47 protein-coding genes and 2 riboswitches (2 of these 49 only partly in view) are annotated in these 57,671 nt (G+C 62.9%); of the genes, 23 read left to right on the top strand and 24 right to left on the bottom strand.

The window, feature by feature from the left end:
* The 3 genes from U0004_RS13260 to U0004_RS13250 form a co-directional block, all read left to right on the top strand.
* A protein-coding gene (locus U0004_RS13260) for a [protein-PII] uridylyltransferase (protein ID WP_070257393.1) crosses the window boundary here: on the top strand, positions 1-1,347 show its 3' portion. The gene continues 1,221 nt to the left of window position 1, outside the view; the window shows 1,347 of its 2,568 coding nt (coding positions 1,222-2,568); its start codon lies beyond the left edge, outside the window; its stop codon occupies positions 1,345-1,347.
* Between the two features lie 43 nt (positions 1,348-1,390).
* Positions 1,391-2,140, top strand: a complete 750-nt coding sequence (locus U0004_RS13255; protein ID WP_034752263.1) for a pseudouridine synthase — start codon at positions 1,391-1,393, stop codon at positions 2,138-2,140.
* Between the two features lie 152 nt (positions 2,141-2,292).
* Positions 2,293-3,057: a flagellar brake protein gene (locus tag U0004_RS13250; protein WP_080753528.1), complete on the top strand. Its 765-nt coding sequence runs from the start codon at positions 2,293-2,295 to the stop codon at positions 3,055-3,057.
* A gap of 78 nt (positions 3,058-3,135) precedes the next feature.
* Here the strand turns inward: U0004_RS13250 and def are convergent, their stop codons facing one another.
* The 7 genes from def to U0004_RS13215 form a co-directional block, all read right to left on the bottom strand.
* The gene (gene def, locus U0004_RS13245) at positions 3,136-3,672 is read right to left on the bottom strand and encodes a peptide deformylase (RefSeq protein ID WP_034784158.1); all 537 of its coding nucleotides are present in this window, start codon (positions 3,670-3,672) and stop codon (positions 3,136-3,138) included.
* The gene (gene galU / locus U0004_RS13240) at positions 3,669-4,562 is read right to left on the bottom strand and encodes a UTP--glucose-1-phosphate uridylyltransferase GalU (RefSeq protein WP_034784160.1); all 894 of its coding nucleotides are present in this window, start codon (positions 4,560-4,562) and stop codon (positions 3,669-3,671) included. The genes def and galU overlap by 4 nt, the downstream gene beginning before the upstream one ends.
* A 25-nt stretch (positions 4,563-4,587) precedes the next feature.
* Complete coding sequence (gene ligA, locus U0004_RS13235; RefSeq protein WP_070257394.1) at positions 4,588-6,954, bottom strand: NAD-dependent DNA ligase LigA; 2,367 nt, start codon at positions 6,952-6,954, stop codon at positions 4,588-4,590.
* 14 nt (positions 6,955-6,968) lie between these two features.
* Positions 6,969-8,132, bottom strand: a complete 1,164-nt coding sequence (locus tag U0004_RS13230; RefSeq protein WP_070257395.1) for a cell division protein ZipA C-terminal FtsZ-binding domain-containing protein — start codon at positions 8,130-8,132, stop codon at positions 6,969-6,971.
* Positions 8,129-11,656, bottom strand: a complete 3,528-nt coding sequence (gene smc, locus U0004_RS13225) for a chromosome segregation protein SMC (RefSeq protein WP_071653689.1) — start codon at positions 11,654-11,656, stop codon at positions 8,129-8,131. Before smc ends, U0004_RS13230 begins: the two co-directional genes overlap by 4 nt.
* 184 nt (positions 11,657-11,840) lie before the next feature.
* The gene (locus U0004_RS13220) at positions 11,841-12,476 is read right to left on the bottom strand and encodes a phosphatase PAP2 family protein (protein WP_230521963.1); all 636 of its coding nucleotides are present in this window, start codon (positions 12,474-12,476) and stop codon (positions 11,841-11,843) included.
* 147 nt (positions 12,477-12,623) lie between these two features.
* Complete coding sequence (locus U0004_RS13215; RefSeq protein WP_070257426.1) at positions 12,624-13,196, bottom strand: ATP-dependent Clp protease proteolytic subunit; 573 nt, start codon at positions 13,194-13,196, stop codon at positions 12,624-12,626.
* Positions 13,197-13,365: 169 nt separating this feature from the next.
* Positions 13,366-13,452, top strand: a riboswitch (glycine riboswitch).
* 28 nt (positions 13,453-13,480) lie between these two features.
* Positions 13,481-13,586: riboswitch (glycine riboswitch) on the top strand.
* A gap of 74 nt (positions 13,587-13,660) precedes the next feature.
* Here U0004_RS13215 and gcvT point away from each other — a divergent pair.
* From gcvT to gcvP, 3 genes are all read left to right on the top strand, one after another.
* A complete protein-coding gene (gene gcvT / locus U0004_RS13210; protein WP_070257398.1) occupies positions 13,661-14,782 on the top strand; it encodes a glycine cleavage system aminomethyltransferase GcvT in 1,122 nt (373 codons plus the stop codon).
* Positions 14,783-14,852: 70 nt separating this feature from the next.
* A complete protein-coding gene (gene gcvH, locus U0004_RS13205; protein WP_070257399.1) occupies positions 14,853-15,233 on the top strand; it encodes a glycine cleavage system protein GcvH in 381 nt (126 codons plus the stop codon).
* A 103-nt stretch (positions 15,234-15,336) separates the two neighbouring features.
* Entirely contained in the window at positions 15,337-18,237 is a 2,901-nt protein-coding gene (gene gcvP / locus U0004_RS13200; RefSeq protein ID WP_070257400.1) for an aminomethyl-transferring glycine dehydrogenase, read from the top strand.
* A 184-nt stretch (positions 18,238-18,421) separates the two neighbouring features.
* Here gcvP and U0004_RS13195 read toward each other — a convergent pair whose 3' ends face one another.
* Positions 18,422-18,580: a hypothetical protein gene (locus tag U0004_RS13195; RefSeq protein ID WP_161789584.1), complete on the bottom strand. Its 159-nt coding sequence runs from the start codon at positions 18,578-18,580 to the stop codon at positions 18,422-18,424.
* 163 nt (positions 18,581-18,743) lie between these two features.
* On the opposite strand from U0004_RS13195, the gene U0004_RS13190 reads away from it, so the two are divergent.
* The 4 genes from U0004_RS13190 (at position 18,744) to U0004_RS13175 (ending at position 24,056) form a co-directional block, all read left to right on the top strand.
* Positions 18,744-19,961, top strand: a complete 1,218-nt coding sequence (locus tag U0004_RS13190) for a Bcr/CflA family efflux MFS transporter (protein ID WP_070257401.1) — start codon at positions 18,744-18,746, stop codon at positions 19,959-19,961.
* A gap of 22 nt (positions 19,962-19,983) precedes the next feature.
* Positions 19,984-20,598, top strand: coding sequence for a TetR/AcrR family transcriptional regulator (locus U0004_RS13185; RefSeq protein WP_081345688.1), 615 nt, complete (start codon positions 19,984-19,986; stop codon positions 20,596-20,598).
* 395 nt (positions 20,599-20,993) lie between these two features.
* The gene (gene mgtA, locus U0004_RS13180; protein ID WP_070257402.1) at positions 20,994-23,678 is read left to right on the top strand and encodes a magnesium-translocating P-type ATPase; all 2,685 of its coding nucleotides are present in this window, start codon (positions 20,994-20,996) and stop codon (positions 23,676-23,678) included.
* A 36-nt stretch (positions 23,679-23,714) separates the two neighbouring features.
* The gene (locus U0004_RS13175) at positions 23,715-24,056 is read left to right on the top strand and encodes a hypothetical protein (protein WP_070257403.1); all 342 of its coding nucleotides are present in this window, start codon (positions 23,715-23,717) and stop codon (positions 24,054-24,056) included.
* A gap of 18 nt (positions 24,057-24,074) precedes the next feature.
* Here U0004_RS13175 and U0004_RS13170 read toward each other — a convergent pair whose 3' ends face one another.
* Both U0004_RS13170 and U0004_RS13165 read right to left on the bottom strand, forming a co-directional pair.
* A complete protein-coding gene (locus U0004_RS13170) occupies positions 24,075-24,641 on the bottom strand; it encodes an RrF2 family transcriptional regulator (protein ID WP_070257404.1) in 567 nt (188 codons plus the stop codon).
* A gap of 59 nt (positions 24,642-24,700) precedes the next feature.
* A complete protein-coding gene (locus U0004_RS13165) occupies positions 24,701-25,909 on the bottom strand; it encodes an NAD(P)/FAD-dependent oxidoreductase (protein ID WP_070257405.1) in 1,209 nt (402 codons plus the stop codon).
* Positions 25,910-26,051: 142 nt separating this feature from the next.
* Between U0004_RS13165 and U0004_RS13160 the strand changes: the two genes are divergently transcribed.
* Positions 26,052-26,726 (top strand): ribonuclease HI family protein, encoded by a 675-nt coding sequence (locus U0004_RS13160; protein ID WP_070257406.1) that lies wholly within the window; start codon positions 26,052-26,054, stop codon positions 26,724-26,726.
* On the opposite strand, the gene U0004_RS13155 is transcribed toward U0004_RS13160, so the two are convergent.
* The 3 genes from U0004_RS13155 to U0004_RS13145 all read right to left on the bottom strand — a co-directional run bounded on the left by U0004_RS13155 (position 26,723) and on the right by U0004_RS13145 (position 30,875).
* Positions 26,723-28,360: a methyl-accepting chemotaxis protein gene (locus tag U0004_RS13155; protein ID WP_115057467.1), complete on the bottom strand. Its 1,638-nt coding sequence runs from the start codon at positions 28,358-28,360 to the stop codon at positions 26,723-26,725. The genes U0004_RS13160 and U0004_RS13155 overlap by 4 nt on opposite strands.
* Positions 28,361-28,441: 81 nt before the next feature.
* On the bottom strand, positions 28,442-30,058 hold the full coding sequence (locus U0004_RS13150; RefSeq protein ID WP_115057466.1) for a methyl-accepting chemotaxis protein: 1,617 nt from the start codon (positions 30,056-30,058) through the stop codon (positions 28,442-28,444).
* 325 nt (positions 30,059-30,383) lie between these two features.
* Complete coding sequence (locus U0004_RS13145) at positions 30,384-30,875, bottom strand: chemotaxis protein CheW (RefSeq protein ID WP_034784183.1); 492 nt, start codon at positions 30,873-30,875, stop codon at positions 30,384-30,386.
* Positions 30,876-31,225: 350 nt separating this feature from the next.
* Here U0004_RS13145 and U0004_RS13140 point away from each other — a divergent pair, with 350 nt between their 5' ends.
* The 4 genes from U0004_RS13140 to U0004_RS13125 all read left to right on the top strand — a co-directional run bounded on the left by U0004_RS13140 (position 31,226) and on the right by U0004_RS13125 (position 35,104).
* Positions 31,226-31,876, top strand: a complete 651-nt coding sequence (locus U0004_RS13140) for an HD domain-containing protein (protein WP_070257408.1) — start codon at positions 31,226-31,228, stop codon at positions 31,874-31,876.
* A gap of 157 nt (positions 31,877-32,033) precedes the next feature.
* Positions 32,034-33,317, top strand: a complete 1,284-nt coding sequence (locus tag U0004_RS13135) for a TCR/Tet family MFS transporter (RefSeq protein ID WP_034784187.1) — start codon at positions 32,034-32,036, stop codon at positions 33,315-33,317.
* A 100-nt stretch (positions 33,318-33,417) separates the two neighbouring features.
* The gene (locus U0004_RS13130; RefSeq protein ID WP_034784189.1) at positions 33,418-34,239 is read left to right on the top strand and encodes a substrate-binding periplasmic protein; all 822 of its coding nucleotides are present in this window, start codon (positions 33,418-33,420) and stop codon (positions 34,237-34,239) included.
* Positions 34,240-34,246: 7 nt separating this feature from the next.
* Complete coding sequence (locus U0004_RS13125) at positions 34,247-35,104, top strand: DMT family transporter (protein ID WP_070257409.1); 858 nt, start codon at positions 34,247-34,249, stop codon at positions 35,102-35,104.
* Here the strand turns inward: U0004_RS13125 and U0004_RS13120 are convergent.
* On the bottom strand, positions 35,101-36,990 hold the full coding sequence (locus tag U0004_RS13120; RefSeq protein WP_231958205.1) for a CocE/NonD family hydrolase: 1,890 nt from the start codon (positions 36,988-36,990) through the stop codon (positions 35,101-35,103). The genes U0004_RS13125 and U0004_RS13120 overlap by 4 nt on opposite strands.
* A gap of 372 nt (positions 36,991-37,362) precedes the next feature.
* On the opposite strand from U0004_RS13120, the gene trpS reads away from it, so the two are divergent.
* From trpS to U0004_RS13100, 4 genes are all read left to right on the top strand, one after another.
* Positions 37,363-38,439, top strand: coding sequence for a tryptophan--tRNA ligase (trpS, locus tag U0004_RS13115; RefSeq protein ID WP_225317293.1), 1,077 nt, complete (start codon positions 37,363-37,365; stop codon positions 38,437-38,439).
* Positions 38,440-38,571: 132 nt separating this feature from the next.
* Positions 38,572-40,161 (top strand): pyridoxal-dependent decarboxylase, encoded by a 1,590-nt coding sequence (locus tag U0004_RS13110; RefSeq protein WP_070257411.1) that lies wholly within the window; start codon positions 38,572-38,574, stop codon positions 40,159-40,161.
* A 36-nt stretch (positions 40,162-40,197) separates the two neighbouring features.
* Positions 40,198-41,451 carry a voltage-gated chloride channel family protein gene (locus tag U0004_RS13105; RefSeq protein WP_070257412.1) on the top strand — a complete coding sequence of 418 codons (1,254 nt, stop codon included), beginning with the start codon at positions 40,198-40,200 and terminating at the stop codon, positions 41,449-41,451.
* Complete coding sequence (locus U0004_RS13100; protein ID WP_070257413.1) at positions 41,448-42,179, top strand: class I SAM-dependent methyltransferase; 732 nt, start codon at positions 41,448-41,450, stop codon at positions 42,177-42,179. The genes U0004_RS13105 and U0004_RS13100 overlap by 4 nt, the downstream gene beginning before the upstream one ends.
* Here U0004_RS13100 and U0004_RS13095 read toward each other — a convergent pair.
* The 6 genes from U0004_RS13095 to U0004_RS13070 all read right to left on the bottom strand — a co-directional run bounded on the left by U0004_RS13095 (position 42,176) and on the right by U0004_RS13070 (position 49,471).
* The gene (locus U0004_RS13095) at positions 42,176-43,087 is read right to left on the bottom strand and encodes an ADP-ribosylglycohydrolase family protein (RefSeq protein WP_070257414.1); all 912 of its coding nucleotides are present in this window, start codon (positions 43,085-43,087) and stop codon (positions 42,176-42,178) included. The genes U0004_RS13100 and U0004_RS13095 overlap by 4 nt on opposite strands.
* Before the next feature lie 108 nt (positions 43,088-43,195).
* Positions 43,196-44,143 carry a cupin-like domain-containing protein gene (locus tag U0004_RS13090; RefSeq protein WP_070257415.1) on the bottom strand — a complete coding sequence of 316 codons (948 nt, stop codon included), beginning with the start codon at positions 44,141-44,143 and terminating at the stop codon, positions 43,196-43,198.
* Positions 44,144-44,369: 226 nt separating this feature from the next.
* Positions 44,370-45,113 carry a DNA-binding protein gene (locus tag U0004_RS13085; protein WP_035818092.1) on the bottom strand — a complete coding sequence of 248 codons (744 nt, stop codon included), beginning with the start codon at positions 45,111-45,113 and terminating at the stop codon, positions 44,370-44,372.
* 142 nt (positions 45,114-45,255) lie between these two features.
* Positions 45,256-45,873: an LON peptidase substrate-binding domain-containing protein gene (locus U0004_RS13080; protein WP_052140282.1), complete on the bottom strand. Its 618-nt coding sequence runs from the start codon at positions 45,871-45,873 to the stop codon at positions 45,256-45,258.
* 53 nt (positions 45,874-45,926) lie between these two features.
* Positions 45,927-47,171 (bottom strand): DEAD/DEAH box helicase, encoded by a 1,245-nt coding sequence (locus U0004_RS13075; protein WP_070257428.1) that lies wholly within the window; start codon positions 47,169-47,171, stop codon positions 45,927-45,929.
* Between the two features lie 119 nt (positions 47,172-47,290).
* A complete protein-coding gene (locus tag U0004_RS13070; protein ID WP_231958195.1) occupies positions 47,291-49,471 on the bottom strand; it encodes a TonB-dependent receptor plug domain-containing protein in 2,181 nt (726 codons plus the stop codon).
* Positions 49,472-49,755: 284 nt separating this feature from the next.
* Here U0004_RS13070 and asd point away from each other — a divergent pair, with 284 nt between their 5' ends.
* The gene (gene asd / locus U0004_RS13065; RefSeq protein ID WP_070257416.1) at positions 49,756-50,604 is read left to right on the top strand and encodes an archaetidylserine decarboxylase; all 849 of its coding nucleotides are present in this window, start codon (positions 49,756-49,758) and stop codon (positions 50,602-50,604) included.
* 17 nt (positions 50,605-50,621) lie between these two features.
* Here asd and U0004_RS13060 read toward each other — a convergent pair whose 3' ends face one another.
* Positions 50,622-51,527: a LysR family transcriptional regulator gene (locus U0004_RS13060; RefSeq protein WP_034784204.1), complete on the bottom strand. Its 906-nt coding sequence runs from the start codon at positions 51,525-51,527 to the stop codon at positions 50,622-50,624.
* A gap of 125 nt (positions 51,528-51,652) precedes the next feature.
* On the opposite strand from U0004_RS13060, the gene U0004_RS13055 reads away from it, so the two are divergent.
* From U0004_RS13055 to U0004_RS13045, 3 genes are all read left to right on the top strand, one after another.
* Positions 51,653-52,252: an FMN-dependent NADH-azoreductase gene (locus U0004_RS13055; RefSeq protein WP_070257417.1), complete on the top strand. Its 600-nt coding sequence runs from the start codon at positions 51,653-51,655 to the stop codon at positions 52,250-52,252.
* 57 nt (positions 52,253-52,309) lie between these two features.
* Positions 52,310-53,185: a pirin family protein gene (locus tag U0004_RS13050; protein WP_070257418.1), complete on the top strand. Its 876-nt coding sequence runs from the start codon at positions 52,310-52,312 to the stop codon at positions 53,183-53,185.
* A 117-nt stretch (positions 53,186-53,302) separates the two neighbouring features.
* Positions 53,303-54,253, top strand: coding sequence for a cation diffusion facilitator family transporter (locus U0004_RS13045; RefSeq protein ID WP_070257419.1), 951 nt, complete (start codon positions 53,303-53,305; stop codon positions 54,251-54,253).
* Positions 54,254-54,393: 140 nt separating this feature from the next.
* Here U0004_RS13045 and U0004_RS13040 read toward each other — a convergent pair whose 3' ends face one another.
* The 3 genes in view from U0004_RS13040 to U0004_RS13030 are tightly spaced (at most 54 nt apart) and all read right to left on the bottom strand, a layout consistent with a single transcriptional unit that may run on beyond the window.
* On the bottom strand, positions 54,394-56,646 hold the full coding sequence (locus U0004_RS13040) for a RelA/SpoT family protein (protein ID WP_034784208.1): 2,253 nt from the start codon (positions 56,644-56,646) through the stop codon (positions 54,394-54,396).
* Between the two features lie 40 nt (positions 56,647-56,686).
* Positions 56,687-57,037, bottom strand: a complete 351-nt coding sequence (locus U0004_RS13035; protein ID WP_034784210.1) for a RidA family protein — start codon at positions 57,035-57,037, stop codon at positions 56,687-56,689.
* 54 nt (positions 57,038-57,091) lie between these two features.
* Positions 57,092-57,671, bottom strand: the 3' portion of a protein-coding gene (locus U0004_RS13030) for an alpha/beta fold hydrolase (protein WP_034784211.1). Its footprint extends 302 nt past the window's final position; only the last 580 of its 882 coding nucleotides appear in the window; its start codon lies off the right edge, out of view; the stop codon is at positions 57,092-57,094.

The raw sequence follows: 57,671 nt of genomic DNA, 5'->3' as shown, positions 1-57,671 counted from the left end.
CGGCGCATGAACGAGATGAGCATCCTGGGGCGCTACCTGCCGAATTTCCGCCGCATCGTGGGCCAGATGCAGCACGACCTGTTCCACGTGTACACGGTCGACCAGCACATTTTGATGGTGGTGCGCAACATGCGCCGCTTCACGATGAGCGAGCACGCGCACGAATACCCGTTCTGCAGCCAGCTGATGGCCGATTTCTCGCAGTCGTGGCTGCTGTACGTGGCGGCCCTGTTCCACGACATCGCCAAGGGCCGCGGCGGTGACCACTCGAAGCTGGGCGTGGCCGACGCCACCCAGTTCTGCCAGGACCACGGCCTGTCGGCGGAAGACACGGAACTGGTGGCTTTCTTGGTGGAAAATCACCTGACCATGTCGCAAGTGGCGCAAAAGCAGGATCTCTCCGATCCCGACGTCATCGCCGCCTTTGCGAAAGTGGTCAAGGACGAGCGCCACCTGACGGGCCTGTACCTGCTGACGGTAGCAGACATCCGCGGCACCAGCCCGAAAGTGTGGAATGCCTGGAAGGGCAAGCTGCTGGAAGACCTGTACAAGATCACCTTGCGCGTGCTGGGCGGCGAGCCGCACACGGCCGACCGCGAGCTGAAGAACCGCCAGCAGGAAGCGCTGGCCACCCTGCGCCTGTACGGCTTGCCGCCGGATGCCCACCTGAAACTGTGGCAGCAGCTGGACGTGGCGTATTTCCTGCGCCACGACGCGTCCGACATCGCATGGCAGACGCGCTCGCTGTATGACAAGCTCGACAGTAAGTTGCCGGTGGTAAAATGCCGGCTGGCGCCCATAGGCGAAGGTTTGCAGGTGGCCGTGTACATTCCCGACCAGCCCGACCTGTTCGCGCGCATCTGCAGCTATTTCGACCGCAAGAACTTCAGCATTCTCGACGCGAAGATCCACACGACAAAGAATGGCTATGCGCTCGATACGTTCCTTGTCACCGAGCAAAACTTCGCCAAGAGCTACCGCGACATCATCAGCCTGATCGAGCATGAACTGGGCGAACTGCTGCAGTCGCAAACGCCGCTGCCGCCACCGGGCAAGGGACGGCTGTCGCGCCTGTCGCGCACCTTCCCCTTCCAACCGACCGTGGATTTGCGGCCCGACGAGCGGGGCCAGTACTATTTGCTGTCGGTGGCGGCCAACGACCGCACGGGCTTGCTGTATGCGATCGCCAACGTGCTGACCAAGTACCGCATTAACTTGCACACGGCCAAGATCATGACCCTGGGCGAGCGGGTCGAAGACGTCTTCCTCGTCGACGGTCCCGCGCTCAACAATGCCCGCAACCAGATATTGCTGGAAACCGATTTACTCGATGCGCTAAAGGTTTGATGACCTCCCGCGCAGCGCCTACCTTTACTGAAACTGAAACAACATGACCGAAGAATTATTACGCTTGTCCAAACGCATGTCCGAACTGGGCCTGTGCTCCCGCCGCGAAGCCGATGAATGGATCGCGCGCGGCTGGGTCCGTGTGGACGGCAAGGTGGTGTCCGAACTGGGCAGCAAGGTCTACCCGAGCCAGAGAGTCACCGTGGAACGCCAGGCGGCGGCCGAGCAGTCGAAGCGGGTGACCGTGCTGATCAACAAACCGGTCGGCTATGTCAGCGGCCAGGCGGAAGACGGCTACACGCCTGCCGTGGCCCTGATCAAGGCGGAAAACCGCTGGGCGGAAGACCGCAGCCCGGAACAGTTCCACCCCACGCAACTGCGCAGCCTGGTGGCGGCCGGCCGACTGGACATCGATTCCGTCGGCTTGCTGGTCCTGACGCAGGACGGCCGCGTGGCCAAGCAGCTGATCGGCCACGATACCGATATCGACAAGGAATACCTGGTGCGCGTGAGCTACACCAAGGGCGGCACCCTGCCCGACAGCGAACTGAAAAAGCTCAACCACGGTCTGTGGCTCGACGGCAAGCCGCTGTTGCCGGCCAAGGTGCGCTGGCAAAACGAAGACCAGCTGAGCTTTACCCTGCGCGAAGGCAAGAAACGCCAGATCCGCCGCATGTGCGAAGCCGTGGGCCTGAAAGTGCTGGGCCTGAAACGCGTGCGCATCGGCAAGGTCAAGCTGGGCGACTTGCCGACAGGCCAATGGCGTTACCTGAGCGCGGACGAACAATTTTAAGCGGCGACATCTGGATGGCATGCCGCGCGGCGTGCCATTCCGCATAAGCAACAGGAATATAGTGATATAAAAACAATTATTGTGATTTACTTAGTAAATATTGCTTTAAACCTATACACTATTCCCCATTAGAACAAAAGAGATACGCTGTCGTGAACGATCCCATTCCCAATCCCCTGCGCAAAGGCGCGCCCAGCCTGGCTGACGTGGCCGAGCCGATGGCGCCCGGCACCAAGCCGCACCATATGAGCGATCCGTGGGATATCGGCGAAACCCTGTGCAGCCTGGCTGACAATGGCGACGCCATCTCCATCTACCCGACGGGCGGCGAAGACGTCATCATGGCGCGCATCCTGTCCGTCGACGACGACTTGCCGCAATTCGTGCTGGAACTCAATGAAGGCGCTACCCTGCCCGAAGGCGGTGCCACGTTTGTATCGTGGGTGCAAAGCGCCAAGCTGCAATTCACCATCAATGGCGAATGGCAGGCGTATCCCGAGCGGCCGAACGTGTATCTGACCAACTTCCCCAGCCATTGCCTGGTGCTGGAACGGCGCGAATCGACGCGCCTGGAAACGCCGCTGGGCGTGTACTACCTGGCCGCCTTCGTGCTCGAAGGTCGTCCGTATGAATTGCAGCTGTATGATTTCTCGGCCGGCGGCATCGGCATGCGCGCCCATCCGCGCGACACGGTGGGCCTGTACGTGGGGCGCAAGCTGTCGCGCGTGCGCCTGGAACTGGGGCCAAACAAGGTCATGATCGCCGACCTGGAAATCCGCCTGTCGCGCACCTTCCGCTCCTTCCTGCTGGGAGAACAGGTGCAGATCGGCTGCCGCTTCCTGAACCTGACGGATGCCATGCAGGATGAATTAAAGATGCTGCTGGATAACTTGGGCAGCAGCCGCAAGGTACGCTAGGTTTGCTTCAGGCATAAAAAATGGCCGCCCAGCTCATGCTGCGCGGCCATTGTTTTATCGTCGACTGGTATGCGGCGCCTAGTCGTCGTCGTTCGGATCCAACTCGGGAAACATCACTTCCGTATAGCCGAACTGGGTAAAGTCAACGATACGCATCGGATACAGAATGCCGTGCAAGTGGTCGACCTCGTGCTGCACCACGCGGGCATGGAAGCCGTCGCAGTCGCGGCTGATGGGCTGGCCGAACTGGTCCACGCCTTCGTAATGCAGTTCACTCCAGCGCGGCACGCTGCCGCGCAGGCCGGGCACGGACAGGCAGCCTTCAAAGCCCTCTTCCTTGCGTTCCGACAAAGGCGTCAGCACAGGGTTGATCAGCACGGTTTCAGGCACTTGCGGCGCGTCGGGATAGCGCAGGTTTTGCTTGAAGCCGTAGATCACCAGCTGCAGGTTGACGCCGATCTGCGGCGCCGCCAGGCCCGCGCCATTGGCCGCATGCATGGTGTCGAACATGTCGGCGATCAAGGCATGCAATTCGGGCGTGTCGAATTCACGCACAGGCTCGGCCATGCGCAACAAACGCGGATCGCCCATCTTGAGGATTTCACGTACGGTCATTTTACTTCCAGTGCCGATTGCAGTTCTTGCAAGTAAGTGCGGAAGGCCGCGCCCGTTTCCGGATGTTTCATGCCCATCGCCGTCGTTGCCTTCAGGTAGCCTAGCTTGGAGCCACAATCATAACGCTGCCCCTGGTAGCGGTAAGCCAGCACGCGCTCTTCGCGCATCAGGGCGGCAATGCCGTCCGTCAACTGGATTTCGCCGCCGGCGCCCGTGCCGATATTTTCCAGGTGGTTAAAGATACGGCTGGTCAGCACATAACGGCCCACCACGGCCAGGGTCGATGGCGCCTCTTCGGGCGCAGGCTTTTCCACAATGGCCGAGACCAATTCGAGGTCCGGCTGATAATTCTTTGCCGAGACAATACCGTACTGCTTGGTTTCCGCGCGCGGCACATCCTGCACCGCCAGCAGCGAGCAATTTTCATACTGGAAGACATCGGTCATCTGCGCCAGCACGGGGCGCACGCCCTCTTCCACATCCATGAAATCGTCGGCCAGCAAGACGGCAAACGGCTCGTCGCCGATCACGGGACGGGCGCACAGCACGGCATGCCCCAGGCCCAGCGGCGCCGACTGGCGTATGTAAATGCAATTGATGTGCTTGGGAATGACGTTTTGCACCATGTCGAGCAACTGGCGCTTGCCGGCCGCTTCCAGTTCCGACTCCAGCTCGTAGGCCGTATCGAAATGGTCTTCGATGGCGCGCTTGTTGCGGCCCGTGATGAAGATCATTTCCGTGATGCCGGCCGCCACGGCTTCTTCCACCGCGTACTGGATCAATGGCTTGTCGACGATGGGGAGCATTTCCTTCGGTTGCGCCTTGGTCGCTGGCAAGAAACGGCTGCCCAGGCCGGCGACGGGGAAAACTGCTTTTCTGATTTTTTTCATGGGTCTTCTGTAGTATTTTGAATGATTAGTCCTGCGCCAGCAGAGCCAGCAAGCCAGCCTCGTCGAGTATGGCCACACCCAGCTCCTGGGCCTTGGCCAGCTTGCTGCCGGCATCCGAACCGGCCACGACATAGCCTGTCTTCTTCGATACAGAACCGCTGACCTTGCCACCGGCCGCCTCGATCAGCTCCGCGGCTTCGTCGCGGCTCATGTTGGGCAAGGTGCCCGTCAGGACGAAAGTCTTGCCGTCCAGTCTGCCGCCAGCGGCTGGCATTTCAGGCAATTGTGACAGTAATTCATTTCTCAGGGCGTCCAGTTGACCAAGCAGCTTGACATTGCCCTCATCGGCCAGCCATTGCGCCAGCGATTCGGCCACGGCGGCGGGCAAGCCCGCATGGAAGCTGGCGCCTTGCGCAGCCAGGCTGGCCAGGGTCACGCCCCGCTCCACCAGCTGCTTGCTGCGCGGCTCCGTCAGCTTCGGGATGCCGATGGCGGCCAGCAAGGTGGTTTGTTCCAGCTGCGTGCGCAGCTTGGCGCTGGGCGCATGTTCGCCTTGCGGCGTGACACCCGCATCCAGCAATGCCTGCAGCGCCTGCTGGTTCTTTTCTTCCGCAAAGAAGTCGGCGATCGATTCGGCCACGGTGCCGCCGATGTCGGGCAGCACGCGCAGCAAGGCCGCCGGCGCTTTGCGTACATACGCCAGGCTGCCCAGCCATTCGGCCAGGGTCTTGGCCGTCGATTCTCCCACGTGGCGGATGCCCAGTGCGAACAGGAACCGTTCAAGCGGCGGGCGCTTGCTCGCCTCGATGCCGGCCAGCAGATTTTCCGCCCACTTGGTAGGAATCTTGCCTTGTTGCACTGTTTCAGGCGTCGAACCGTCGCGCTCGTCGGCGCGCACTTTCATTTCCAGCAGTTTATCCAGGGTCAGGCCGTACAAGTCGGCCAAGCCATGCACGTATTCCAGTTCGACCAGGGTATCGATATAACGTTCGCCCAGGCCTTCGATATCCATCATGCGGCGGCCCGCAAAATGGCGGAACGCTTCCTTGCGCTGCGCCGAGCAGAACAGGCCACCCGAGCAGCGGGCAATCGCCTCGCCCTCTTCACGCACCACGTGTGAGCCGCAGACGGGACACGCTTCCAGCATCTTGAACGGCAGCGGCGCCGGTTCCGGGCGCTTTTCCAGCACCACGCTCAGCACTTCGGGAATCACGTCGCCGGCGCGGCGCACGATGACGGTGTCGCCCACGCGCACATCCTTGCGCAGCACTTCATCTTCATTGTGCAAGGTGGCGTTGGTTACCGTCACGCCGCCCACGGACACGGGCGCCAGGCGCGCCACGGGTGTCATGGCACCCGTGCGGCCCACCTGGATATCGATGCCCAGCACCTGCGTCAGCGCTTCTTCGGCGGGGAACTTGTGCGCCAGCGCAAAACGCGGCGCGCGCGACACAAAGCCCAGTTCCTGCTGGTCTTCTGTCGCATTCACCTTGTAGACCACGCCGTCGATTTCGTAGGGCAAGACGGGCCGGCGCGCGCCGATATCGGCGTAGTATGCCAGCAAGCCCTGCGCGCCCTGCACCACCTTGCGCTCCTTCGACACGGGGATGCCCAGCGTTTCGTACCAGTCCAGCAAGGCCGAATGCGACACCGGCATGGCGGCGCCATCGAGGGCGCCGATGCCATACGCATAGAAACGCAGCTTGCGCTGCGCCGTGATGCGCGAATCGAGCTGGCGCAGGCTGCCGGCGGCCGCGTTGCGCGGGTTGGCGAATTCCTTCTGCCCCGCTTCGCGCTGGCGTTCGTTCAAACGGGCAAAATCGGCCTTGAACATCATCACTTCGCCGCGCACGTCGAGCACGGCAGGAATCTTGTCGCCATGCAGGCGCAGCGGGATGCCGGAAATGGTGCGGATATTCGCCGTCACGTCTTCGCCCGTGGCGCCGTCGCCGCGCGTGGCCGCCTGCACGAACAGGCCGTTTTCATAGCGCAGGTTGATGGCCAGGCCGTCGAATTTCACTTCGGCCGCATAGTCGACCTCTGCACCGTCAAGGTCCAGGCCTTCGCGCACGCGGCGGTCGAAATGGACGATATCGTCATCGGAGAAACCATTATTCAGCGACAGCATCGGCACCGTGTGCGTGACTTGCTCAAATTGCGGCAAGGGCGCCGCGCCCACGCGCAAGGTGGGCGAATCGGGCGTGCGCAGTTCCGGATGGGCCGCTTCCAGCGCTTGCAGTTCGACAAACAGCTTGTCGTACTCGGCGTCGGGGATGGTGGGATTGTCGAGCACGTGATAGGCGTGCAGATGCCGATTGAGTTCGGCCGTGAGTGCCAGGACGCGCTGGGCGGCATTCCGCGCTGCGGCGTCCTGGTTGATCGGATCAGTCATTGTTGCGGGATTCTTCAGCTAAATAAACGCAGGGCGCGGGTGGAGCCGGCCGGAATGTCGGCCGCGTCCATTTCCTGGTAAAACTCTTGCACCTGGCCGGCGATCTCGGCCAGCGCCGCATCGGACAAGGCCTGGTTGTAATCGTCGACGATGGTCGCGTCCAGGCGGCCCACCAATGCCTTGGCGCAGGCGACCATGGCGCCGAAGCCGTCGCGTGCAGGCGCCACGCATGGCACGTCCAGCAACAGGGTCAGGCGTGGCGTCGTTTCTTCGGCCAGGGTGACATTCGTCGACAGCGAGAACAGATAGCCGCCGTCGCCGTCCGGCATGACGAAACGGCCATCAGGACGCACGTCAAAGCCCTGTTTTTCCAACGCGAACAGCAAGGTGGAAATGGCCCATGGCGCGCCATTCGTGTGCAGGTTCACGCCCAGCTGGGCATCGTGACCGGCCACGAAACGGTGCAGATTGCGCGCTTCAGCCATCACTTCCATCATGTCGGGCACTTCCGGCTCGGCGCCGATCTCGTCGGCCACACCGCGCAGGCGCGTGACCAGTTCCGAGTATTCCAGTTCATTCAAGGCCGTGCTGCGGCTGGCCAGCTGCACGCCGCCCTGCATCTTGGTGTAGACACCGCCATGCGTGATCGGTTCCCAGTCGCCATTCACGTGCAAACCGATGAAGTGCACGGGCTTGTTACCCACCAGGCGCAGGGTTTGCAGCACGGGCAGGATCTTGTCCCCGCGCACGGGCGCTTCCAGCGACAGGGGCAGCAGGCAATCGATCAGCGGGTCGACCAGGCTGGTCGCCTGTTCGCTGGCGGCGCTGACTTCCTGCTGCGCCGGCGCGGCAGGAGCGGCGGGTGCAGGGTCGGCATCGGCCAGCGACGGTTCCGCATGCACGGGCGCGTCAGGTACGGGGGCCGCTGGCGGTGCGCCGAACGATGGTTCGGCCTTGGCGGCGGGCGCCGCGTCGAAGCGCGGCTCCTGGCGCAAGACGGGTTCCTGGGCTTCCACCGCGGGGGCGTCGCCCTCGCGCATCAGCACGTCGTCGTGGTCAGTGGAAAAAGCCCGTTCCACGCTTTTCTTGGCCTTGTATTCCTGCCATTTGTTATACGAGAAAACGCCGACGATAAAGACGCCGCCGGCGCCGAACAAGGTAATTTGAAGGTCTGTCATGCTGCTTGTGCCTCGGTTGCAAAATTTGCGGCGGACTCCATGTCCACCGCCACGATGCGCGATACGCCCTGCTCCTGCATCGTCACACCGATCAATTGATGGGCCATTTCCATCGCAATCTTGTTATGCGAAATGAAAAGGAATTGGGTCTGGTCGGACATGCGCTTGACCATGCGGCAGAAGCGTTCCGTGTTCGAATCGTCCAGCGGTGCATCGACTTCGTCGAGCAGGCAGAACGGCGCCGGATTCAGGCGGAACATGGAAAACACCAATGCGGTCGCGGTCAGCGCTTTCTCTCCACCCGATAACAGGTGGATGGTGGCATTTTTCTTGCCGGGAGGCTGCGCCATGACTTGTACACCGGAATCGAGAATCTCGTCGCCCGTCATGGTCAGTTTCGCCTGGCCGCCGCCGAACAGAATCGGGAACAGCTCGGAAAAGTGATGGTTGACCTTGTCGAACGTGTCTTGCAGCAAGTCGCGCGTTTCCTTGTCGATCTTGTGGATCGCGTCTTCCAGCGTATTGATCGCTTCCGTCAGGTCGGCATTCTGGGCATCGAGGAAATTCTTGCGCTCGGATGCCTGCGCCAGCTCGTCCAGCGCGGCCAGGTTGACGGCGCCCAGGCCCGTGATGGCATTCGTCAAACGCGTCACTTCGCCCTGCAGATACGACGGACGCATGTCCGGGTGCAATTTTTCCGTCAGGACAGCTTCATCGGCACCCGACTCCAGCAATTGCTGGGCGAATTGCTCCTGGTTCAGGCGCGCGGCCTGTTCCTTGAGCTGCATTTCCATGATCTTGTCGCGCTGCGGCTGCAGACTGCGTTCCGATTGCGTACGCGCATCTTCGGACAGGCGCAGCTGCTGCGTGATCTGATCGAGCTCATGGCGCGCATCGGCCAGCGCCCGCTCCTGCGTCGTGCGGCGCTCGAGCAAGTCCTGCAAGCCGTCGGCGGCCGCGCCGCTTTCCAGGTTGGCCAGTTCCAGTTCGCCCGCCTGCAGGCTGGCAGTCACTTGCTGGGCCTGCGTACTGGCCGTAGCGATGTTGCGGCGCAACTCCTCGATCTTCGCGCGCTGGGCTTTTTCCGCGTATTCCGTATCCTTGGCGGCCCGCTCCAGGTCGCGCAAGGCTTCGCGCGCTTCGGCCAGGCGCTGTTCCTTCTGCAGGAAGTCCGTATGGCCGTCTTCGTGCGCTTCCTGCAAGTTGCCCAGCTCCATGTCCAGCTGTTCGAATTTTTCTTCCGATTCCAGCTTGGTCTGCATCTGTTCCGCTTCCTGCGCGGCGATTTCGGCCAGATCGGCGCCGATCTGCGTGCTGCGCTGGTTGAAACGCGCTTCCACTTCCGACAATTTGACCACGTCGAGCTGCAAGGTATGCACGGACGCCGTCAGTTGCTGGATGCGCAGGCGCAGGTCGGACAGGTTGCGCGTCAAGGCCCCCACGGCCGCGTCGGCCCGTACGGAACGGGCGCGCGCCTCTTCGGCCAGCAATTGCTGGGCGCGCAACTGTTTGCCGATATTCTCGATTTCCTGCTGGCGGCCCAGCATGCCTTCCTGCTCCGAATCAGCCGCATAGAAGCGCACGCTGGTGGCCGTGACCACGTGACCGGCACGCGTGACGAAGTAGCCGCCTGGCGGCAATTTTGCGCGTTCGGCCAGGGCTTCGGCTGCGTCTTCCACGGCGTAGGCGTTGTACAGCCAATCCTGCAGCAAGCCGCGCAAGCCCGGATCATTGAGTTTGAGCAAGTTCAGGAACGGTTTCAGACCCGCCACTTCCGGCATCGGCAGCGGCGCCACGGTGGATGGCGCATACAGGGCCAGCTTGGCCGGCGGCGCGTCGGCAAAGAATGCCTTGGCCCAGTCGATGTTCGACAGTTGCAGGGCCGACGTGCGCTCGCGCAAGATCGATTCCATGGCCGCTTCCCAGCCCGCTTCGATCTGCAGCTTTTGCCACAGGCGCGGCAAGGTGTCGAGCTCGTGCTTTTTCAGCCATGGCTGAACCTTGCCCTGGGTCTGTACCCGTTCCTGCAATTGTTTCAAAGCGGAAAGGCGCGCTTCCAGCTGGGCGTTGGCGGCTGTTTCGGCATTGACTTGCGCCTGCGCCTCCATCCGTTCCTGCTCCAATTTGGGCTGCTGCTCCAGCGCCTCTTCCAGGTAGAAACCCTGTTCTTCCAGCGTTTGCTGCTTTTCTTCCAGCTGCAGTTTCAGGTTTTCCAGATGGCTGCTGTCGGGCAAACTCAGGCTGTTCTTTTCATGCTGCAGGCGCTCGCGGCGGCTCAGGAGACTGGCCAGGATGTTCGAGGCGTTGCGCTGGTGTGCCGATTCCAGTTCCAGCTGCTGCTGGGCCTGCATGATCCGCGCGCGCGATTCCGTGCTCTTGTTTTGCGCGGCGCGCCAGGCGGCGTCCAGCTCGGGCAATTGCTCGCCCTTCTGCTCCGCCATCATTTGCGATTGCTCGACCTTGGCAGCCAGCTCTTCGAGATGAAATTCCGCCTCTTCGATCTGTTCCTGGTATTCGCCGCCTTGCTGCGTCCACTGGTCGCGCTGGGCCGTCAAGGTCGCCAGCTGCGCCTGCAGGCGCGCGCGCGATTCGATGACGAACTTGATCTGCGCTTCCAGGCTGCCGATTTCCGCATTCGTCTGGTACAGATGGCCTTGCGCCGTGTGCAAACGGTCGCCCACAGCAAAGTGCGCCTGGCGCATCTGCTCCAGGGTCAGCTCGACGTTGCGCAGCTTGGCCGTCTGCTCTTCCAGGTCCGTCTGCGCCTGTTCCACTTCGCGGAAATAGCGCGTCTGCTCGTTTTGCGCCTCGTTCTTGCGCAGCAACCACAACAGTTTCTGTTTTTCTTCCTGGTCCGCCTGCAAGGCGTGGAAACGGGTGGCCACGGCCGCCTGCGCTTCCAGCTTTTCCAGGTTGGCATTGAGTTCGCGCAAGATGTCTTCCACGCGCAGCAAATTCTCGCGCGTGTCCTGCAAGCGGTTTTCCGTCTCGCGGCGGCGTTCCTTGTATTTGGAGACGCCGGCCGCCTCTTCCAGGAAGACGCGCAATTCTTCGGGGCGCGATTCGATGATGCGCGAAATCATGCCCTGGCCGATGATGGCGTAGGCGCGCGGACCGAGGCCCGTGCCAAGGAAAATATCCTGGATGTCGCGCCGGCGCACGGGCTGGCCATTGATGTAATAGGTGGACGTGCCGTCGCGCGTCAGGGTGCGCTTGACGGCGATCTCGGCGTACTGGCCCCATTGGCCCGAGGCCTTGCCATCGTTGTTGTCGAATACCAGCTCGACCGAGGCGCGGCCGGCCGGCTTGCGGTGCGTGGAACCATTGAAAATGACGTCCTGCATCGACTCGCCGCGCAGTTCCGACGCTTTCGATTCGCCCAGCACCCAGCGCACGGCGTCGATGATGTTCGACTTGCCGCAGCCATTCGGCCCGACCACGCCCACGAGCTGGCCTGGCACCTGGAAATTGGTGGGATCGACGAAAGACTTAAATCCCGACAACTTGATGGAAGAGAGACGCACGTGTTTTAGAGTTCCTGGCCTATGCTGGCGGTTATATTATGGGTGAACCCGGTTCATATTCACTTCAGATGCACCATCGCGGCGGCTGTCTGGCCATGCACCGCAAAAAAAGTGGTTCATCATACCATTTCCTGATGCTTTTCTGGCCAAAAAACCGTGGCGCCAGGCGCCAGCCTGCCCCGCATCATGGGGCTGGGCGGCCATCCTGTGCCAGTTTCCAGTCTTCGCGGGAAAAAACACGCTCATGGCCGGACAGCACCAGGGCCAGTTTTTGCAGCCATTGCTCGGTCGGCATGGGTTCGGCCTTGAAGCTGAGCACCACCATCAGCACCAGGCTGGCCAGGGCCAGCGCATGGCTGACGGCGAAATTGACGGTGCCGCGGGCATTCCACATGAAGCCCAGCGCCAGCGCCAGGCCCAGCACGCAGCCGCTGACGGCTTCCGACACGCTGTGCGCATGGACGACCACGCGGGAAATAGCCACCAGCACGGCAAACGCCACGCCGACGAGCACGCCGGCATGGCGCCAGCGCGGTGCGGCCCGCTGCAGCAGCACATACATCAGCACGGGAAACACGGCGCCGGCGCGCATGGCGTGGCCGCTGAAACCCGTAAAATCGAGCACGCTGCTGCCCACACCCCAGCTCATGAAGGCCAGCTTCGACAGCACCACGAGGGCCAGGCCGCCGCCGTACCACAGGCTCCAGCTCAGTACCAGGCGCCACTGGCGCGAAACGAGCAGCCACAGGGCGATCGCCACGCCAGCCGGCCCCATCACGGCCATATCGGCCGCAAAAGAAATTCCATTCCACCAAGTCATCGTGCCTGCACTTATTTCATGATCAGCTTGCACTATGCCACGACTCAGTGCTGTTCCGCGCGGCTTTTGCTGTGCTGCAGCGAAGAATTACATTCGATTACAAAATTTCCACGCCGAAACCATCCGCCGGGCATTGCAAGGCACGCGTCAGATATTCGTCAAGCGCTTGCCCTTGGGCGGCGCAAAGTCGCGGATCGATTCGATCATCCCCACTTCCAGCGCCTGGTCGGCCGTCAGATGCAGGTCGGAATACGCGTGCACCTGCCACTGCTCTTCCGTCAGGTTGACGTGGCCGCGCAGGATGCGCTCGGTGCGCATGTCGTCGGCGCGCAAGCCCTCCACGATGATGCTGAGCGCGTCGGGGCGCGATCCGGGCGAGGCTGTCGCATGCGACTTGTGCACCATGAAGCGGGCCGTGTCGCTGGCGTGGCGGTGCCGCCCCGCCAGGAACAGGGTGACGGCGATGGACGCCACGGCACCCGCATTGTAGGTAATGATGTCGAGCGGCAACTTGCTGAGAAAGTTGTACAGACAGATGCCATCGCTGACATAACCGCCGTTGGACTGGATCAAAATGTGCGCGGTGGTAAGCTTGTCTTCCGTGATGTCGGCCACGGCGTTGAAGACGCGCCGCACCATATCGCTGTTGACGTCGCCCGAGAGGGTAAAGTAACCATGCTGCTCGGTGTTGTTTTGCGTCTCGCTTTGTGTAGTGTTCATGGCAGGCACCCGCAAGAAAGCCAGGATTTCATCATAGCGCATTCCCGCGTGGCCGGGCGCCCTTTTGCACCGGGCCAGCGCCCCTCCCAGCCCCGCAAACCGGGGCTTTTGCTGCAATTTGGCAACGTCTTTTCAGATTGACAGAAACACCCTGCTGGCATATATTCCTCCCACTTGATCGGGAGAGGGCAAACCAGCGTTGCCGCCGAAGGGGCACTACCCAAAAACTCTCAGGCAAAAGGACCGATCAGGCGGACTGAAGCTGTTGCTTTGGCGACACGTTTCAGCTCAACTCTGGAGAGCGGCCGCGGCTATTGCCGGCGGCCCACCGAAGGGGCGCACGGGGCAAGCCCCCGTAATCTCTCAGGTACAAAGGACAGGGGGGTCAGTGATCACGCTGGAAAGCCGTGTTTGGCTATTCTATGTTTTGTTAACTCCCCTTTTACCTTCGTCCCGAGGAATCCATGACGCTCAAAGCGACCCCACTCAATAACGCCCACCGTGCCCTCGGCGCCCGCATGGTCGATTTCGGCGGCTGGGACATGCCCGTCAACTACGGCTCGCAAATCGAAGAACACAATGCCGTGCGCGGCGACGCCGGCATGTTCGACGTGTCCCATATGTGCGTGGTCGATATCGAAGGTCCGAACGTGCGCGCTTTCCTGCGCGGCTTGCTGGCCAACAACGTTGACAAGCTGCAAGTGTCGGGCAAGGCGCTGTACTCGTGCATGCTCAATGCCGAAGGTACCGTCATCGATGACTTGATCGTCTACTTCTTCAATGAAAACTGGTTCCGCCTGGTCGTCAACGCGGGCACGGCGGAAAAAGACGTGGCCTGGATGCAGCAGCAAAATACCAGCACCAACAGCGGTCTGACGATCACCCAGCGCCGCGACGGCAATGACGCCATGGCGCTGGTCGCCGTGCAAGGCCCGAACGCCCGCGCCAAGGTGTGGCAAGTACTGCCGGAAACGCAAGCGGCCTCCGAAGCCATCAAGCCATTCAACGTCGTCATCGTCAAGGACACGGCTTTCGGCGAAGTCATGCTGGCGCGCACCGGTTACACGGGCGAAGACGGCTTTGAAATCGGCGTGGCCGCCACCCAGGTGGAAGCGCTGTGGAACGCCCTGGCAGCGGCCGGCGTCAAGCCGGCGGGCCTGGGCGCGCGCGATACCCTGCGCCTGGAAGCGGGCATGAATCTGTACGGCCAGGACATGGATGAAACCGTCAACCCGCTCGACGCGGGCCTGGCGTGGACCATCGACCTGGTCAGCGAGCGCGACTTCATCGGCAAGGCCGCCCTGCTGGCCAAAGGCCAGAACGCGCAATTCGTGGGCCTGATCCTGCGCGAAAAAGGCGGCGTGCTGCGCGCCCACCAGAAAGTCATCATCGCCAGCAGCGAAGCCACGGGCGAAATCACCAGCGGCACCTTCAGCCCGACGATGCAGGAAGCGATTGCCCTGGCGCGCGTGCCGAACGGCGTGAACGTGGGCGACACCGTGCACGTGGAAATCCGCGGCAAGCAGCTGGCCGCTTCCGTTGTCAAGCTGCCTTTCGTGCGTAACGGTAAAATCCTGGCTGCGTAAGCGTATTAGAGCCGCCCGCAAGACCGTACAACCATAATCAATAACGAACACTTACCATCTGGAGCCACACATGAACATTCCTGCAGAACTGAAGTACACCGCTTCCCACGAATGGGTACGCCTTGAAGGCGACGGCACGATCACCGTCGGCATCACCGAGTACGCGCAGGACGCCCTGGGCGACATCGTCTTCGTCGAACTGCCAACCGTGGGCAATACCTACGGCGCCGGCGACGACGCCGCCGTGGTGGAATCGGTCAAGGCAGCGAGCGACATCTACGCGCCGATCGCCGGCGAAGTCGTGGCCGTCAACGACGACGTGGTCAACTCGCCTGAGTCGATCAACGCCGACGCCTATGCCAACTGGCTGTTCAAGATCAAGCCAGCCGACGTGTCGGCCCTGGACGGCTTGCTCGACGCTGCCGCCTATGGCGCCGCCACCGGCGCGTAATCGCGTTTGACTCACGGGCCGCAATCGCGGCCCGTTTGCATTTTTTCTGCGCTGCGTCCGCGCGCCGCATCCCGGTTTTTCAGTCTTTTTTGGCCTCTATATCATGACCCGCACCAGCCTGACCCAACTCGAAGCACGCGATGCCTTCATCGCCCGCCACATCGGCCCTTCTGCCACCGAACAGCAAGCCATGCTGGCGACCCTCGGCTATCCATCGCGCGCCGCGCTGATCGACGCCCTGGTACCGGCCAACATCCGCAACAAGGGCGCCCTGCCCCTGGGCGCGTACTCGCAGCCGATGCCGGAACAGGAAGCCCTGTCGCGCCTGAAAGCCATCGCCGGCAAGAACCAGGTACTCAAATCCCTGATCGGCCAGGGCTACTACAACACGTTCACCCCTGGCGTCGTGTTGCGCAACATCTTTGAAAACCCGGCCTGGTACACGGCGTACACGCCATACCAGCCAGAGATTTCGCAAGGCCGCCTGGAAGCGATTTTGAACTTCCAGCAAGTGATCACGGATTTGACCGGCATGGGCATCTCGAACGCCTCGATGCTGGACGAAGGCACGGCCGCCGCCGAAGCGATGACCCTGATCCAGCGCGTGGGCAAGTCGAAGTCGAACGTGCTGTACGTCGCCAACGACGTGCTGCCGCAAACGCTGGAAGTGGTGCAGACGCGCGCCCAGCCGATCGGCATCGAAGTGCGTACCTTCGACCCGGCTGAAATCGAGTCGCTGGACGCCTGCTTCGGCGTGCTGCTGCAATACCCTGGCGTGAACGGCGTCGTGCGCGACTACCGCGCCGGCGTGGAAAAACTGCACGCGAACGGCGCCATGGTCATCGTCGCGGCCGACCTGCTGGCCCTGACCATGCTGACGCCGCCGGGCGAATGGGGCGCCGACGTCGTCGTCGGCAACAGCCAGCGCTTCGGCGTGCCGCTCGGTTTCGGCGGCCCGCACGCAGGCTATCTGTCCACGCGCGATGAATTCAAGCGCAATATGTCGGGCCGCCTGGTCGGCGTGACCGTCGATGCGCAAGGCAACAAGGCGTATCGCCTGGCCCTGCAAACGCGCGAACAGCATATCCGCCGCGAAAAAGCGACCTCGAACATCTGCACGGCACAAGTGCTGCTGGCCGTGATGGCCTCGATGTACGCCGTCTACCACGGTCCTGCCGGCCTGCTGCAGATCGCCCAGCGCGTGCACCGCTACACGGGCGTGCTGGCCGCCAACCTGAAGACCCTCGGCTATGGCGTCGTCAACGCGAGCTACTTCGACACCCTGACCATCAATGTCGCCGATGCGGCGCAACTGCACGCGACGGCCATGCACCACGGCGTCAATCTGCGCAAGATCGACAATACCCATGTCGGCGTGTCGCTCGATGAAACCACCACGCGCGACGATATCGCGCTGCTGTGGAAAGTGTTCGCGCACGGCCTGGTCAACGCGCCTGCCGCGCCTGACCTGGACAGCGTGGAAGCTGGCGTCACCAGCGCCCTGCCGACACAGCTGGCGCGCGAGAGCGCCTACCTGACCCACCCCGTCTTCAACAGCTACCACTCGGAACACGAAATGCTGCGCTACCTGCGCAGCCTGGCCGACAAGGACCTGGCGCTGGACCGCACCATGATCCCGCTCGGCTCGTGCACCATGAAGTTGAACGCGACGAGTGAAATGATTCCCGTCACCTGGCCCGAGTTCTCCAACATCCACCCGTTCGCTCCCGATGCGCAAACGGTCGGCTACCGCGAGATGATTTCGCAGCTGGAAGAGATGCTGTGCGCGCTGACAGGCTACGCGGCCGTCTCGCTGCAGCCGAACGCCGGCTCGCAGGGTGAATACGCGGGTCTGCTGGTGATCAAGGCCTACCACGAATCGCGCGGCGAAGGCCACCGCAACATCTGCCTGATCCCGTCGTCGGCGCACGGCACCAACCCGGCATCGGCCAACATGGTCGGCATGCAGGTGGTCGTCACCAGCTGCGACGCCAACGGCAACGTGGACCTGGCCGACCTGAAAGCGAAAGCGGAAAAGCACAGCGCCAACCTGGCCTGCGTAATGGTCACCTACCCATCCACCCACGGCGTGTTTGAAGAAGGCATCCAGGAACTGTGCGAGATCATCCACTCGCACGGCGGCCAGGTCTACATCGACGGCGCCAACATGAACGCGCTGGTCGGCGTGGCCGCTCCCGGCTCGTTTGGCGGCGACGTGTCGCACCTGAACCTGCACAAGACCTTCTGCATCCCGCACGGCGGCGGCGGACCAGGCGTGGGCCCGATCGGCGTCGGCGCCCACCTGGCGAAATTCCTGCCGAACCAGCGTTCCTCGGGCTACCAGCGCGATGCTGCCGGCATCGGCGCCGTCAGCGCCGCGCCATTCGGCTCGGCCAGCATCCTGCCGATTTCGTGGATGTACATCGCCATGATGGGCGCGGAAGGCTTGACGGCCGCGACCGAGACGGCGATCCTGGCGGCGAACTACATCGCGCGCCGCCTGGCGCCGCACTACCCCGTGCTGTACTCGGGCCACGACGGCCTGGTCGCGCACGAGTGCATCCTGGACCTGCGCCCGATCACGGACGCCACCGGCATCAGCAACGAAGACGTGGCCAAGCGTTTGATGGACTTCGGTTTCCATGCGCCGACCATGAGCTTCCCCGTGCCGGGCACCCTGATGATCGAGCCGACGGAAAGCGAATCGAAAGTGGAAATCGACCGCTTCATCGACGCCATGATCGCCATCCGCGCGGAAATCGCCAAGGTCGCCAGCGGTGAATTCGACCACGACGACAACCCGCTGAAAAACGCGCCGCACACGGCACAGGTGCTGATGTCGGACAACTGGGAACGCAAGTACAGCCGCGAGATCGCTGCCTACCCCGTCGCTTCCCTGCGCCAGCGCAAATACTGGCCACCAGTCGGCCGCGCCGACAACGTGTACGGCGACCGCAACCTGTTCTGCGGTTGCGCGCCTATCAGCTCGTACGAAGAAGAGTAAGCGCCGGGCGCCCGCTTCCGCGGGCGTGTCGACGACAAGAAGGCAGGCCACGCGGCCTGCCTTTTTTTATGCCTGCACATCCACGTAGGTCGGATTAGCGCGCAAGCGCGTAATCCGACACATGGTTGGTGCTTGTGGCGATGTCGGATTACGCTCCGCTAATCCGACCTACAACGTGACAACGCTACAACGCCAGCAAGGCAGCGCCCGGCAACCCCAGCACGGTGCCCAGCATCGTCAACAGCACGACATCGCGCCGCTCGCAGCGGGCGCGGTGCGAACTCCAGGCGGCAAACAGCAGTGCGACAGCGACGCCGCTGAGCGAAATACCCACTTCCGTCATGTCCGCTCTCCCCGCAGATGCGGCGCAGCCGCCATTGTTACGTTCATCATCGTCGTCATCCTTTGCCTTTATTGAGTTAGCTACCTATCGGTAGGTAGTCAGTGTACAATAAAAAAGACGGCAATGTCCATGCCGTGTTTTTTGACGATACAAAGGAAGCGCAATGCAGCAGCAAACCCCTCTTCCCGCCGCCAGTCTCGGGCTGGCGGCTTCCCTGGCCCTGGTCGCCGTGCTCGGTCCGGCCGGCATCGACATGTACCTGGCCTCGATGCCCGCAATGGCGCGCGAGCTGCACACCTCGTATGCAAATGTGCAGCTGAGCCTGACCGTCTTCCTGCTGGCCCTGGGCGGCGGGCAGCTGCTGTGCGGCCCGCTGACCGACATGCTGGGCCGGCGCCGTCCGCTGCTGGCCGGCATCGCCGTGTACATTCTTGCCGCCGTATGGGCATCGCAGGCGGATCAATTGAACACCCTGCTGCTGGCGCGCACCCTGCAGGGCCTGGGCGCGGCGCTGACCCTGGTCGTCGTGATGAGCATGGTGCGCGACGTGGCCGATGGCGTGCAGGCGGCGCAGCTGTTTGCCCTCCTGATGACCATCGTGGGCCTGGCGCCCGTGCTGGCGCCGGCCGTGGGCGGCTTGCTCGACGCGCATTACGGCTGGCGCGCTGTGATGCTGGCCCTGGCCGCGCTCGGTGTCTTGACCCTGCTCAATAGCGCGCTGTTCCTGCCGGAAACCCTGCCAGCGTCCAGGCGGGTCCCGCCGCGCGGCATGCACCGCACGTATGCCCGCATCGCGCTGGATCGCGCCTTCCTGCTGCCCGCGCTGGCCCTGTCGGCCACATTCTTTTTCCTGTTTGCCTATATCGGCGGAGCGTCGCTCGTGTACCAGCGCGACTTCGGCCTGTCCGCCGGCAGTTTCGGCCTGGTGTTCGGCGCCACGGGCGTGGCCGTGCTGCTCGGTGCGATGGCCAGCGGTTGCCTGGTGGAAAAGTATGGCGTGGCGCGGTTGAGCGTGACGGGCAGCGCGGCCATGCTGGGCGGCGCGGGACTGGCCCTGCTCGGTGCCTGGGCGGGAGCAGGCATCGCCGCCGTCGTGCCGGGCATGTTCGTGGCCCTGTTTGGCCTGGGCATCGCGGAAGCGGCGCTGATGGCCATGGCCATGGGTTCCCAGCAGCGCGCGCTCGGCTCCACGGCCGCCCTGCTGGGCGCCATCCAGATGACCTTGTCGTCGCTGGCCACGCCGCTGGCGGCCAGCCTGTCAGAATGGGGGCCATTGCCCTGGCTGCTGTTCTTGACCGTGGCCGGCCTGCTGGTATCATGGCTGACCCTGGCTACTGCGCGCGTCCATCCGGTCCATGCCAGCAGCCTCGGAGCGCACTGACGCCTCACTCACACTCACCCCAATGATGAAAAAACGCTCGGCTTCGGCCGATAACATCTGTGCCGTTGCCGTCGTGCACTTTTCGGAGCACGGCTACGATGCCTCGTCCCTTAGCGACATCGCCGGGCAGGCGGGCATGCGCAAGGCTTCGCTGTACTCGCACTTCGCCGGCAAGGATGCCCTCTTCCTCGACGTCTTTGCCGATGCCCTGGCCGAAGAGCAAGCCTTCATGGATGCCTGTTTCGCCGATGAAGCGGCGCTGGCGGCCACGGCCGGCAGTGCTCTGGCCGGCTCCCTGTACTGCGACCGCATGGCGCAGCGCTATGCGGACTCGGCCCACCTGCGCTTTTTGCTGCGCACGGCGTATTTGCCGCCCGCGCCCCTGCGCATCGAAGTCGGCACGGGCTACGAAGCCTTGCTGGCGCAGTTGCAGCAGCACTACGTGGCCAGCCTGGGCCGCATGGCACCCGCGCTGCCGCCGCAACGCGTCGACCTGTATGCGCAAGCCTATCTGGGCATCGTCGACAGCCTGCACGTGGAGCTGATCTACGCGGGCGGCGCCGCGCTGCAGCAGCGCCACGCGGCCTTGTGGCAGATATTGTCTGATTCGCTGGCGATGGCCACGCGACATGGCTGAGCAAGTGGCCTGCAACACCCACATTACACTTTGGAAACCTAAGATTTCTTCAGTTGACACTCTTGCAGCACATCCATAAGATGCCCTCATTATTCATTTACGGAGTCCCACGTGGGTACTTGTTCTAGTGACAGTAGCCGATCTTGTATCGGTGATTGCCTCGGCAGCTAAACAGCAAGCAACGCGGAATTCCGTTTTCTCCGTGCCTTGCTGAGCAAGGTGCGGTGTCTCGCGCGGCCAGTACGGCTGCGCGCCTCTCCCCCTCTTTCCGATCGCGACCGGCTACTGACCCGGATTGCCCGCCAGCGCCATGCCTCGCCATGTTGCGTTGGCGGCACGCAAGTCTTGCCTGCGGCTGCGCCGCCCGTCAACACCTCGTCGTGAAAGGAAGAGCCATGAATCTCTTCACCCGCTTATTCGAATCGTTCCTGCGCAAGCGCCATACGGCCGGCCACTTCCGCCGGCGCGCCATGCCACTGGAAAACAGCACGGCCCGCCCAGTGCCCGACCACCTGGCGCGCCAGCTGCTGGCTGCCGCCCATGAAGACCTCGATACGGCGCTGAACCGCCTGCATACGCGCATCGAAGGCTTGCGCGATGCCGAGGCGCAAGTCATCGGCGCGCAAACGGGCCCCAATGAAGTCGAACATGAAAAGCCGCTGGCCTGGTACCAGCACCTGTGGCTGTGCTACAAGAATCCGTTCAACCTGCTGCTCACCGTGCTGGCCATCGTGTCCTACCTGACGGAAGACCCGAAAGCCACCATCGTCATCGGCACCATGGTGATCTTGTCGACCCTGCTGCGCTTCGTGCAGGAAGGCCGCTCGAACCGGGCCGCCGAGCGCCTGAAAGCCATGGTCAGCAATACGGCCACCGTGCTGCGCAACGGCCAGCAGGTCGAGCTGCCGATCCGCCAGCTGGTGCAGGGCGACCTCATCGTACTGTCGGCCGGCGACATGATTCCCGCCGACTGCCGCCTGCTTTCCGCAAAAGACCTGTTCGTCAGCCAGGCCGCCATGACGGGTGAATCCTTGCCGGTGGAAAAAATGGCCGAGCTGGCCGACAGCGCAGGCCGCGATCCCATGGAACTGGCCAACCTGCTGTTCATGGGCACCAACGTGATCTCCGGCGCCGCCACGGCGCTGGTGCTGGCCACAGGCAACCGCACCTACTTCGGCACCATCGCCACGCGCGTGACGGCCACCGAGCGTACGCCGACGGCCTTCGAAGCGGGCGTCAACAGCGTCAGCTGGCTGCTGATCCGCTTCGCCCTCGTGATGGCGCCGCTCGTGTTCCTCATCAATGGCTGGACCAAGGGCGACTGGATGGAAGCGTTCCTGTTTGCCCTGTCCGTCGCCGTCGGCCTGACGCCGGAAATGCTGCCCATGATCGTCACCAGCACCCTGGCCAAGGGCGCCGTGAAACTGTCGAAAAAGAAAGTCGTCGTGAAACGCCTGGACGCCATCCAGAACTTCGGCGCCATGGACGTGCTGTGCACGGACAAGACGGGCACCTTGACGCAGGACAAGATCGTGCTCGAGCGCCACACGGACGTGTTCGGCCAGCCCTCCGACGAAGTGCTGCAATTCGCTTATCTGAACAGCCACTACCAGACGGGCCTCAAAAACCTGCTGGACCGGGCCGTGCTTGACCATGTTGAGCTGCAGACGGAAATGCAGCTGGCCCGCGATTATGTGAAAGTCGATGAAATCCCGTTTGATTTCGTGCGCCGCCGCATGTCCGTCGTCGTTTCCGAAAAGAATGACCACCATGAACTGATCTGCAAGGGCGCCGTCGAGGAAATCCTCGCCGCCTGCAGCCATCTGCGCCTGGGCGGCGTGAATATTCCCCTCGATGCGGCCCTGCTGGCGAAGGTGCTGGAAACCACGCATGGCCTGAATGCGGAAGGCTTAAGAGTGGTGGCCGTGGCCGTCAAGGAAGTGCCGCCCCATAAGACCGTGTACGGCGTGGCCGATGAAACGGCGCTGACCCTGATCGGCTATGTGGCCTTCCTCGATCCGCCGAAGGAATCGACGGCGCCGGCCCTGCGCGCGCTGGCGGAACACGGCGTGACCGTGAAAGTCCTGACGGGCGACAACCACCTCGTGACGGCGAAGATTTGCCGCGAAGTGGGCCTGGCCGTGCATGGCGTGCTGCAAGGCCCGCAACTCGACGACATGGACGACGCCACCCTGGCCAGGGCAGCGGAAGAGAATACCGTGTTTGCCAAGCTCAGCCCGCTGCACAAGGAGCGCCTCGTGCGCGCCCTGCGCGGCAACGGCCACATCGTCGGCTTCATGGGCGACGGCATCAACGACGCGCCCGCCCTGCGCGCGGCCGACATCGGCATTTCCGTCGATTCCGCCGTCGATATCGCCAAGGAAGCGGCCGACATCATCCTGCTGGAAAAGAGCCTGATGGTGCTCGAAGAAGGCGTGCTGGAAGGCCGCCGCACCTTCAGCAACATGCTGAAATACATCCGCATGACGGCCAGCTCGAACTTCGGCAATGTATTTTCCGTGCTGGTGGCCAGCGCCTTCCTGCCGTTCTTGCCCATGCTGCCGCTGCACTTGCTGGTGCAGAACCTGCTGTATGACGTGTCGCAGATCGCCATTCCCTTCGACAATGTCGACGCCGAACTGATCCAGCAGCCGCTGAGCTGGAATCCGCGCGACATCGGCCGCTTCATGGTCTTTTTTGGCCCCATCAGCTCGATTTTCGACATCAGCACGTTTATCTTGATGTGGCATGTGTTTGGCGCGAATACGCCAGAGCAGCAAACCCTGTTCCAGTCCGGCTGGTTCGTCGTGGGGCTGTTGACCCAAACCCTGATCGTGCACCTGATCCGCACGCCCAAGCTGCCTTTCATCGACAGCATCGCGTCCGTGCCCCTGCTGGTGGCCACCACCGCCATCATGGCTGTGGGCGTCTTCCTGCCGATGGGTCCGCTGGCGACCTACTTCAAGCTGCAGGCCTTGCCGTTGGGCTACTTCCCCTGGCTGCTGGGCATCCTCGTCTGCTACACGGTGCTGACGACGTTCATGAAACGCGTGTATCTGCGCAAATTCGGCTGGCAATAGTATGATGAGCCGCTCATCCACCCACACAAGGCACGCATGAGCGGCTCCCCTCCTTCCAAGCGTAATCTCGCCCTGCTGCTGTCGGCCCTGGTCTTTCCCGGCAGCGGGCATTTCGTATTGCAACGCAAGGCACGCGGCTGCCTCTTCCTCGTGCCGGCCCTGGTCGCGCTGGTGCTCGTAGTGCGCCAGATCATGGCACGTTTGGACCAGATAATGGCACAGATCGACAGCGGTGCCCTGCCCTTCGACGTGCAGCTGATCGTGGAAAAAGTCGATGCCCTGTCCGCCAATGACGGCCCCGCCATGACGGTGGCCGTGGGCGTGCTGGTGGTATGCTGGATTGGCAGCCTGGTCGATACCGTGCTGTTGAAACCGTGAAGTAGCGTCAAATGAGCGTCAAACCACATCGTCCTTGATGCGGCGCGACTTCGGTCCGCGCACGGCGGCGATGCGCGCCTCGCTGCGCTCCTGCACGCGGCCGCTGAACCAGCCCTGCACATCCGCGCCAAAACCGGCCGGCGCGACACTGCCAAAACCTTGCGCCAAGTCAAGCAAGGTGGTCTTGCCCAGTTCGGCGCGCATGCTTTTCTCGGCGCGCAGCATGAGGGCATGGATGCCGCATACGCCGCTGGTCATCCAGCCCGGCGGCTCGCCTTCGTACAGGGTGCAGCGGCTGCGGATCTGCTGGCAATCGAACAGGGGTTTCGGGCCTTCGATGGCATCCACCACGTCGAGCACGCTGATGTCGCCGGGCGGGCGCGCCAGCTGATAACCGCCGCGTATGCCTTCCGACGCGGTCACGATGCCCGCCTTCTCCAGCTTGGGAAAGATTTTCGCCAGGAAGGAAACGGAAATACCCTGCAACTCCGCCAGGTCGCGACTGCTGGCAGGCTCGGCAAGCGGCTGTGCCAGATATAGCAGGCAATGCAAGCCATACTCGGTGCCGCTTCCATAATGTGCCATGATGCCATTCCTCCGTTGCAAAACGGGGACTGTAGCACTCCCCGTTTGCAGCCGCAAGGCTACAGCGACAGCTCGAACGCCGGGTCGGCGGCGGCCAGCGCCGCGGCACTATCGACAGGCGGATAAATCACACGGCCATTGATGGCCACCTTCATGGCCTTGCCCTCGCTGCCCGTCAGCCACACCTTGCGCTCCCAGCCCTGCGTCACGACCGCACCCCATGCTCCGAGGTCCAGGCAGGTCACATAATAGGGTTGGCGGTAGGGCCGCGTGGCCAGTCCCAGCAGGTCAGCCACGGCATTGTCGCCCGAGGAGCGCCCAAGAAACATGGCGTGCTGGCAGCTCATCAGCGTGTGATTGCCTTCGTCATCCGTGGCGGCAACGGCGGCGTCGCCCGTGGCAAAGACCTTGCCGGCGCCAGGCACGCGCAAATCATGCGCCACCCGCAGGCGTCCCGCGGCGTCTTTCTCACCGGGAACCTGCACCGTCAACGCACTGGCCCGCACGCCCGCCGTCCACACCACGGTGTGCGCTTCGATGCGCTCGCCATCGGCCGTCGTCAATCCATCCGCGTCGATGGCGGCCACCGCCGAACCGAGCCGGCATACCACGCCCAGCTCCGCCAGCGCCTGCTCGATCACGGGGCGCGGTCCCGGCCCCAGGTCCGGACCGATGTCGGGCGCCCGCTCGACGATGATCACCTTGATATCGGCATCTTCGCCCAGGATGGCGCGCAGGCGGGCCGGCAGCTCGGCCGCCAGCTCGATGCCCGTGAAGCCGCCGCCGGCCACGACGACGGTATTGCGCGCGGCCGATGCGGGCCGGGCGGCCAGCGCATGCAGGTGCGCATCGAGCGCCACCGCTTCGCTGCGCTGGTCGGTGCTGAAGGCAAATTCTTGCAGACCCGGAATATTCGGCCGGAACAGGCTACTGCCCGCCGCCAGTACCAGGCGGTCGTAGGCCAGGGTTGAACGGCTGCCGTCGGCAGCGACGATGTCGACTTCGTCGCTGTCGCTGCGAATGGCATCGACCTTGCCGGCGATGAAGCGCACGCCCGTCTCGTCAAACAGTTGCTGCAACGGCGCCACCATGCTGGCGGGCGCCGGTTCGTACAGGCGGGGGCGCATCGTCAGCATGGCTTCCGGCGCCACCAGCGCCACTTCGATCTCGCCTGCGGCAATGTTTTCCAGCCTTAGGCGACGCACGGCCGCCAGGGCACTCCACAATCCGGCAAAGCCGGCACCAATGATCAATACGCGCTGTGTCATGTTTTTCTCCTTGATTTGATAACGCAGACTATATCACTCCGCGTTATGAGTTGCAAGCTGGCCCGCCAAAATCGCAACAGCCTGCCTTGCGGACTGTGCCGCACTCGCGTAGATTCGCGGCACGATGATGAGGGAAGGTCCCATGCAAGAGGAATTGGAAACATTGCTGGCAGCAGCGTTCAAGAGCGAGCGGGCACAGGCGCGCCGCCTGGCCGCGCTGGAAGGCATCGCGGGCGACACGGCGCTGCGGCGGATACTGGAACAGGCATCCGGCACCTTGGGCCTGGCCGCCCTGCTGGCGACGCGGCTGCAGGCGCACGCCGCCGAAGCGCAGCGCAAGGCGCAAAAGATCAGCGATCGCCAGCAGGCGCAGGCGGCGCGGCGGGTGATGGCCGTGCCGGCTTCGGCCTGGCGCGGCTGGTTCGACGGCTCCGCCCATCCGAACCCGGGCAAGCTGGGCATAGGCGCCCTGCTGCTGGGGCCAAACGGCGAGCGCATCGAAGTGAGCGAGGCTGCCGGCTATGGCAGCAGCAGCGACGCGGAATATGCGGCCCTGACGGCCGTGCTGCAGGCGGCACTCAAGGTGCGTCCGCCGCCTGTGCAACTGCTGCTGTACGGCGACAGCCAGGTGGTGATCAATGATGTGCTGGGAACGACGCCGCTGGGGGCCAAGGGACTGGAAACGCAAAGGGCCACCGTAGTGGCCCTGCTGGAACAATTTACTGATGTGAGCTTGCGCTGGCTGCCGCGCCACAGGAATGGCGAGGCGGACCGGCTGTCCCAGCTGGCCATTACCGGCTGGGTAGAAGAGGATTAAGCGGCGCGGCCGATCCGCAACGTTTCTTTCGGCTGTTTCGCCACCGGACGTTTCACCCCCTTCAATCCGCTGACACTGGCCTGCTGCCCGTTCAGCTTGAACACGCTGACGACTTGCGCCAGGTTGTGCGCCTGATGCTGCATCGATTCGGCGGCAGCCGCCGACTCTTCCACCAGCGCCGCATTTTGCTGCGTGACGGCATCCATCTGGCCGATGGCGCGGTTGATCTCGTCGATGCCCACGCTTTGCTCGCTGCTGGCCGCCGTGATTTCCGTGATGATGTCGCTCACGCGCTGCACGCTGTCGACGATGTCGTTCATGGTCGAACCGGCTTGCGCCACCAGCATGCTGCCCGCGTTGACTTGCTCCACGGACGCGCCGATCAGGGTCTTGATTTCTTTCGCCGCCGAAGCGGAACGCTGCGCCAGGTTGCGCACTTCGGACGCCACGACGGCAAAGCCACGGCCCTGCTCGCCCGCGCGGGCCGCTTCCACGGCCGCGTTCAAGGCCAGGATATTCGTCTGGAAGGCGATGCCGTCAATCACACTGATGATGTCGACGATCTTGTTCGATGACGCATTGATCGATTCCATCGTGCCCACCACTTGCGCCACGACTTCGCCGCCCTTGACAGCCACTTGCGCCGCCGAGGCCGCCAACTGGTTCGCCTGGCGCGCATTGTCCGCGTTCTGTTTCACGGTGCTGGTCAGCTCTTCCATCGACGAAGCCGTCTCTTCCAGCGAGCCGGCCTGCTCTTCCGTGCGGGAAGACAGGTCCTGGTTGCCGGCGGCGATCTGCGTCGATGACGTGGCGATGCTGTCCGTGCCGCTGCGCACTTCGCCGACGATGTTGAGCAAGCTCGTGTTCATGTCTTTCAGGGCCAGCAGCAGTTGCCCCGTTTCATCCTTGGCGCTGGCGTCGATCTGCGCCGTCAAGTCGCCATCGGCTACCTTGCGGGCGATGTCCACGGCCGTGCGCAAGGGGCGCACAATGCCCATCGTCAACAACCAGGCGCAGACGACGCCAAAGCCCAGCGCCAGCACGGCCAAGGTCAGCAGCAAGTTGCGGCTCGTCTTGGCGACCTCGTCGATCTCGCGCGCCGTCTTGTCGATGCTGGCGCGCTGGTGCTGCAGCATGTCGTTGACCACTTTCAGGTATTTCGTCGAACCGGGCACGAAGATGCCCTGGAACGCCTGCTCCGCTTCCGCTTCCTGTCCATCCGCTTTCAGCTTCGACACTTGCGCGCGCGAGTCGAGGTAAACCTTGCGCTGTTCGCTCACCAGGCGGAACAGTTCCTTTTCTTCCGGGCTGGAAATCAAGGCTTCGATTTTCTTTTGCAATTCGCCCGATACGACGGACGATTGCTTGGCCTCTTCCGCAAAATACGCGCCCAGTGTGGTGTCGCTGCTGCGCGCGATGGCCGTGGTGCGGCGCACACCGCTGTCGATCTTCGCGTACCAGTCGGAAATATAGCGTTCCTTCGCCAGCGGCAATTCCATCATGGTGCGCGTGGCCATGGCCACATCATGCAAGCGCCACACGCTGATGCCGGTAATGAGCATGGAAAACAGCAAAATCACGGCAAAACCCAGGCCGAGGCGCACACCAATACTGACGTTTCTTAACAAATTCATGTGAATATCCTAAAAAAGCGGAACCAGACTATATAAAAAGGGGACAGCAGAAAGCGGCTGCTCGGGGCAGCCGCAGCGCCATCAGCGTGTGCCGATGCGCAAGGTGGTTTTCGGCGCAGCCGGGCGTTTCAGCGCTTTAGCACCACTCTGCTCATTGAGCTTGAACACGCTGACGACTTGCGCCAGGTTGTGTGCCTGGTGCTGCATCGATTCGGCGGCGGCCGCAGACTCTTCCACCAGCGCCGCATTTTGCTGCGTGACGGCATCCATCTGGCCGATGGCGCGGTTGATCTCGTCGATGCCCACGCTTTGCTCGCTGCTGGCCGCCGTGATTTCCGTGATGATGTCGCTCACGCGCTGCACGCTGTCGACGATGTCGTTCATGGTCGAACCGGCTTGCGCCACCAGCATGCTGCCCGCGTTGACTTGCTCCACGGACGCGCCGATCAGGGTCTTGATCTCTTTCGCGGCGCTGGCGGAACGCTGCGCCAGGTTGCGCACTTCGGACGCCACGACGGCAAAGCCGCGGCCCTGCTCGCCCGCGCGGGCCGCTTCCACGGCCGCGTTCAAGGCCAGGATATTCGTCTGGAAGGCGATGCCATCGATGACGGAAATGATGTCGACGATCTTGTTCGATGACGCATTGATCGATTCCATCGTGCCCACCACCTGCGCCACGACTTCGCCGCCCTTGACGGCCACTTGCGCCGCCGAGGCCGCCAACTGGTTCGCCTGGCGCGCATTGTCCGCGTTCTGTTTCACGGTCGAGGTCAGCTCTTCCATCGACGAAGCCGTCTCTTCCAGCGAACCGGCCTGCTCTTCCGTGCGGGAAGACAGGTCCTGGTTGCCGGCAGCGATCTGCGTCGACGACGTGGCGATGCTGTCCGTGCCGCTGCGCACTTCGCCCACGATGTTGAGCAAGCTCGTGTTCATGTCCTTCAGGGCCAGCAGCAGTTGCCCCGTTTCATCCTTGGCGCTGGCGTCGATCTGCGCCGTCAAGTCGCCATCGGCTACCTTGCGGGCGATGTCCACGGCCGTGCGCAGGGGACGCACGATGCCCATCGTCAAGACCCAGGCGCAGACGACGCCAAAAGCCAGCGCCAGCGCGGCCAGCACCAGCATCAGGTTACGGCTGGTATTGGCGACGGCGTCGATCTCGCGCGCCGTCGTATCGATGCTGGCGCGCTGGTGTTCCAGCAAGTCCTGCACCATCTTCTGGTACTTGGCGGCGGCCGGCACGAAGGTCTTTTCAAATACCTCATTGGCGGCATCGACCTGCGCTTCGCCCTTCAGCTTGTAGACCTGGTCGCGCGAGCTGATGTACACCTTGCGCTGTTCCAGCAAGCCCGCGAACATGGCTTTTTCCTCCGGCTTGTCGATCAGCGCCTCGATCTTCTTTTGCAGCTCGGCCGAACTGGACGACGAGACTTTGGATTCTTCGGCGAAATAGCCGCTGAGCGAGGTATCGCTGCTGCGGGCAATGGCGATGGTACGGCGCACGGCGCTGTCGATACGGCCATACCAGTCGGAAATATAGCGTTCCTTGGCCAGCGGCTGCTCCATCATGACACGCGTGGCGCTGGCCACGTCGTGCAGGCGCCAGACGCTGATGCCCGTAATGAGCATGGAAAACAGCAAAATCACGGCAAAACCGAGTCCGAGGCGGACACCGATGCAGACGTTGCGTAATAAATTCATGTGACTATCCTAAAAAGCCCTGCCGTCAGCCTGATAACAAGCTGACGATCTCGTTCATGGGCGGGCGCTGACTGGCCGCTGTAGCGAATTGGCGTAAAAAGTGAAACTGAAGTGAAACTGGCGCACGGTTCGGCGGAACCGTGCGCCAGGAAATGCGCTAGCGTGCGCCTTGCAGAAAAAGCAAACAATGCTTGGGGTCAATTGTTTCTAAAAAACCCTCTCGGCACCAGGGAGTCAGGACATGTGCAGGGCAAGGCGCGTGGCCGAAGACAGTACGAATGTACGGCGAGGCAATGCAACGCCGCCCTGGACTTTTCCTGGCGGCCTAGGCGGCCAGCTTCTCGATCAAACCCATGTCGGCACTGGACATCAGCTGGTCGATATCGACCAGAATCAGCATGCGCTCGTCGATGGTGCCCAGGCCGATCACGTATTCCGTGTTGATCGAACGGCCCATGTCCGGCGCCGGCTTGATCTGCTCCGGCATCAGGGTGGTGACGTCGGAGACGCGGTCGACGACCATGCCGACGACGCGGTTGCCGATATTGAGGATGATGACAACGGTAAACTGGTCATAGCTGGGCGTGCCCAGGTTGAACTTGATACGCATGTCGACGATCGGCACGATGATGCCGCGCAGGTTGACCACGCCCTTGACGAACTCGGGGGCGTTGGCGATGCGGGTCGGCGTTTCATAGCTGCGGATTTCGCTGACTTTCTGGATGTCGATGCCATACTCTTCCTGGCCCAGGGTAAAAGCCAGGTATTCGGCAGCCTTGGCAACGGTTGCGCCAGTGTCGCTGGAAATGGTGCTCATGATAATCCTTTAGTTAAATCGCCCAAGGGCGCAGGCCACGGCACGCTGCACGCAGGCCTTGGACGTGACAAGAGCCATCCGCAAGGCATGGCTCCTACTTGTATGTTTTGCAAATACTTTCTTGCAATTAGCTTATGCTTCTAATTTCCATGCGGCAATGTTACCCCATGTAAATTTTACATGCACTAAAAAAGAGCGTCTGCCGACCTGCCTCGTTATCAGAGGGGAAATTACGTGGCAAAAACGGCACGCTGCATGGCACTCGCCGGACCGCAAATGCAGGTGCCTGCACTGCCAAGCTCGCCGTTTTATGCCACACTTGCGGCCTTTGCCTTTTTGAAGTTCGAACCATGCAATCCTTGCTTTCCCAATGGCAACCACGCCTGCTGGCGCTGGCCACGGCCGGCCTCGGCGATGACAGCGCCCACGACATCAACCACCTGCAACGCGTCTGGCGCAATGCCAGTGTCTTGCTGCAGAACCATGCGGAAGCGGACGCCCTCACCGTGATGGCCGCCTGCTATCTGCACGACCTGGTCAACCTGCCGAAAAACCATCCCGAGCGCCACCTGGCCTCGCGCCAGGCGGCAGCACTGGCTTGCCGCCAATTGGCGGAACTGGATTTCCCATCAGAAAAACTGGCCGGCGTGGCACACGCCATCGAGACGCACAGTTTTTCCGCCAACTTGCCACCGCACACCATCGAAGCGCAAATCGTGCAGGATGCCGACCGCATCGACGCGCTGGGCGCCGTGGGACTGGCACGCCTGTTTTACACGGCGGCGCGCATGGATAGCGCGCTGGCGCATGGCAGCGATCCGCTGGCTGCCCATCGCCCGCTCGACGACAAGGCATACGCGCTCGACCATATCGTCACCAAGCTCGACAAACTGCCCGGCAAGATGCAGACGGCGGCAGGCCGCGCCCTGGCCGAACAGCGGCTGGCCGTGCTGACGGATTTCCGCGCCGCCTTTGCCGGCGAGTGGGGTATTAGTACATAAACCCTGGTGGCGATAGCCAGCATGGCCCATGCTGTCTATAATGCAAGGCTCAGCTATCGCGCCGCGCGTCAGCAGAAACCTGCAACGCGCCGGCGCAACGCCAACAACTGAACCCCGCCAGCCGCACGGCGGCGCGGGGTGCGCGCCGAAAGCATGCATGTCCGATAAAACCAGCACCGACAGCCCTTCCCCGTCATCGCCCGCCGCGCCCGCGCGCGCCGGCAACCTCAATTTCATCCTCGTCTGCGTCTTCATCGACATGCTGGGCATCGGCCTGGTGGTGCCCGTGCTGCCCATCCTGATCGGCAACTTTGTCGACGGCAAGGATGCCCAGGCGTTCTGGTACGGCATCATGGCAGCCCTCTTCGGCTTGCTGCAATTCATCTTCATGCCCATGCTGGGCGCCATCAGCGACCGCGTGGGACGCCGTCCCGTGCTGCTCTACTCGATGGCCGGCATGGGCATCAACTTTCTCGCCACGGGCTGGGCGCCGAACCTGGCCTGCCTGTTCATCGGCAGGGTCATCGGCGGCGTCTCGTCGGCCAGCATGTCGGTCGCGTCCGCCTACGCCTCCGACGTTTCCACGCCGGACAACCGCGCCAAGAGCTTCGGCAAGATCGGCGCCGCTTTCGGCCTGGGTTTCATTTGCGGCCCCATGCTGGGCGGCCTGCTGGGCGAAATCGATCTGCGCTTGCCGTTCTATGTGGCGGCGGGCCTGTCGGCGGCCAATTTCATCTATGGCTATTTCTGCGTGCCCGAATCGCTGCAGCCTGGCCCGCGCGCACCGTTCACCCTGGCGCGCATCAATCCGTTTGCAGCCCTGCTGAAGCTGGTGCGCCGCGTGGAAATCCGCGGCCTGGTACTGGCTTTCGGCCTGATGACGTTTGCGCAAATGATGCTCAACACCACCTGGGTGCTGTACACGCATTTCCGTTTCGACTGGACGCCGCGCCAGAACGGCATCGCCCTGTTCTGCGTGGGCCTGTGCGCGGCCGTCGTGCAGGCAGGCTTGCTGGGCATACTCATCAAGCGCTTCGGCGAGGTGCGGTTGTCGCTGCTGGGCATGGCTTCGGGCGCCCTCACCTATTTGCTGTACGGCCTGGCGACGCAGGGCTGGATGATGTATGCGCTAATCCTCTGCAACCTGCTGGCCTTTGCCGCCGGACCGGCCCTGCAAGGCATCATCTCGAAATCATCGAACGCCAGCGAACAGGGAGAACTGATGGGCTCCCTGCAATCGATCAGCAGCCTGGGCATCATCATGATGCCTTTGCTGGGCAGCATGATCCTCGGCAAAGTGAGCCATTTGCCGCCGCAGGACTGGCGCATCGGCAGCACTTTCTACCTGTGCGCGATCATGCAAATTCTGGCCATCCTGGTGGCCTGGCGCTACTTCAAGGCGCAACGCGAGGCAAGACTTATGGTTTCCACCACAAAGTAGTCAGCGGGATAATGTTGTATTTGGGAAATAAATAGGCGAGAATGGGATAATCAGCGGGGCGTTACCGATGCCCGGCATTCGATGGTGAGCAAGGATAGGTATGACTGACTTTTATTCCAGCGCCTGGCGCCGAACCGTGGCCATGCTGGCGCTGGCGCTGCCGCCGCTGGCGGGCGCGCAATGTTCGCGCGACATCCAGGTGCCCGTCTCGGCCATCGGCGCCAGCGTGGTGGTCAATGGCGCCACGATCGGCGGCATCTATCCCGACTTGCTGCGCAGCATGGGCGCCAAGCTCGGCTGCAATTTCATCTTCACGGCCGTGCCCCGCGCGCGCCTGGAAGCGATGTTCGAGGCGGGCAAGGCCGACTTGCTGATCCCCGCCAGCAGCACCTTGCGGCGCGACCAGCATGGCTTGTTCATCCCCATGCTGGGCAGCCGCCCCCTGCTGATCTCGCTACAGGGCGCGCGCGCGCCCATCAACACCATGCAGGAACTGATCGAGCGGCGCGAATTGCGCGTGGCGCTCGTGCGCGGCTACGACTATGGCGCACCGTACCAGGCGCTGGCGAAGGAACTGAGCAGCCAGGGACGCCTGTTCTACGAAGTCGACGCGCTCTCCGTGGCGCGCCTGATGCAAAGCGGCTTCATCGATGCCACCATCATGAGCCCCACCATCCTGGCAGGCGTGGCGCAGAACGATGCGCGCGTGTATGGCCTGGCCGACCGCTTGCGCCTGGAAGCGCTGCCAGAATTACCTTGGGGCATGAGCGGCGTCTACCTGTCGCGCAAATCCCTCACGGCGGAAGACCAGGCCACCCTGCGCGACCTGCTGGACAAGGCGGGGCGCTCGGGTTCCGTGATGGAAGGCTTCCAGCGCCATCACCGCCAGGAATTGCTGTCGCTGAGCATACGCCCCCGCTAAGGCCTGCATGTCCGGTCTGGTCGTCGCCGTCGTCCTGTTTGCCGCCCTGCTGCACGCCAGCTGGAACGCCATCGTCAAGTCCGGCAAGGATACCTTTCTCAGCACGGTGCTCGTCTCCGCCGGCGCGGCCCTGATTTCACTGGCCGTCTTGCCCTTTGTTCATGCTCCCGCGCCCGCCAGCTGGCCCTACCTGGCCGCCTCGGCCGTGGCGCAGCTGGCCTATTACTCGCTGCTGGCGGCCGCCTACAAGGCGGGCGACATGAGCCATGCCTATCCCCTGATGCGCGGCAGCGCGCCGCTGATCGTCGCGCTGGCCAGCTGGCCGCTGATCGGCGAGCGCCTGTCCGCCATGCAGATGGGCGCCGTCGCCTGCATCTGCGCGGGGATCCTCGGCCTGTATGTTGCCGCGCGCACGAGCGCCATCGGCCAGGTGCCGAAAAGCACGGGGCGCGCCACCGCCTTTGCACTGGGCAACGCCTGCGTCATCGCCAGCTATACCCTGATCGACGGCATCGGTGTGCGCCTGTCCGGCGCGCCAGCCGCCTACACGATGTGGATTTTTGTCTTGAACGGAACCGGATTGCTGCTGTGGACGGCGTTGCGCCGTCCCGCCGATTTGCTTGCGTATGCGCAAACGCAATGGCGCCTGGCCGCCGTTGGCGGTTTCGGCACCCTCGCCTCGTATGGCCTGGCTCTGTGGGCCATGACGCAGGCGCCCGTTGCCGCCATTGCCGCCCTGCGCGAAACATCGATTTTGTTCGCCATCGCCATTGCGGCCCTGTTCCTGCGCGAAACAATCAGCCCCCGCCGCTACCTGGCCATCGCCCTGATAGCGGCGGGCGCCATGCTGATGCGAATGGCCTAGCGCGCGTCGAGCGGCGCCATCGGCAACTCGATTGCGCTGGCCGCCCCTGTCGCGTGGTACACGCGCTGCGTCGCCTTTCTATAATGGCCTGGGTCGGCCAGGAAGATGTTCGGCACGTAGTTTTGCGGATTGCGGTCGTACAGGGGGAACCAGCTCGACTGTACTTGCACGGCGATGCGGTGGCCGGGCAGGAAGACGTGATTCGCGTTCGGCAAGGCGAAACGGTAGCGCTCCACTTTGCCCGCAGGTATCGGCGTCGGGTGCTCGAAGCTGTCGCGGTAGCGGCCGCGGAAGATATCCATCGCCACGCCCAGCTGATACCCGCCCATGGCCGGCTGCGACGGCACCTCATCCGGATACACGTCGATCAGTTTCACCACCCAGTCCGCATCCGTGCCGCTGGTGGCGGCAAACAGGTTGACCATCGGCGCGCCGGCGATGCGCACGGCCGTTTTCAACGGTTCGGAAACATAGCTGAGCACGTCCGTGCGGTCCGCATAGCCGCGCTGGTCGCTGACCAGCCATGGCTTCCACACGTCGCCATCGTTCAGGCGCACAGGACGGGGCACGAAAGGCACGGGCTTGGCAGGATCGGCCACGTATTCATCGAAGGCGCCTTCAGCCGCATCCGCAGCGCCCGATGGCGCCGCAAAGCCCAGCTTGTAGCCATCCTGCAGGTAGATCGGCGTCAGCTTCGTGTCGCAGGTCTCGCAAGCCAGCGGCCACTGCTGCAGGCGCTGCCACTGGTTCGTGCCGCTCTGGTACGACACCACGGGCGCCGTATTCGCGTCCGGCGCGCCATCCTTCAGGTATTGATTGAGGAATGGCTGCATGACTTTTTCGCGGAACTGGCGCGCCGTATCGCCGTCAAACTTCAGGGCGCCCAGGCTGGAACCGTCATAGTTGACGCCGCTATGGCGCCACGGGCCGATGGCCAGGTAATTGAGGTTGTTGCGCTTGTCGCGTCCCTCCATCGCCCAATAGGTGGCGTAGGGGCCATAGATATCTTCCTGGTCCCACTGTCCCACCACGTGCATGGTGGGCACGATCAACGGGCGTTTCGCGAGGATCTTGTCGAGCGCCTGTTCTTGCCAGTAACTGTCGTAAGCCGGATGTTCGAACAGCTTTTTCGTGTACGTCAGCTTGTCGATGCCGAACTTTTTCGCGTAGTCACCGGCCGAGCCGATGCGCAGATACGCGTCGTAATCGTCATAGACGCCCAGCGCCGGCGATTCGCCGCCGCCGCGCACGCTCGTCTGTCCCGCGATGTACGACAGGCTGGGCATGCGGAAGGCGCCGTTATGGAACCAGTCGTCGCCGCGCCAGCCGTCTACCATGGCGCTCATGGGAATGGCCACCTTCAGCGCCGGATGCGGGTCGACCAGGGCCATCAGCACCGTATGCCCCTCGTACGAGGAACCGAGCATGCCCACCTTGCCATTCGTTTCCGGCACGTTTTTGACGAGCCAGTCGATGGTGTCCCACGCATCCGTGACGTTGTCGACCTTGGTATTGTTCAGCGGACCACGCACGGGGCGCGTCATGACGTAATCGCCTTCCGAGCCATACTTGCCGCGCACGTCCTGGAACACGCGAATGTAGCCGTTTTCCACCAGGGTGTCGTCGCCCAGCGGCAAAGTGACCAGCATGCTGGGACTGGCGGCGCGCTGGGCGCGGCGGGCCGCATTGTACGGCGTGCGCGTGAGCATGATCGGCGCCTTTTGCGCGCCTTTCGGCACGACAATCACCGTGTACAGCTTGACGCCGTCGCGCATGGGGATCATCACCACGCGCTTGACGTAGTCATTCATGTCGGGCATCACCAGCTTGGCGCCGATATCGGGCGTCATCGGCGGCGTTTGCGCCATCGCCGGTACTGCAAACAAGTAACTGATAACAAAAGCCAGACCGGTGAGCCGGACGGGGGACGACACGCGCATACTGTTCTCCAATGATTCATGCCACGCAAAAGTGGCCGAACGGCAATAGTACCCGGAAAGCAAGTTCCGCATAAGGCTAGCCTCTGACGCAGCGCAGCAGATAAATCGGGGCGCAAACTTGACAGAACGCGTGCGAACTGCAACCATAACGCCATGAAATTTATTCATTCACAACACGCCTGCTTGAATTGGTGGTCCCGCTCACTTTCGCGCGGCCACTGCATAGTGATGTGAATTATGATCAACGCCGCCTCGATCGGTGGCGTAACAGGCTCAGCCTGGATCATCCCCGATGCAGGCGGCTCGAAAGGAAACTTGATGAGCTTGCCTAACACCCCCGATACCCCCGACACCGAGAATACCCCGGCCGCGCCGCTGTCCGCCGCCGCCATCGCATCGCAATCCGTGATCCTGACGGGCGACCGCCCGACCGGCCCCTTGCACCTGGGCCACTACGTGGGCAGCCTGCGCGACCGCGTCCGCTACCAGAACAGCTACAAGCAATTCATCATGCTGGCCGACGCCCAGGCGCTGACGGACAATATGGAAGACATCGACAAGGTGCACCGCAATGTCGTCGAAGTGGCGCTCGATTACCTGGCTGTCGGCATCGACCCGACGAAGACCACGGTATTCATCCAGTCGCAAATCCCGGAACTGGCCGAACTGACGTTTTACTACCTGAACATCGTCACCGTGGCGCGCCTCGAGCGCAATCCCACCGTCAAGGAAGAAATCCGCCTGCGCGGCTTCGAGCGCGACATCCCGGCCGGCTTTTTGACCTACCCCGCCAGCCAGGCGGCCGACATCACGGCCTTCAAGGCGGGCGTGGTGCCCGTGGGCGAAGACCAGATCCCGATGATCGAGCAAACGAATGAAATCGTGCGCCGCTTCAACCGCATGTACAACCGCGAAGTGCTGATGGAATGCAAGGCGCTGGTACCCGACATCGGCCGCCTGCCCGGCATCGACGGCAAGGCGAAGATGAGCAAGTCGCTGGGCAACACCATCAACCTGGGCGCGACCTCGGCCGAAATCACGGCCGCCGTGAAGAAAGTCTATACCGACCCGCTGCACCTGCGCGTGGAAGACCCGGGCCACCTGGAAGGCAACATCGCGTTTACCTACCTGGACGCCTTCGATCCGGAAAAAGCGGCGCTGGCCGAAATGAAGGCACATTATGTGCGTGGCGGCCTGGGCGACAGCATTGTCAAGAAGCGCCTGGATGTGGTCTTGCAGGAAATGCTGGCGCCGATCCGCGCCCGCCGCGAAGAATTCGCCAAGGACAAGGGCCAGGTCATCCAGATGCTGAAGGAAGGCACCTTCAAGGCACGCGAAGTAGCGGCCCGCACGGCCGATGAAGTCAAGTCGGCGCTGGGCCTGAACTACTTCTGATCACCAGCAGTCATAGCAAACTGATATAGCAAACTGATGCGCCCAGGCGGAGTCGGGTAAAATCCCGCTTTCGCCTGGGCGCAATTCGTTTGTCACCGTGGCATCAGCAATCCGTAGAGAAGACAACGCGCCATGACCGATACCCCTATCGAACAGCTGCTGCAGCAGCATTTTTCCATCGATGCGCTGCAACGCTCGCCCGCGCCCCTGCAGCAGGCGCTGGGCATGCTGGGCGGCTGGCTGGCCGCCGAACGCGACACGCCCTATCCGCACACGCCGTATGCGCAATTGCTGACGCAACTGTCCGATACTTGCCTGCCCGCGCACGGCATGCCCGTGGCGGATTTCCTGCAAGAACTCGACACCACCGTGCTGGCCAATACGGCCCAACTAAACCATCCGCAATACATCGGCCACATGACGCAGGCCCTGCCCTGGATCAGCGTGCTGGCCGAAGCGTTTACGGCCACCCTGAACCAGAACCAGGTGAAGATCGAGACGGCGTATGTGTCGACCCTGATCGAAAAGCAGATCCTCGGCTGGCTGCACCGCCAGGTGTACCAGCAGCCGAACGCCGTCTACGCGCAGGCGATGGCCGCCACCAGCGGCGCGCTGGGCAATGTCGTCAATGGCGGCACCATGGGCAACTTGACGGCCCTGGCCGTGGCGCTGGAACGGCAGTTGCCCGGCACGCGCAAACGGGGCCTGTTTGCGGCCATGCAGGATTCCAGCTACGCGGGGCTGGCCGTGATCGGTTCGGCCCGCAGCCATTACTCCGTGAAAAAGGCGCTGGCGACCCTGGGCCTCGGCGAAAACGCCTTGCACCTGGTGGCCGTCGACCGCGACAACCGCATCGATATCGCCGCGCTGGAAGCGACCATTGCCGACTTGAAATTGCGCAAGATCAAGGTCGTCGCCATGATTGGCATCGCAGGCACGACGGAAACAGGCGCCATCGATCCATTGGCCGCCATGGCGGCCATTGCCGCGCGGGAAAGCATCTGGTTCCACGTCGATGCGGCCTGGGGCGGCGCCCTCCTGATCGCGGAACAGTACCGCGCCCTGTACGACGGGATTGCCCTGGCCGACTCCGTCGTCATCGACGGGCATAAATTGCTGTGGGTGCCGATGGCGCAAAGCATGGTGCTGTTCAAGGATAGCGCCAGCCTGAACTTGCTGAAACACAACGCCAACTACATCTTGCGCGACAACTCGGGCGACCTGGGCCAGACCTCGCTGGAAGGCTCGCGCCGCTTCGATGCCTTGAAACTGTGGACTTCGTTCAAGGTGCTGGGCGTGTCCGGCTACACGACCTTGCTGCGGCAGGCGGCCACCCTGTCCGGCCAGTTGCAGGACTTGCTGGCCGACCAGCAGGATTTCGAGCTCGTCACGCGCTCCGACACCTTCATCCTGACCTACCGCTACGTGCCCGCGCACTTGCGCCAGCGCATGGAAAGCTTGCTGGCCAGCGGCCAGGTGGACGCGGCGACAGAGTTGAACACGCAGCTCAATACGCTCAACGCCAAGCTGCAAAACCGGCAGAAGGCGCAAGGCCACAGCTTTGTGTCGCGCACGGTACTGGAATCGACGCGCTACCCTGGCCCGACCAACGTATTGCGCGTGGTCATGACCAACGTCAAGACGCGCCCCCACCACCTGCGCGCCATCCTGGACGAGCAGCGCGCCATCGGCCAAACGCTGGTGGCGGAACTGGGCTTGTAAGGAAACACCCACCGATCAGCCTTGACTGGATGCACGATGCAGCGTCTTAGCGCCCTCACCGACCTCTTGCGGCATCTGCTGAAATGGCTGCTGCTGGCCTTTGTTGTGGCCGTGCTGGCGGGATCGGCTTCGGCCGGCTTCCTGTTCGCCCTGGAATGGGCAACCGCTACGCGGCGAGCGCACGCCTGGCTGATCTGGCTGCTGCCCGTGGCGGGCTTTGCCGTCGGCTGGCTGTATTTGCGCTATGGCAGCAGTGTCGAAGGCGGCGCGAACCTGCTGATCGATGAAATCCACGACCCGAAAAAAATCATCCCCCTGCGCATGGCGCCGCTGGTGCTGGGCGGCACCGTCGTCTCACATCTGTTCGGCGCCTCGGTCGGGCGCGAAGGCACGGCCGTGCAGATGGGCGGCGCACTGGCCGACCAGCTCACGCGCATGTTTCGGTTGAATAATGAAGACCGGCGCATCATCCTGATGGCCGGCATCAGCGCCGGCTTCGCCTCCGTCTTCGGCACGCCGCTGGCGGGCGCCATCTTCGGCCTGGAAGTGCTGGCCATCGGCCGCCTGCGCTACGAAGCCATGCTACCTTGCCTGGCTGCTGCCGTCATCGCCGACCAGGTGGGCTTGCTGTGGGGGCAGTTATTCAACATTCACCACACGCATTACGCCGTGCCTTTGATCCCCGCCATCTCCGCCTGGACCTTGTCCGCCATGGTGATCGCTGGCGTGCTGTTCGGCGTGACCGGCAACGTGTTTGCGCAGGCCACGCACGGCTTGAGCGGGCTGATGAAGCGCTGGATCAGCTACGCCCCGCTGCGCCCCCTGGCCGGCGGCGTGATCATCGCCATCGCCGTGTGGCTGCTGGGTACGGATCGCTACATCGGTCTGGGCATCCCCACCATCGTCGACGCGCTGAAGGAACCGCTGCCGGCATACGATTTCCTGGCCAAGATGGCGTTTACCATCGTCTCGCTGGGCACGGGATTCAAGGGCGGCGAAGTGACGCCCCTGTTCTTCATCGGCGCGACCCTGGGCAATGCGCTGGGCCCGCTGCTGCACCAGCCCGTCACCTTGCTGGCCGCCATCGGCTTCGTTGCCGTCTTTGCCGGTGCCGCCAATACGCCGATCGCCTCGACCCTGATGGCCATGGAACTGTTCGGCGCCGAGATCGGCGTATATGCGGCCATCGCCTGCGTCGTGGCCTATCTGTTTTCCGGCCATGCGGGCATTTACCGGGCGCAACGGGGCGGGCATGCCAAGCGCACCGTCCACAAGGATATCGACACATGACACAGAATATCTACGACAACGACGCCTTCTTCACGGCCTACAGCCAGCTGCCGCGCTCCGTCGGCGGACTCGACAGCGCCCCCGAATGGCCAGCCTTGCGCGCCATGCTGCCGGAGATACAAGGAAAAAGCATGCTCGACCTGGGCTGCGGCTATGGCTGGTTCTGCCGCTGGGCAGCCGACGCTGGCGCGGCGCAGGTGCTGGGCGTGGACGTGTCGGAAAAGATGCTGGCGCAGGCGAACGCCATGGGGACGCACGCGGCCGTCAGCTATGCCCGGCTGGACCTGGAACAACTGGCCCTGCCGCCCGCCAGCTACGATCTCGTCTACAGTTCGCTCGCGTTTCACTACATCGAGGATTTCGCCACCTTGCTGGCTGCCATCCGCCACGGCTTGAAACCGGGCGGCAAGCTGGTGTTTTCCATCGAGCATCCGATCTTCATGGCCCCGCGCCAGCCGGGCTGGCTGACGGACGCGCAAGGCCGCAAGCGCTGGCCCGTCGACAGTTACCAGGAACAAGGCCCGCGCGTGTCGGACTGGCTGGCGCCAGGCGTGATCAAACAGCACCGCACCCTGGGTACGACCATCAATGCGCTGCTGCAAGCGGGTTTCCAGCTGGAACATGTGGAAGAATGGGGTCCCAGCGATGAGCAAGTCGCGCAACAGCCGTCCCTGGCCGAAGAAAGAGAACGACCGATGCTGTTGCTGGTAGGCTGTAGCCTGCGCTAGCCCCGGGCCCGCTCGAACAATTTGCCCGCCAGCTCTTCGATATCGCCACGCATGGCCAGCACTTCCAGCCAGCGCGACGGGATTGCCTGGGCCCCATAATAGGCGCCGGCAAGCTGGCCGACGATGGCGCCGGTCGTATCGGCATCCTCGCCCAGGTTGACGGCGCGCAACACGGCCTCTTCCAGTGAGTCGGTATTGAAGAAGCACCAGAGCGCCGCTTCCAGCGATTCAACACAATAGCCCGTGCCGCGTATCTGCCCTTCCGTCTTGGCGATGAAGTTGCCACTGGCCAGCTCCACCAGCTTGGGTTCGACAGGCCGGTAAGCCACACTGTCCATGAGCGCCTCTTTCGGCGTACCCGCCAGCGCGCTGCACAGCAAGGCGGCGAACAACTGGCAGCTTTCGATGGCTTCCGGCGCCGCGTGGGTCGTGCGCGAGCTATCGGCGGCGTAAGCGACGACCGCCACCACATCCGGATAGGCAAACAGCACGACGGGAGCCAGGCGCATGAGCGAGCCATTGCCTGCTGTCGTCGGCGCGGTGGAACCACTGTAGGGATTGTCTGTTTCCTGGAAACTGGCCAGCGCGCCCCTGACCGTGCCACCGATATCGAAGCAGGTGCCGGTGGAGCTCAGGTAGCCCCATTGCCACCAGTTCAGATACCGCACCATCTGGTCCGCCGGATCGAACACACCTTTCAATACCAGGCTCTCGGCCAGGCACAGCGCCATCGAAGTATCGTCCGTCCACTGTCCCGGCTGCAGGCCGAACGGGCCGCCGCCAGTCATCTCCGTCACGGGCGCGAAACTGCCGCGCGGGGAAAATTCCACGGTCGTGCCGACCGCATCGCCGCAGGCCAGCGCCAGCATGGCGCCCAGATAACGATTATTCAAGCTCGATGTGATCATTGCTCTCCATGCAGATGAGGTTGCGGATGAAGAAGACATGATAACAAGCTGGACGACAATTCCCCCGCATGGTCTGTGCGCCGATGGCAAGGCCATCGGTCCATCCGATTACGCCTCGGTACACCGCAGCGCCATCTCCCCATGCAGGGCCAGCGGCACGGCCCTGGCCCACCGGTTCGACGACAGCGAAAACGTCAGCGCGCGCACCTGGTGGTACCAGCCGGCAGGCACGTACAGCATGTCGCCCGGCTCGACGAGGCATTCGATCATGGTCGCCTGGCGCGCCAGGGGAAAACGCTCGAAGTCGGGCGCTTCCGGGTCGAACGGTGAGCCGAACAGGATGGCGTTCGCTTCGCTGGGGTACAGGAATTCGTCGTGGTGCGGCGGCGACAGGAAGATACGCTTGCGGCCCCACACTTGCGCGAAGATATTGTCGTCGTAATCGCAATGCAGGGGCGTGACCGTACCGGCCGGCCCCACCCAGAAGCGTGGCGGCCCCATCTTGTCGAAATACGTGGGCCAGTGGCACAGACGGTTCAACTCGCGCAATTCCAGGTTGCCCAGGTACGGCGGCAGCGCATACTTGCCCTCCGCCAGCATATCCAGGTATTGCCCCATCGACATGTCCTGCATGGCGCGGTCTGCCGCGAATGCCGTGTTGATGTAGTCGCCCACGCGCGCGCGCACGGGCACATGGCTGAATTGCTCGCGCAAGACTTCGGGTTCCAGCTTGGATAAGGGCCAGCGCTGCACCAGCCCGCGCATCAGGAAGGGCAATCCCAGCGCGGCGCGCGCGCGAAAGGCGGCGGCGTCCAGCATGGCCAGGCGCGGCACCTCGGTGATGGCCGGCAAGTCACGCGCCGCCAGCTTGATGGCCTCGCGCATGGCATCGATGGACGTGACGCCACGCACCTGCGCATCCTTGCCCTCGCGTGCCTGCTTGCGTGCGAAGGCCGCTTCGGGCGAACTGAATTGTGCTGGCGGCCGGGGCGGCAGCGCGCGCGGCGATATGGGCGTGGCCGCAAGCGGGAGCGGCACCTTCTTTTCTACGGGCATAAACCTTCTTTGCGATCAAGGCGTCGCACGACATGGCGCGACAGTGCGCCATTTTAAGCCAGCAAGGCCCGTGCAGCACGCATGAGAGATTCCCTACGACGCATCGATACCTGGCAAAACCGTCGCGAGCGGCAGTGATTTGTGGCTAAGAAGCGCAACCGTACTCCAGTACGGTGAGCATCGCAGGCCGCAAAGCGCGACGCGCAGCAGGTTTGGTCAGGTGTCCTCAGACAGGCGTCTTGAAGATGGGATCGACGATGAACTGCTGCGCCTTGATGCGCAAGGTGCGCTCTTCGTCCAGCTCGGCGCGCGTTTCGCCCAGCTCTTCGCGTTCCGCTTCCAGTTCCAGGCGCGCGGCCGCCAGTTCCGTTTCCACGCGCGTCAGGCTTTCCAGCTTCAACTGGGCCTGGATCAGTTCGGCACGCGCCGCTTCGGCCGCTTCTTCCAGGCGCGGGATGCCTTCGAGCTTGAATTGCGCCTTGGCCAGATCCATGCGTGCCTGCTCGGCCGCCTCTTCCAGGCGCGGCAAGCCTTCCAGGCGCAGCTGCGCCTTGGCCAGGTCCGTGCGGGCCTGGTTCGCCACTTGCCGTTCGCGCTCGAGCTCCTCGCGCAAGGTTTCCAGCTCGCCCGCTTGCAGGTCGAGCAACTCTTGCTGGCGCTCGTTCTCGCTGGCCAGGTCCATCAATTCCTGTTGATTGTCATTCATCTCGGCTTCATGCGCGCTGTGGCTGGCGCTTAATTCCTGTCCTACATAATCGAGGATGGCTTGCTGCAGCACGGGCGACAGTTCGGCGGCGGCAGCGATCTGGCGTTGCGCGCCTGCCTTGCGGCGCAGCAAGAGCTTGCTGATGGTGCCCAGGCAGGCGCCGTTGCCCAGCCGTTCGCGCAAGGCGCGTACCGTGATGGCCTGGCCTTCGCCCGCCATCGCTTCCATTGCCGCATTGATCTGTTCCGCGCTTACTTTTGCCATATCGTCTACTCTTGAATGTTGCTCAGGGCAATCTTGCCCAGGGGCATTATCTTATGCCAGTGGCGGCAAAGCGTAAAGTATTTCTCAATGGAAATTGCAATTGCACAACGAAACCATGTGCAAACATGCGGCCTGGGATGTTTTACTCTTCGAGCAGGCCATTTTCCGTGAGCATATCCTGCACCAGTTCCAGGCGCAGCACGGGATTGTCCTGGCTCAGCAACAATTGCTTTTGCATGGCGCTCAGGGACAGCAGCTCGCACCAGCGGTTCGCCACCCAGCCACACTCGTCGAGCCGGTACGGCGGCTGCAAGGGCATTTGGTCGGGCGGGATCTTTTGCTCCTGCAAGGTGCGTATCAGCGCGCCGAGCGCGTCGGCAACGTTCTGCTGCTCTTGCGGAATGGGAATGGTTTTATCGGGCGGTAAAGTTTCGACCTGCGCCATCCACAAGCCATGCTTCAGCTGTTCGCTGGAAACGATGTGAAAGCGCTGCATGCCCATGCATTTGATTTGCAGCAAGCCGGACAAGGGCGCGGCCCAGTCAATGACGCGCGCCAGGGTGCCCACGGGCGCCAGGGTTTCCTGATGGCCCGGCTTGCGCACTTCCGTGCCATCCAGCAACTGCACCACGCCGAACGGCTGCTCGCCCATGATGCATTTGCGTATCATGTCCAGATAGCGTACCTCGAAGATCTGCAGGGGCAGATAGCCATCGGGATACAGCACCGTATTGAGCGGAAACAAAGGTATCGAGGTCATAAGCGCATGATGGCACGAATGGCATATCCGTGCTGCGCGCCTGGCGTCCCTGATTATTTGTAGAAGCGCCTTTTCTTGGCCCGCTCCGCCGCCTTCGGCGCCAGCACTTTCACGGCCTTCTTCTGGATCTGGATGGTGCCGCCGGCGGACGTGCCCGGTACGCGGTGTTCCGCCTCGAAACCGGGCTCCTCGTTGCGTTTCAGGGTTTGCCGGGTCAGCGCTTCCACGGCCGACAGCAGCTCCACTTCATCGGCGCACACAAGCGAAATGGCGACACCCGAAGCGCCCGCACGGCCCGTGCGGCCGATGCGGTGGATATAGTCTTCCGCTACGGTGGGCAAGTCGAAATTGACGACGACGGGCAATTGCTCGATATCGAGGCCACGGGCGGCCACGTCGGTAGCCACCAGCACCTGCACCTCGGCAGATTTGAAACGGGCCAGCGCGCGCAGGCGGTTCGGCTGCGTCTTGTCGCCATGAATGGAATCGGCGCGCACGCCCTGCTCCAGCAAGGTGTTCACCAGCAACTCGACACCCTTGCGCGTCTTGACGAAGACCAATACCTGGCCCCAGCGCATTTTCTTCAGCAAGTGCAGGAACAGTTCCGGCTTGCGCTTCTTGTCGCACACGATGACCGATTGCTTGACGGCCTTGACTGTGCTGTTGCGCGCGCTCACCTCGACCGAGACGGGATCCTTCAGCATGGTTTTCGCCATGGCGCGGATGGCGTCCGAGAAGGTGGCCGAGAACAGCAGCGTCTGGCGCTGCTTGGGCATGGTCATCAGCAATATATCGAGTTCGCGCTCGAAGCCCAGGTCCAGCATGCGGTCCGCTTCGTCCAGCACCAGGGTTTGCACCTGCTCGAACTTGACGGCGCCCTGCGTCTGCAAGTCCAGCAAGCGGCCCGGCGTGGCCACCAGCACGTCGAGGCCCTTGCGCAGCTTGCTGATCTGCGGCTCGATGGGCACGCCGCCGTAGGCGACAAAGCTGCGCAGCGGCAAGTTGCCGCCATAGCTGCGGAAGCTCGCATACACTTGCTCGGCCAGTTCCCGCGTGGGCACGAGCACCAGCACGCGCACGCACTGGGGTGCCACCACGCCTTCCAGGGTCAGGCGCTGCAGCAGCGGCACGGCAAAGCCTGCCGTCTTGCCCGTGCCCGTCTGGGCAGCGGCCATCAAGTCGCGTCCGGCCAGCACGGCAGGAATCGATTGCGCCTGCACGGGGGTCGGCTTGGCATAGCCGAGCTCATCGAGTTTGCGGACCAGGGGATCGATCAGGCCGAGGGAGGAAAACGTCATGGGGAAAGCAATCTTGGCAAATGAAAAGGTGGCGCGCACGGACCGGCCGCGCGCGCGATTGCCGAGATTATAGGCCAGCGGGGAGGCTGGCCGGGGTTTTCAGTGCGGGAACGTCACGATCAGAACTTCATTTCCAGGGTGGCGCGCGCCTGCGGCGAGCTCGGTGAAATGCTGTTGCGGGTAATCGTGCCGCTGGCATCCGCATACGTGGTGGTGCTTTCGAAGTCTTGCGCCAGCAGGTTCGACACGGCCAGGCGCAGCTGGTTCTTCGCATCGAACTTCCACAGCGCATAAATATCGAGGTCGCGCCGCGGCGACGTATAGGCGCTCTGGCGCTCGGTGATGCGTACGGGGCCGCCATTGCGGAAGTTGAAGCTGCCGCCCGTCGTCAGCACGCCATCGGGCGTCTTGTAATCGAGGCCGAAGTTGCCGCTGACGGGCGTTTGCTGGTCAAGCCGGTTGTCCGGCCCCGGCACCTGCTCCACCTGCGACCAGTTACGGCTGACGCTGGCGCGCAGGTCGATGGCCGGCACAGGCGCGGCCAGCACGGCGCGCAGCGGGAACTTCGCTTCCAGTTCCAGTGTCTGTGTATTGGCGCGGCCATCGTTGACGGGCGTGGAGACCCAGCGGTCATTGATGAACAGCAAGCCCTGGCGCGTGTAGCCATCGATGCGGCGGGCCGAGGCGCGCGCGCTGAGCAAGGCGCCTTCTGCCCAGTAGTGCTCGTACGACACATCGATGCCCAGCGCCAGCTCCGGCTTCAGATACGGATTGCCTTCGCGGTCAGGGTCCGTCTGGCTATTGTTGGTCGAGGTATTGCGGCGTGGAATCAGGCTTGACGTAGGCTGCGCCTTGTAGGTGCGCGTCAGGGCCAGGCGTACCTGGTCGCCCTTGGTATCGGGCAACTTCCACAGGGTTTGCAGCAGCGGGCTCCACACGCTGGTGCGCTGCTGCACTTCGTCATAGGTGTCGCCCGCGCTGCGCGTGTCGATGCCTTCCCAGCGCACGCCCGCATACATGGACCAGCGCGGCGTGATTTCCCAGTCATCCTGCACGAACAGGGCCAGGCGCTTGATCGTGGCGTCGAAACCCTCGTCGCTGTTGACGGGCGGACGCGCGCCCAAGGTGCCCAGGGCCGCTTCGCGCTGCCGGCGCGATTCCTCGCGCTCCGTGTAGGCGCCATCCCAGCCCATCGACAGGGCATGGCCGGGCAGCAAGGGCGTGGAATACTTGCCAGTCGAACTGACGCCGTCTTCCGTCGCCTTCACGCCCACCTTGCGCTCGAGCGCCAGGCCACTGCCATCGATAAAGCCCTGCTGCAGGCTGTCGGACGTATTGCGGGCGGCCGAGGCGCCCACTTTCAGTTCCAGCCTGGCGCCGGCGGCCAGCTTGTGCATCCACGTCAGGTCGCTGCGGCCGAAGGCATTGTGGTTGCTGGAGCTGCCCGTATTGCTGTCGTAGTCGGGGCGCACGCCCTGCTCCGTTTCCGCGCGGCTGAAATTGCGGTGGTTCGAACGCCCGCCATTGAAAAAGAATTGTGCCGTCACATTGTCGCCGTTGGCCAGCACCCAGTTCAGGCGCGGCGACAAGTTGATGCCTTCCGGACGGCCATCGCCCGTGCCGTTCGTGCGGCGCAGCAGGTTTTGCCGGCCGTCGGGCGCGTAGCCCAGTTCCAGCCCCGGATTGTCGTAATGGTAGTCGTAGCGGAACAGCGAGCCGGCCAGCGAATACGAGAAATTGCCGTCGCGGTCGGACAGTTGCACGTTCACGCTGGGCGAAAAGCTCACGTCGCTGCCCTGCACGCCCAGCTTGAGTTCGCGCTGCGCCGTTTTGACGGCTTTTTTCAGCACCACGTTGATGGTGCCGGCAATCGACTGCGTGCTGTATTCGGCGCTGGCCGCATGCAAAATCTCGATGCGTTCGATCACGTCGGGCGACAAGGTGTCGAGCGAGAAACCGGCCGGCGCCCGCTCGCCATTGAGCAATATCTGCGTGTAGCCGCTGCCCAGGCCACGCATGCGGATTTCACCTCCCGAGCGCCCGGCCGCGCCGGACACGGTAATGCCGGGCAGGCGCTTGAGCACGTCGGTGACATTCGTGTCGCCATACTTGAGGATTTCCTCGCTGCCAACGACCATCTTGCTGGCCGTATCGTCGCGGCGCGGATCATAGCCGCTGCCCTTGACTTCGACGGTTTGCATGGCGGGCGCAGCGGCCATTTCAACCTTCAGCGGCACGGCGGCGTCAGTGGCGGCGGGCGTTTCGGATTGCTGGGCCTGGGCATTCCAGGCAAGTAACACGGAGGAACAAAGGATGGTAAGGCGAAGGCAACGGCGTGGCATCATGACCTGGCTAAAAAAGTTGGCTGAATAAAAATGGCTAAAAGCTAAAAAACAGGCCGCTGTATTGTGCTGTAATTTTTTCCGAGTGACACAGTTTCCTGAAAATATTTCCTATGGCAAATTAAATTCGGCGGCCGGCTGCACTACGCCCCCTTGCATACGGTACATATCATTGCGCGCCACATCGCCGCTATAATGCGTTTTCATCATTGTTCCCATCACCCCGTCAAAGGCTTCCCATCGTGTCTGACCGTCTTGCCGTTTTGCCTCAATATCTGCTGCCCAAGGGAGCGTTGACCAATTTTGCCGGCCGCGTCGCCGGTGCCAAGGGCGGCGCCATGACGACGCGTTTGATCCGCTGGTTCGTCGGCCGCTACAACGTCAACATGGATGAGGCGCTGGACCCGGACATCACGCATTACACGAGCTTCAACGACTTTTTCACGCGCGCGCTGCGCCCCGATGCCCGTCCGCTGGCCCAGGCCGACTACGTCTGCCCCGTCGATGGCCGCATCAGCCAGTTCGGCACGATCGACAGGGACCAGATCTTCCAGGCCAAGGGGCACAGCTTCAGCACCACGGCCCTGGTGGGCGGCGATGCGGCACTGGCGGCCCAGTTTGAACACGGCAGCTTCGCCAATCTGTACCTGAGCCCGCGCGACTACCACCGCATCCACATGCCGTGCGACGGCCGCCTGACGCGCATGATTTATGTGCCCGGTGAACTGTTCTCCGTCAACCCGACGACAGCGCGCGGCATCCCCGGCCTGTTCGCCCGCAACGAGCGGGTCGTCTGCGTGTTCGATACGGCCAACGGCCCCTTCGTCATGACCCTGGTGGGCGCCACCATCGTCGGCAGCATGGCCACCGTCTGGCACGGCGTCGTCAACCCGCCCCGCACAGGCCAGGTACGCGACTGGAGCTATGCGAACGACAATGTCGTGCTGAAGCAGGGCGAAGAGCTGGGCCGCTTCCTGCTCGGCTCCACCGTCGTCATGCTGTTCCCGAAAGATACCGTGACGTTCAATGCCAACTGGCAACCGGCCGGCCCCGTGCAGCTGGGCGAAGTCATGGGCAAGCTGCCCAAGTAAGGCAGCAAGACGCGCGCCTACACGGGCGCGTCGGTTTGGTACATTTCCTCCATCAAGTCCAGAAACGCGCGCGTCTTGGCCGGCATCAAACGCCGGCCGGGAAACACGGCCCAGCCCGTGACCAGCGGAAAACTCCACTCCGGCAATACCCGCACCAGTTCCCCCGTCGCCACATACGCCTTGGCAAAGCGGTCCGTGCTGGCCGCGATGCCCACGCCCGTGCACGCCATGCGCACCAGCAATTCCGGCGAATTGGCCAGCAGGCGCACGGGCAAATCGCGCTCCCACGTCGTCTTGCCGCGGATCAAAGTCCAGTGCACGAGGCCATGCACGGCCCGTGGCAAGCTGAGCAAATCGTGGCCATACAGATCGTCGGGATGCTCGGGCAAGCCGTGCACGCTCGTGTATTGCGGCGAGGCATACAGGGCGAGCGTACTGAACGCCACGCGGCGCGCCGCCAGGCTGGCGTCGTCTGGCAAGTTGCCCATGCGGATGGCCAGGTCGAAGTTCTCTTCCAGCAAATCCACGCGGCGCGCCGACAAGTCCAGTTCCAGCGAAATGGCCGGATAGCGGCGCACGAACTCGGCCAGCACCTGGCGCATCAGGGTGTCGCCAAAGTCGGCCGGCATGGAAATGCGCAGCAAGCCGCTGGGTCCTGCCTGGCGGTGCTGTGCCAGCGCGCCGGCCGCCTCCGTCTCTTCCACCACCTTGCGCGCATGCTCGAGCAAGCTGGCGCCAAACTCCGTCAGCGCCAGCTTGCGCGTGGTGCGCAGCAATAGGCGTTCGCCCAATTTCGCTTCCAGCAGCGAGATGCGGCGCGACAGTGTCGACTTGGGCAAGTCCACGCGCACGGCGGCGCGCGAGAAACTGCCGCATTCGACGACGCGCGCAAACAGCAGCAAATCTCCGGGATCGATATCCATATACTTACCTTTAACTCGATTGTTCCACTAGTGGATTAATGTTATCCATTTTAACGGCTTCCACATCAATTTTGGAATTGCTATAGTTCATCCATCGCAAGACACCTCACAACGGAGAAAACAAGATGAACATCCTGCAAATCAATTCCAGCGCCCGCAGCACCGGTTCCGCCTCGACCCGCCTGGCTGACGCCATCGTTACCCGCGTACAAGCGGCCAACCCCGGTGCTACCCTGGCCCGCCGCGACCTGGCTGCCGCACCGCACCCCGTGCTCGACGAGCCGACCCTGCAAGCGTTGTTCACCCCGGCAGACAAGCGCACGCCGGAGCAAGCGGCCCGCATCGCCCTGGACGACGCGCTGATTGCGCAAGTGCAAGCGGCTGACGTGATCGTCATCGGCGCGCCCATGTACAACTTCGGCATCACCGTGCAACTGAAAAGCTGGTTCGACGCGATTGCCCGCGCCAACGTCACCTTCAAATACACGGAAAACGGCCCCGTGGGCCTGCTGACCGGCAAGAAAGTCTACGTGGGCCTGTCCCGCGGCGGCTTGCACCGCGACAGCGCCAACGATAGCCAGGTGCCTTACCTGAACACCATGTTCGGCTTCCTGGGCCTGACCGACGTGCAATACGTGTATTCGGAAGGCATGGGCATGGGCCCGGAAGCCGTGGCCAAGGCGCAAGCACAAGCGGACGCCGAAATCAACGCCATCCTGGTGTAATCCCCAGCAGTGAAAGGGGCGGCGCACTGGCGCCGCCCTGGCCTAGAGGAGAGAACAATGAGCGATACCACCACCGTCAACAAGCCACGCGCCGTCGAGCGCGTGATTGCCGGCCAGGCCGTCATGGACGGCGCCGGCGTGAAGATCAACCGCGTGCTGACGCAGCAGCTGCAACGCCGCCTCGACCCTTTCCTGATGCTCGACAACTTTGCCAGCGACAAGCCAAACGACTATATCGCCGGCTTCCCCGAGCATCCGCACCGCGGCTTCGAGACCGTGTCGTACATGATCACGGGACGCATGCGCCACAAGGACAGCGCCGGCCACGAAGGCTTGCTGACCTCTGGCGGCGTGCAATGGATGACGGCCGGCAGCGGCGTGATCCACTCGGAAATGCCGGAACAGGAAGAAGGCGTGATGGAAGGTTTTCAGCTGTGGCTGAACCTGCCCGCGCGCGACAAGATGCGCACGCCGTGGTACCGCGATTTCACCAGCAGTGAAATCCCCCGCTACACGACGGACGCGGGCGTGGCCGTGCAAGTGATCGCCGGCGCAAGCCATGGCGTGACGGGCGCCGTGCAGCGCGAGCTGACGGAACCGCTGTACCTCGATATCGACTTGCCGGCCGGCGCCAACTTCGAGCAGCCATTGCCGCCAGGCCATAACGCTTTCATCTACACCTTCCGTGGCGAAGTGCAAGTCGATGGCAAGGCCGTGCCCGCACTGCGCATGGCGATCTTCGCCAATACGCCCGGCAGCGACGGCGTGCGCATCGAGGCGCCGCAAGGCGGCCGCGTAATCCTCGTCGCCGGCCAGCCCTTGAACGAACCCATCGCGCAATATGGCCCGTTCGTCATGAATACCCAGGCGGAAGTGTTCCAGGCCGTACAGGATTTCCGTGAGGGCAAGTTTGGCGAGACGGCCGTGCAGTAAAGTTGTCTGCCTCATCAAAAACCTGCAGTGCCTCCGGGCCTGCAGGTTTTTTTACGTGCCGACTACTTTGTTGCTTTTCAATTACACTGGCGGCAACATCATTCCACAAAGCATTCCATGCAACCGACGCACACCGAACACGACGCCACCCATTTGCACGCCCACCTGAAAGGCGACGCCAAGCACACCCACTCGTTCGAGGGGCGCAGCCAGAGCATCCTCGCCTGGGCGCTGGGCCTGACCCTGTCATTTGCCGGGATCGAAGTGGCGGCCGGCTTCCTGTCCAATTCGCTGGCCCTGATTTCCGACGCGGGCCACATGGTCACGGACGCGGCCGCGCTGGGCCTGGCACTGCTGGCGCAACTGATCGCGCGCCGCCCTCCTTCGCCCCGCCACTCGTTCGGCTTTGGCCGCGCTGAAGCGCTGGCCGCCTTCGTCAACGGCCTGGCCATGCTGTGCGTGGTGGGCTGGATCTGCTACGAAGCGGCGCTGCGCTTTTCCTCCCCGCAACCCGTAAAGGGCGGCATGGTCTTCATCGTCGCCTTCATCGGCCTGGCGATCAATATAGTCGTGGCGTGGGTATTATCGAAAGACAAGCAAAGCGTGAACACGCGCGCCGCCCTCGTGCACGTGATGGGCGATTTGCTCGGTTCCGTCGCCGCCATCGTCGCCGGCGCCGTGATTTACTTTACTGGCTGGATGCAGATCGACCCGCTGCTGTCCGTGCTGGTGTCACTGCTGATTTTAAAGTCGACATTCGGCGTGCTGCGCGAGTCCTACCATTTCCTGATGGAAGGCGTGCCCGTGCATATCGACTACATCCAAGTGGGCGCTGACGTGGAGCAGGTGGATGGCGTGATCGCCGTGCACGACCTGCATGTGTGGGATATGTCGCCGGGCCAGCCGGCCTTGATCGGCCACGTGGAAATCGAACACCTCGACCATTGGCCGAAGGTCTTGCGGGCGATCAAGAAGATGTTACTAAGTAAGCATGGCATCGACCATATCACCTTGCAGCCGGAGACGGCGGCGATGGCGGGCTTGCATCAGGGTGACAAGACCCACTAGCACGGAATTCAACAACCGTCACAACGCCTGACAAAACCGTAGCGAGCGGAAGGTAGAGGTGGTCGAGAAGCGCAACCGTACTAGAGCACGGTGAGCATCGCAGGCCATCTATACCGACGCGCAGTAGGTTTGGTCAGGCGTCAACTACGCCGCGCTTCCAGCACCCCACTCACATCCTTGATCACATTCAGCGCCTTCAACAACTGCGCCGTCGAGCTGATCTCGGCCGTAAAGGTCATGCGGGCCTGGCCCTTGGCGCTTTGGGTATTGACGCCGATCACGTTGATCTTTTCGCGCGAGAAGATTTCGGAGATGTCGCGCAGCAAGCCCTGACGGTCGCCTGCCAGGATGAAGATGTCGACCGGATACACGGTGTCGTGCCCGCCCGTGCTGCCCCATTCCGTGAAGATCACGCGCTCGGGCGACTTGGCGCGCATTTCCTCGAAGTTCTTGCACGTGGCGCGGTGGATCGAGACGCCCTTGCCACGCGTCACAAAACCGACGATGCTGTCCGGCGGCGCCGGCTTGCAGCACTTGGCCAGCACTGTCATCAAGCCTTCCGTCCCCACCACCAGCACGCCGGACTTGGCGCCCTGCTCCACGCTGGAAGCGCGGCTCTTGCCGACCAGCACGGCGTCTTCCGGCACCACCACTTCGCCGTTGTCGTGCAGCGCCTGCTCCACGTGGCGCAGGCTGAATTCATCCTTGCCGACCGACAGGAACAGTTCGTCAACCTTGGCAAAGCCCAGCTTTTGCGCCAGGGCTTCGAGGTTGACGGCCGTCTTGCCTTCGCGCTGCAAGGATCTCTCCACCAGTGCGCGGCCATGGGCCAGGGTTTCCTGCATGTCGATGGCGTGGAACCAGGCACGGATCTTCGAGCGCGTGCGCGTGCTGACGGCGTAGCCGGCGCTGAGCCAGTCGCGCGACGGCCCGGCCGTGCCCGGCGCGCCCTTGGCCGTGATGATTTCGCAGGTCTGGCCGTTTTTCAGCTGGGTATTCAGGGGCACCATGATGCCGTCAACCTTGGCGCCGCGGCAGCGGTGGCCCACGTCCGTGTGCAGGTGATACGCAAAATCGACGGGCGTGGCGCCCACGGGCAATTCCAGCACCCGCGCCTGCGGCGTCATGACGAAGATGCGGTCGTCCAAGGTGGCGGATTTCAGCTTTTCCACCCATTCGCGCTGGATTTCTTCCTGGCCCACGACGGCGTCGGCGACCTCGGTTTTCCAGGCCAGCAGCTGGCGCAGCCAGGCGATCTTTTCGTCGTATTTCTGGCCGGCAAAGTTCGAACCGCCCTCTTCCTTGTAGCGCCAGTGCGCCGCCACGCCGTATTCGGCAAAGCTGTGCATTTCATTCGTGCGGATTTGCACTTCCAGCGGACGGCCATCCTCGGCCGTCACCACCGTGTGCAGCGACTGGTAACCGTTCGGTTTCGGCCGCGAAATGTAATCGTCGAATTCTTTCGGGATGGGGGTCCAGATATTGTGGACCACGCCCAGCACCGTGTAGCAAGTCTTCACGTCGGCAACGATGACGCGGAAGGCGCGCACATCGTACAGGGCCGTGAAATCGAGTTCCTTGCCGCGCATCTTGTTCCAGATGCTGTAAATGTGTTTCGGGCGGCCAAACACTTCCGCCTGGATACCGGCTGAAGCCAGTTCCGTCTGCAGGCGCAGAATCGCCGAGGACACAAAGCCCTCGCGCATCATGCGCTTTTCTTCCAGCATCTTGGCGATGCGTTTGTACGCTTCCGGCTCGATGAAGCGGAACGACAAATCTTCCAGTTCCCACTTCAGCTGCCAGATACCGAGGCGGTTGGCCAGCGGCGCGTACAGGTCCAGGGTTTCCTTGCCGTACTCGCGCGTCATTTCATTGAACAATTTCAACTCGGCGAAATAGCGCAAGGTCGTCACGCAGGAAGCCAGGCGCACCAGCACGACGCGCATGTCGGAAGCCATCGCCAGCAACATCTTGCGCAGGGTTTCCACCTGGGCCACGGCTTGCTGCGCCGCATTCTTGCCGCGCCCGCCAGCGCTGCCGTGCTGCGCCTGGGTCAGCGCGCGCAAGCGGATCAGCTGGCGCACGCCTGTTGCCAGGTCGCACACCTGCTTGCCGAAGCGCGGCTCGATGTCGGCCGCCGTGTCCGGTTCCAACAGGGTCAGCTCGAACATCAGGCCGGCGATACGCGTTTCCGCATCGCTGCGCAGGAAAGCCAGGGTGGTGGCCACGCCGACGGCGAAGTCCAGCGCGGAGCGGCCGGCAAAGGTCAGCTTGTCGCCATACGCCTCGGTGGCATACGCGAGCGCGTCCAGCACGCGCGCACTGTCCGGCGCACTCAAGCCCTCTACCAGTTGTTCCGAGGTGACGCTATTCGGGGCCGAGATGGAAACCATGTATTACCTTTTAAACTTAATAACTCAACAACTTGATGACTTAACGCTCTGCAGCGATGATGACGATTTCAACCAGGCATGCCGGATTGGCCAGCTTCGCTTCCACCGTGGCGCGCGGCGGCGTGTGGCCGGAAGCCACCCAGTCGTCCCACACTTCATTCATGCCGGGGAAATCCTTCATGTCGGCGATGTAGATCTGGCACGACAGGATGCAAGTCTTGTCGCTGCCCGCTTCCATCAGCAAACGGTCGACGTGGCCGAGCACTTCGCGCGTCTGGCCGACGATGCCTTGCGTGGTGTCTTCCGCGATCTGGCCCGCCAGGTAGATGGTGTTGTTGTGTATGGCTACTTCGGAGAGGCGTTTGCCTACGTGCAGTCGTGTAATTTCCATGCTTCTTCTTTCGGTTGTTTCAAAATCTGTACAGCGTTATTGCTTGTTACCTTCTTATTTGCCCAGCAAAAACTTGCGGGCGATGGCGATCTGGTCATCGTGGACAAAAGTGGGCGCATGGCCTACGCCGGCGATTTCCACCAGCTCCGCCTTCGGGCCGCGGCCCAGCATGCTTTGCGCCGTTTCGTGCGACAGCAAATCGGATTCCGACCCGCGCACCAGCAAGGTGGGGCAACGCACGGCATCATACGCGGCCCACAGCATGGCTTCGTCGCTGGCCGCCGATTCCGGCGTGGCCGAGCGGAACGGCATGGCCAGTCCCATATCATAGTGGCGGCGCCAGTGGCCATCCTTATCCTGGCGCAACACATCCACCGCCAGTTTATGCCATTCCGCGTCCGTGTGCGGGCCGAAGCTGGCGGACACGTCGCGCACAAACTTGGCGCCCTGTTCAAATGTCTCGAAACGCAAGTCCTGGCCGATGTAGTCGCCGATGCGCTGCAAGGCTTCCGGCGCCAGGGTCGGGCCGATATCGTTCAGCACCAGCTTGCTGATCGGGCTGTTCGGCAACGATGCCAGGCCCAGACCGATCAAGCCGCCCATCGACGTGCCGAACCAGTCCACCGTCTGGCGC

The sequence above is a fragment of the Janthinobacterium lividum genome, assembly GCF_034424625.1.
GTDB classification, from domain to species: domain Bacteria; phylum Pseudomonadota; class Gammaproteobacteria; order Burkholderiales; family Burkholderiaceae_D; genus Janthinobacterium; species Janthinobacterium lividum.
The sequence above is the reverse complement of the archived record's forward strand: the minus strand, read 5'-3'. Positions and strand labels throughout refer to the sequence as shown.

Excerpts from the sequence above, each read along its gene's own strand:
- U0004_RS13255 (WP_034752263.1), top strand. The coding sequence starts at position 1,391 with ATGACCGAAGAATTATTACGCTTGTCCAAACGCATGTCCGAACTGGGC.
- def (WP_034784158.1), bottom strand. The coding sequence starts at position 3,672 with ATGACCGTACGTGAAATCCTCAAGATGGGCGATCCGCGTTTGTTGCGC.
- galU (WP_034784160.1), bottom strand. The coding sequence starts at position 4,562 with ATGAAAAAAATCAGAAAAGCAGTTTTCCCCGTCGCCGGCCTGGGCAGC.
- ligA (WP_070257394.1), bottom strand. The coding sequence starts at position 6,954 with ATGACTGATCCGATCAACCAGGACGCCGCAGCGCGGAATGCCGCCCAG.
- U0004_RS13230 (WP_070257395.1), bottom strand. The coding sequence starts at position 8,132 with ATGACAGACCTTCAAATTACCTTGTTCGGCGCCGGCGGCGTCTTTATC.
- U0004_RS13220 (WP_230521963.1), bottom strand. The coding sequence starts at position 12,476 with ATGACTTGGTGGAATGGAATTTCTTTTGCGGCCGATATGGCCGTGATG.
- U0004_RS13215 (WP_070257426.1), bottom strand. The coding sequence starts at position 13,196 with ATGAACACTACACAAAGCGAGACGCAAAACAACACCGAGCAGCATGGT.
- gcvT (WP_070257398.1), top strand. The coding sequence starts at position 13,661 with ATGACGCTCAAAGCGACCCCACTCAATAACGCCCACCGTGCCCTCGGC.
- gcvH (WP_070257399.1), top strand. The coding sequence starts at position 14,853 with ATGAACATTCCTGCAGAACTGAAGTACACCGCTTCCCACGAATGGGTA.
- gcvP (WP_070257400.1), top strand. The coding sequence starts at position 15,337 with ATGACCCGCACCAGCCTGACCCAACTCGAAGCACGCGATGCCTTCATC.
- U0004_RS13195 (WP_161789584.1), bottom strand. The coding sequence starts at position 18,580 with ATGACGGAAGTGGGTATTTCGCTCAGCGGCGTCGCTGTCGCACTGCTG.
- U0004_RS13190 (WP_070257401.1), top strand. The coding sequence starts at position 18,744 with ATGCAGCAGCAAACCCCTCTTCCCGCCGCCAGTCTCGGGCTGGCGGCT.
- U0004_RS13185 (WP_081345688.1), top strand. The coding sequence starts at position 19,984 with ATGATGAAAAAACGCTCGGCTTCGGCCGATAACATCTGTGCCGTTGCC.
- mgtA (WP_070257402.1), top strand. The coding sequence starts at position 20,994 with ATGAATCTCTTCACCCGCTTATTCGAATCGTTCCTGCGCAAGCGCCAT.
- U0004_RS13175 (WP_070257403.1), top strand. The coding sequence starts at position 23,715 with ATGAGCGGCTCCCCTCCTTCCAAGCGTAATCTCGCCCTGCTGCTGTCG.
- U0004_RS13170 (WP_070257404.1), bottom strand. The coding sequence starts at position 24,641 with ATGGCACATTATGGAAGCGGCACCGAGTATGGCTTGCATTGCCTGCTA.
- U0004_RS13165 (WP_070257405.1), bottom strand. The coding sequence starts at position 25,909 with ATGACACAGCGCGTATTGATCATTGGTGCCGGCTTTGCCGGATTGTGG.
- U0004_RS13160 (WP_070257406.1), top strand. The coding sequence starts at position 26,052 with ATGCAAGAGGAATTGGAAACATTGCTGGCAGCAGCGTTCAAGAGCGAG.
- U0004_RS13155 (WP_115057467.1), bottom strand. The coding sequence starts at position 28,360 with ATGAATTTGTTAAGAAACGTCAGTATTGGTGTGCGCCTCGGCCTGGGT.
- U0004_RS13150 (WP_115057466.1), bottom strand. The coding sequence starts at position 30,058 with ATGAATTTATTACGCAACGTCTGCATCGGTGTCCGCCTCGGACTCGGT.
- U0004_RS13145 (WP_034784183.1), bottom strand. The coding sequence starts at position 30,875 with ATGAGCACCATTTCCAGCGACACTGGCGCAACCGTTGCCAAGGCTGCC.
- U0004_RS13140 (WP_070257408.1), top strand. The coding sequence starts at position 31,226 with ATGCAATCCTTGCTTTCCCAATGGCAACCACGCCTGCTGGCGCTGGCC.
- U0004_RS13135 (WP_034784187.1), top strand. The coding sequence starts at position 32,034 with ATGTCCGATAAAACCAGCACCGACAGCCCTTCCCCGTCATCGCCCGCC.
- U0004_RS13130 (WP_034784189.1), top strand. The coding sequence starts at position 33,418 with ATGACTGACTTTTATTCCAGCGCCTGGCGCCGAACCGTGGCCATGCTG.
- U0004_RS13125 (WP_070257409.1), top strand. The coding sequence starts at position 34,247 with ATGTCCGGTCTGGTCGTCGCCGTCGTCCTGTTTGCCGCCCTGCTGCAC.
- trpS (WP_225317293.1), top strand. The coding sequence starts at position 37,363 with ATGAGCTTGCCTAACACCCCCGATACCCCCGACACCGAGAATACCCCG.
- U0004_RS13110 (WP_070257411.1), top strand. The coding sequence starts at position 38,572 with ATGACCGATACCCCTATCGAACAGCTGCTGCAGCAGCATTTTTCCATC.
- U0004_RS13105 (WP_070257412.1), top strand. The coding sequence starts at position 40,198 with ATGCAGCGTCTTAGCGCCCTCACCGACCTCTTGCGGCATCTGCTGAAA.
- U0004_RS13100 (WP_070257413.1), top strand. The coding sequence starts at position 41,448 with ATGACACAGAATATCTACGACAACGACGCCTTCTTCACGGCCTACAGC.
- U0004_RS13095 (WP_070257414.1), bottom strand. The coding sequence starts at position 43,087 with ATGATCACATCGAGCTTGAATAATCGTTATCTGGGCGCCATGCTGGCG.
- U0004_RS13090 (WP_070257415.1), bottom strand. The coding sequence starts at position 44,143 with ATGCCCGTAGAAAAGAAGGTGCCGCTCCCGCTTGCGGCCACGCCCATA.
- U0004_RS13085 (WP_035818092.1), bottom strand. The coding sequence starts at position 45,113 with ATGGCAAAAGTAAGCGCGGAACAGATCAATGCGGCAATGGAAGCGATG.
- U0004_RS13080 (WP_052140282.1), bottom strand. The coding sequence starts at position 45,873 with ATGACCTCGATACCTTTGTTTCCGCTCAATACGGTGCTGTATCCCGAT.
- U0004_RS13075 (WP_070257428.1), bottom strand. The coding sequence starts at position 47,171 with ATGACGTTTTCCTCCCTCGGCCTGATCGATCCCCTGGTCCGCAAACTC.
- U0004_RS13060 (WP_034784204.1), bottom strand. The coding sequence starts at position 51,527 with ATGGATATCGATCCCGGAGATTTGCTGCTGTTTGCGCGCGTCGTCGAA.
- U0004_RS13055 (WP_070257417.1), top strand. The coding sequence starts at position 51,653 with ATGAACATCCTGCAAATCAATTCCAGCGCCCGCAGCACCGGTTCCGCC.
- U0004_RS13050 (WP_070257418.1), top strand. The coding sequence starts at position 52,310 with ATGAGCGATACCACCACCGTCAACAAGCCACGCGCCGTCGAGCGCGTG.
- U0004_RS13045 (WP_070257419.1), top strand. The coding sequence starts at position 53,303 with ATGCAACCGACGCACACCGAACACGACGCCACCCATTTGCACGCCCAC.
- U0004_RS13040 (WP_034784208.1), bottom strand. The coding sequence starts at position 56,646 with ATGGTTTCCATCTCGGCCCCGAATAGCGTCACCTCGGAACAACTGGTA.
- U0004_RS13035 (WP_034784210.1), bottom strand. The coding sequence starts at position 57,037 with ATGGAAATTACACGACTGCACGTAGGCAAACGCCTCTCCGAAGTAGCC.